Consider the following 56,497-nt stretch of genomic DNA (forward strand, 5'->3'; position numbering starts at 1 on the left):
GAAGAAGCACATCGCGGAGCGGACGAGGGTGGCCCATCTGCTCGAACTCTTCGCGGATTTCCTCGCGAACGGAGAGCGCATCCGCACGGCGCTGACCGTGCTGGGATGGCAGGCGGCCGGCGGGCACGGGGACAGCGACCGCGTGGCGCGCGTCGCCGCGGCACTGGAGATGTTCCACGCGTTCGCCCTCATTCACGACGACCTCATGGACGAGAGCGACACCCGGCGCGGGCGGCCCACCCTGCACCGGGCATTGGCCGAAAGGGCGGAGCCCGGCCGGGCCGAGCATTCCGGCAACAAATTCGCCCTGCTCCTCGGCGATCTGGCTTTCACTTGGTCGGACGAGCTCCTGCACACGGCGGATCTCACCGCACAGCAATTACGGGCCGTACTGCCGTTGATCGTGGAAATGCGCAGCGAGGTGCTGGCCGGTCAGTACCTCGATCTGCGGGCCGCCGGTGAGCTGACGGACGATGTCGACGCCACGATGTCGGTGAACCGCTACAAGACCGCCAAGTACACCGTCGAGCGTCCGCTGCACATCGGTGCGGCGCTCGCGGGAGCCGGGCCCGAGGCGATGGCCGGATTCAGTGCCTACGCCCTCCCGCTCGGCGAGGCGTCTCGGCTCCGCGACGATCTGCTCGGCGTGTACGGCGATGTCGGGGACACGGGCAAGTCGCACCTGGACGACCTGCGCTCGGGCAAGAACACCACCCTGCTCGCGCTCGCCCTGCGCGCGGCCCGCCCGGCGCAGGCCGCCCGCCTGCGCACGCTGCTCGGCGACCCGCTGCTGGACGAGACGGGCGCGGCGGAGGTGCGTGCCGTCTGCACGGCCACCGGCGCCCGGCGGACCGTCGAGCGCATGATCGACGACCGCCGCCGGCAGGCGCTGCGGGCGCTGGACACCGCGCCGTTCGACGCCGGCGCCACCACCGCGCTGAAAGACCTGGCCCATACGGCCACGAGGAGAAGCGCCTGACCCTGCCCGCGCTGTTTCAGCCCAGGAAACTCAGTCGCACCTTCCGGTCCGGGTTGTCGACGTTGGTGTCGACCAGGCACACCGACTGCCACGTGCCCAGTTCCAGGCTGCCGTTGACGACCGGCAACGTCGCGTGCGGCGGAACCAGGGCGGGGAGCACGTGGTCGCGGCCGTGGCCGGGGCTGCCGTGGCGGTGCTGCCAGCGGTCGTCCGCGGGGAGCAGGGTGTGCAGCGCGGCGAGCAGGTCGTCGTCGCTGCCCGCACCCGTCTCCAGGACGGCGATGCCCGCCGTGGCGTGCGGAACGAAGATGTTGAGGAGGCCGTCGCGGCCGCCTGCCGCTTCGCGCAGGAAGGTCTCGCAGTCGGAGGTGAGGTCGACGACCGTCTCGGCCGAACCGGTGGTGACCCGCAGGACTCGGGTGGTGAACGCATCGGACATACCCCCATCCTCCCCCACTCCGCCTCCCATGTGCTGATACCCCGAGTCCGCTTTTCGAGACGCCATTGACCGCGTGCGGACGAAGTGACTACGTTCTGCGGCATGTTGCGTTCAGCCCTGCTCACCACGCGCGGTCACATCGACCTGCTGCGGGTGGCCTCCTCCGCGTGTCGCCGCGGCTGCTGACGCCCTTTCCCCCGCTTTCGCGTTTCTGTTCTCCGGTTTCGGCCGGTAGGCGCCCTGTGCCGTGCCCGCGTGTCCACATGCCTGGCCCGGCCCGCATGCCTGGCCCGGATCGCACGCCTGGCCCGGATCGCACGCCTGGCCCGGACCACGGGCCGATCCGCCTCCGTCCCGCCTGCCGGTAACGCCTCTCCGCCCCCCCTTCTCCACCTCTCTCCGCCCGCCCCTCCCTCCCGTGGAGTGCCTGTGCCCATCAGTCATGCCCCGCCACCCGCACCAGTACCCGACATATCCCCTAAATCAGTGTCTGAAGCGGCGCTCGCTCCCGCGCCAGGACCGGAGCTCGAAGCCCTCGTCCCCTCCTCCAGCCGCCGCGCACGCGTCCCCCGCTGGCTGCGCCGCACCTCGGGACCGCTCGCGCTGCTCGCGCTCTGGCAGATCCTCACCGCCACCGGCGCACTGACCAGCGACGTGCTCGCCTCGCCCGGGACCATCGCCCGCGTCGGCGGTGATCTCATCCGGGACGGGTCCCTGCCGAACGCCATGGGCGTCTCGCTCCAGCGCGTCGCCCTCGGGCTGCTCTTCGGGACCGTCGTCGGCACGGCGCTCGCCCTCGTCTCGGGCCTCTTCCGCATCGGCGAGGATCTCGTGGATGCCAGCGTGCAGATGCTCCGCACCGTGCCGTTCGTCGGGCTCATCCCGCTGTTCATCATCTGGTTCGGCATCGGCGAGGCCCCCAAGATCGCGATCATCACGCTCGGCGTGTCCTTCCCGCTCTATCTGAACGTGTACGCCGGAATCCGGGGCGTCGACGCCCAGTTGATCGAGGCCGGGGAGTCGCTCGGCCTGTCGCGATGGGGGCTCGTGCGGCATGTCATCCTGCCCGGCGCGCTGCCCGGGGCCATGACGGGGCTGCGCTACTCGCTGGGCATCTCCTGGCTCGCCCTCGTCTTCGCCGAGCAGGTCAACGCCGATGCCGGCATCGGCTTCCTCATGGTCCAGGCCAGGGACTTCCTGCGCACCGACGTGATCGTCGTCTGCCTGGTCGTCTACGCCTTCCTCGGCCTGACCGCCGACTTCGTCGTCCGAACCCTCGAAAGGCTGCTGCTGCAATGGCGACCGACGTTCACCGGCCGGTGACCACGGCCCCGGCCCCCGACACGGGCACGGCGCCCTCGGCCGTACGCGTCGACGGGCTGACCCGCACCTTCGACGGACGCGCCGTCATCGACGACCTGCGCCTCGACGTACGTCCGGGCGAGTTCGTGGCGCTCCTCGGCCGCAGCGGCTGCGGCAAGTCGACGCTGCTGCGCATCCTCGCCGGGCTCGACCGCGACATCGAGGGCACCGTGCTCGTGCCGCGCCGCAAGGCCGTCGCGTTCCAGGCGCCGCGGCTGATGCCGTGGAAACGGGTGTGGCGCAATGTGCTGCTGGGACTGCCGGGCAAGCCCGACCGGGACGTCGCCGAGCAGGCGCTGGCCGAAGTGGGCCTGAAGCACCGCACCACCGCCTGGCCCAAGACGCTCTCCGGCGGTGAGGCCCAGCGCGCCTCGCTGGCCCGCGCCCTGGTGCGCGAGCCCGATCTCCTCCTGCTCGACGAGCCGTTCGGCGCGCTCGACGCACTCACCCGCATCAAGGCACAGCGGCTCGTCGACGAGCTGTGGCAGCGGCGCGGCTGCGCGGTGCTGCTCGTCACCCATGACGTCGAGGAGGCGGTACTCCTCGCCGACCGGGTGCTCGTCATGGACAGCGGCGTCATCGCGTACGAGAGGGAGATCGACCTGGAGCGGCCGCGGGGCATCTCCGACCCGCGCTTCGGTGAGCTCCGCGCCGAGCTGCTCCAGCGGCTCGGCGTCGAGGCACCCTCCGAAGCCTCCGCCGCCTGACCCCCAGCCATCAAGCCCACCCGCTCCCCCGTTACCACCCCACGCACCGATCGAAGTGAACGGAACCGTCATGCGACGACCACGCCCCGCCCCCGCCGTCCTGCTGCTCCCCCTGGCCCTGCTGCTCGCCGCCTGCTCGGGCACCTCGTCCGCCGGCACGTCGATCGGCGGCGCGGGCGGCGGCACCGACGGCAAGGGGTCGTTGACCCTGAACGTCGGTGACCAGAAGGGCGGTTCGGAAGCCGTGCTGCGCGCGGCCGGAGAACTCGACGACCTCGACTACAAGATCCGCTGGTCGACCTTCACGTCCGGCCCGCCCCTCCTGGAGGCCATCAACGCCAAGGCCGTCGACATCGGCGGCGTCGGCAACACCCCGCCGGTCTTCGCGGCGGGCGCGGGCTCGAAGATCTCCGTGGTGGCCGCGAGCCACGGCACGGCGGCCGGGGACACGATCCTCGTACCCGACGGCTCTCCGCTGAAGGAGGCCGAGGACCTGAAGGGCAAGTCCGTTGCCGTGGCACAGGGTTCGTCGGCGCACTTCCAGCTGGTCGCGTCCCTGAAGAAGGCCGGGCTCGAGTTCAAGGACGTCCGGGTCAAGTATCTGCAGCCCGCCGACGCACTCGCCGCGTTCACCAGCGGCAAGGTGGACGCCTGGGCTGTCTGGGACCCGTACACCTCGCAAGTTCTTCGGGGGAAGAAGGGCCGTGTCCTGACCGACGGCGACGGGCTGGTGAACGGCCTCGCCTTCCAGGCGGCCGCGCCCGGCGCGCTCAAGGACAAGAAGAAGAGCGCGGCGATCGCCGACTACCTGGAGCGGCTCCGCAGGGCGCAGGACTGGGTCCACAAGCATCCGCAGGCATGGGCGAAGGTCTGGTCGAAGGACACCGGCCTGCCCTACGAAGTCGCGCTCGACGCGGTCAAGCGCACCAACGGCACCCGTGTCCAGGTGGCCGTGGACAAGAACGTCGTCACGTCCGAGCAGGAGATCGCGGACACCTTCACCGAACTGAAGCTCATTCCCCGCCGCATCGACTTCGGCGACTTCGTCGACACCCGCTTCAACGGCGATCTGCCGCCCTCCACCACCGAGCCGCGCACGTACAGCGAGGAGTCCTGACCATGAACGTCCACCTGCACTGGTTCCTGCCGACCGGCGGCGACGGCCGCACCCTCGTCGACCGGCACGCCTACACCGACGGCGGCATCACCCGCTCCCGCGTCACCCCGGTCAGCGGCGTCCGTGCGCCCGACATCGAGTATCTGGCCCAGATCGCCAAGGCGGCCGAGCAGTTGGGCTTTGAAGCGGTGCTCACGCCGACGGGCACGTGGTGCGAGGACGCCTGGCTGACGACGGTCGCGCTGGCCCAGCACACCGAGCGCCTGAAGTTCCTCGTCGCCTTCCGCCCCGGCGTGCTCTCCCCGGTGCTCGCCGCGCAGATGGCGGCGACGTATCAGCGCATCACCCGCGGCCGGCTGCTGCTCAACGTGGTGACGGGCGGCGACTCTACCGAACAGCGGCGGTTCGGCGACCACCTGGACCACGACCGCCGCTACGCCCGCACCGATGAGTTCCTCTCGGTCGTACGAGGGGTGTGGAGCGGCAAGCCGTACGACTTCGACGGCGAGCACTTCCAGGTCGAGGGCGGTCTGACCGCACTGCCGCCGGACCCGCTGCCGGAGATCTTCTTCGGTGGTTCTTCGGCGGCCGCGGGTCCTGTCGCGGCGCGGCACACGGATGTGTATCTGACGTGGGGCGAACCGCCGGAGCAGGTCAAGCAGAAGATCGACTGGATTCGCGGGCTGGCCGAGAGGGAAGGCCGTACGGTCCGCTTCGGCATCCGGTTGCACACCATCTCCCGTGACTCGTCGGCCGAGGCGTGGGCGACCGCGAACCGGCTGCTCGACGACCTCGATCCGGACACGATCGCCGCTGCCCAGGAGGCACTCGGCCGCAGCGAGTCAGTGGGCCAGCGGCGGATGCTCGCGCTGCACGGCGGCTCCCGGGACAAGCTGGAGATCTCGCCGAACCTGTGGGCCGGTGTCGGCCTGGTGCGCGGCGGCGCGGGCACCGCCCTGGTCGGCAGCCATGCCGATGTCGCCGACCGGATCGAGGAGTACCACGCGCTGGGCGTCGAGCACTTCGTCCTGTCCGGCTATCCGCATCTGGAGGAGGCGTACTGGTTCGGTGAGGGCGTCATCCCCGAGCTGGCCGTGCGCGGGCTGCTGCCCAGGGTCCCGGCGTCTCCGTTGACGGGCGTGCCCGCGGCGAACGGCCGGCCGGCCTCCGCGCCGGGCGGCGCGCCGCTGTTGGTGGCCGGGGGACGCTGAGAGTTCCGTCCCGCCGGGAAGATCCCGGACCCCGACACAGTTAGTAGAAATGTGAACGACATCGGGGTACGAGACGCGGCCGCCACGACGGCGGTACAGGACGTGGACGTGGTCGTCATCGGCGCCGGGCAGGCGGGCCTGTCCAGCGCCTACCACCTGCGGCGGGTCGGTTTCGAGCCGGGCCGGGACTTCGTGGTCCTCGACCACGCGCCCCGGCCCGGCGGCGCCTGGCAGTTCCGGTGGCCTTCCCTCACGTACGGGAAGGTGCACGGCATGCACGCGCTCCCCGGCATGGAGCTGACGGGCGCGGACCCGGCGCGCCCGTCGTCGGAGGTCATCGGTGAGTACTTCGAGGAGTACGAGCGCCGCTTCGGTCTGGAGGTGCGGCGGCCCGTCGACGTGCACCGGGTCCGCGAGGGCGACGGCGGCAGGCTCCTCGTCGAGACGTCGGCGGGCACCTGGTCGACTCGGGCGCTGATCAACGCGACGGGCACCTGGGACCGGCCGTTCTGGCCGCGCTATCCGGGACAGGACACGTTCCGCGGGCGGCAGCTGCACACGGCGGTCTATCCCGGCCCCGAGGCGTTCGCGGGACAGCGGGTGATCGTCGTGGGCGGCGGCGCGTCCGGCACGCAGCACCTCATGGAGATCGCCCCCTTCGCCGCCGCGACCACCTGGGTCACGCGCAGCGAGCCGGTGTTCCGCGAGGGGCCGTTCGACGAGAACTGGGGGCGCGCGGCCGTCGCCATGGTCGAGGAGCGCGTGCGCCGGGGCCTGCCGCCGCGGAGCGTGGTGTCGGTGACGGGGCTGCCCGTGAACGACGCGATCCGGCGGGCGCGGGCCGACGGCGTCCTCACCCGGCTGCCGATGTTCGACCGCATCACTCCGGACGGCGTCGAGTGGGACGACGGCCGCCGTGTCGAAGCGGACGTCATTCTCTGGGCGACGGGCTTCCGCGCGGCGATCGACCACCTGGCGCCGCTGCGGCTGCGCGAGGCGGGCGGCGGCATCCGGCTGGAGGGGACCCGGGCCGCCGCCGACCCGCGCGTCCACCTGGTGGGGTACGGGCCGTCGGCCAGCACGATCGGCGCCAACCGCGCGGGCCGGGCGGCGGTGCGCGACATCCGGCGGCTGCTGGCGGAGGCGCCGGTCGCGGTGTGACGCGGCGCCCCCGGACCGGCTAGCGCAGGTACAGGGTGTAGAGGAGCCTGTCGGGTGTGACCGGTGGCGTGCCCTGCAGTGCACCGGTGGTGGCGTTGTCCACGAGGCTCCGCTTGACCTGCGCCGGGGTGTCCGTGGGCCGGAAGCCCAGGTGCAGCGCGGCGGCTCCTGCGGCGTGCCCGGTGGCCATCGACGTGCCGCTGAGGGTGGCCGTCGCGGTATCGCCGTCCTTCCAGGCCGAGGGGATCTGCACGCCCGGTGCGAACAGCGACACGCAGGTGCCGTGGTTGGAGGAGGACGCCCTGCGGTCGCTCCGGTCGCTGGCGCCGACGCTGATCGTCTCGGCCACCCGTGAGGGCGAGGTGTTGCAGGCTCCGCCCGCCTGTCCGGAGCTGCCCGCCGAGACGGTGTACGTGACCCCGGAGCGTATGGAGCGCCGCACCGCGCTGTCGAGGACATCGCTGGCCCCGCCGCCGAGGCTCATGTTCGCGACCGCCGGCCTCGCCGCCTTCGCCGTCACCCAGTCGACGCCCGCGACGACCCCCGAGGTGGTGCCCGAGCCCTGGCAGCCGAGGACGCGGACCGCGACCAGGCGTGCCTGTTTGGCCACCCCGTACGTCTTCCCGGCGGCGATGCCTCCCACGTGGGTGCCGTGGCCGTTGCAGTCGTTGCCGTTCTGGCCGTCGCCCACGGTGTCGGTCCCCACCGAGGCGCGGCCGCCGAACTCCGCGTGCGTGGTCCGCAGGCCGGTGTCGATGACGTACACGCTCACATCGGGGGCGGTGGTGCGGTAGGTGTACGTGGTGGACAGCGGGAGGCGACGCTGATCGATGCGGTCGAGCCCCCAGGGCGCGCCGGGCTGCGTCTGTTCGTCCGCGGCGATCCGGACCCGGGTGTCCTGGCGGACGTATGCGACCCGGGGGTCGGCGGCCAGCCGGGCCGCCTGCGCCCGGGACATTTGGGCGGAGAAGCCGTGCAGCGCCGCCCGGTACACGTGCCCGATGCGCGCCCCCCCCTGCCCGGCCGACGAGCTCGCGCGCTACGTCGGGCACGGCGGCGGAGGTGACCGCGGCGCCCGCGGTCCGTGCACCCGGTTCCTTCAGGACGACGATCCAGCCGTCCGGCACGGCGGTCTCCGAGCCGCTCGCGAGCCGCAGGTCTCCGGCGGCGCCGGGAGCCGCGTGGGTGGCGGGGGTGACGGCGATGAGTCCGGTGGCGGTCAGCGCGGCGGACAGCAGCACCGCTGCCTGCCGCCGACGGGAGGGCATTCTCATTTCCCGGTGCACCTGAACCTTTCGTTGACCAGGGGTGGGGTCGGGTCATGTGCGGTGCGTGGTGCGGTTGTTGCCCGTGGTTCTGCTGTCGTCCGTGGTTCTGCTGTCGTCCGTGGTTCTGCTGTCGTCCGTGGTTCTGCTGTTGTCCGTGGTTCTGCTGTTGTCCGTGGTTCTGCACGGAGCGCATGCCAGCCTCTCGCGACGCTCAGCGCGGTACAAGAGGCCGGAGCGCCCGTCCGGGAACGGGGTGCGCCTCAGGGTGCGGCGACGTTCACCAGGCTCTTGTACGGGAGGTAGCGCGGGATGCTGGGCCGGGTGGGGGCCGGGGTGACGCCTTCCAGGCTGTCGATCATCAGGCCCAGTTCGACGGTTCCCCCGCCCTCGGTGAAGCGTCGCCAGGCCGACATGTCCCTCCACTCCCCGTGGTTGAGGACCTTCCGGCCGTCTTTGCTCGTGTGGAAATGGGCCGCGATCAGTCCCGGCGGCCGGGTCCGCTCCAGAATCGCGATGACACCGTCGATGAAGGCACGCTGACTGTCCGGCCCCTCGGTGTCGAAGACAGGAGTGACCAGCGCGCCGGGAGTGCTCTCTGCTTCCTCCTCGGTCAGATAGCTGCGGTGGAGCGAATAGCGGACCTCGCCGGGACGCTCGATGCCGAGGACCATGCGGTCGACCCCGCTGATGTTCCCGGAATTCCGGGCGGCATGTGCCCACGCACGCTGGGAATCGTCGTCCGTCCACTGCGCGTAATTGAGGACCTCACGCCCGTTCTCACTGAGGAACGTGGTGAAGGAGAGCATGCCTGCCGGGCGTTCCTGGTGTTCCCACTCCTCGATCACCAGGTCCGCGGCCTGCTTCTGGACCCCTGGGGCCGGCAGGGTCCAGGAACTGACGAGGATCGTTCCCACGTCCGCGCGCCGGACGTCGGGGAAGGCGCGTGATATCGGTGCGGCCATGGTCGGCTCCTCCTCCACACTGAACGGTACGGTCAGGGAGAAGCGTTGTACCTGAACCACGGTTGAGGTCAAGGAGAAGCTAGTTCGCCTTGTTGAACTCCTCCACGTTCTTCTGGTGTTCCGAGAAGCTGGCCGTAAAACGCGTGTCCCCCGGCTTTACGGTCACGAAGTACAGCCAGTTTCCGGGAGTCGGGTTGATTGCGGCCCGCATTGCCTCTTCCCCGGGGTTGCCGATCGGCGTGGGCGGCAGGCCCATGCGTGCGTAGGTGTTGTACGGGCTGCTGATCTTCGTGTCGCGTTCGCTGGTGGCCAGCGTGGAGCGGTTGAGCGCGTAGTTGATCGTGGAGTCCATCTGCAGCGGCATGCCCTGGTCGAGTCGGTTGCGGATGACCCGGGCGACCTTGCCCATCTCCTCCTTGGAGCCCGCCTCGGCCTCGATCATGCTTGCGATGGTGACGGTCTGATAGAGGTTCATGGCGTTCTGGTCGGCCCCTGCTGTGGCCTGACCGCCGCTGAACTTCTTGTTCGCCGTCTCCACCATGTACGACAGCACGGAGGCCGGGGTCGACTGGGAGTTGATCGGGTACGTCGCCGGGAAGAGGTAACCCTCGGGGTTGCCGCCGGCGTCGCGCGGAAGTTTGAGGTGGGCCTTGGGCAGGGCCTTCTTGGTGGTGCCTGCGGGCACCTCCAGGGCCTTGTCCACGGCCGCGTACACCTGCCCCGCGCGCCACCCTTCCGGGATGGTCAGGGTCTTGGGCCCCGCGTCGTCGTCAGGAAGCAGCAGCGGCACCGCCACGGCGGCGGCCGCGGCGGCGGCTCCGGTCGCGATCAGGGCGATCCGGCCCCGGCGCGTCAGTTGAGTCGTGCCCCGTCTCGGAGTCTTGGTCTGCATGCGGGCACGGTAACCCGCAAATGGTGATATTCCTGGCATATCTTCATGTCGCTGGCTCCAGTTGGGCGTCTCTGCGGACGAGGGCGGCGTAACGGCCGTCGCGCGCCAGGAGTTCCTCGTGGGTGCCCCGCTCAGCGGTGCGGCCGGCGTCCAGGACCACGATCTGGTCGGCGCCGCGGACCGTGGAGAGCCGGTGGGCGATGGTGAGGGTGGTCCGGCCGGCGGACAGCGCGTCGATGGCTTCCTGCACGGCCCGCTCGGTGCGGGTGTCCAGAGCGCTGGTCGCCTCGTCGAGGATGAGCACGGGCGGGTCCCGCAGGATCGTCCGCGCGATGGCCAGGCGCTGCTTCTCGCCGCCGGAGAAGCGGTGGCCGCGCTCGCCGACGACCGTGTCGTACCCGTCGGGGAGGGATGCGATGTGGTCGTGGATCTGGGCGGCGCGAGCGGCGGTGGCGAGCTCCTCGTCGGTGGCGTCGGGCTTGGCGAAGCGGAGGTTCTCCGCGACGGAGGCGTGGAAGAGGTACGTCTCCTGGGAGACCACCCCGACGGCACGCGCGAGGGTGTCGAAGTCGAGATCGCGCACGTCGACCCCGTCGAGGGTGACGCGGCCGCCGGTGACGTCGTAGAGCCGGGGCACCAGATGGCTCAGGGTCGACTTGCCGGAGCCGGTGGGACCGACCACGGCGAGGCTGCCGCCCGCGGGGATGGCGAGGTCGATGTCCTGGAGCGTGGGGCCCGACTTCTCGTCGTAACGGAATTCGACGTTCTCGAAGCGGACCTCTCCCCTGATCTTGTCGAGGTGCACCGGCTTCTCGGGCTCGGTGATGTCGACGGGCAGGTCGAGGTACTCGAAGATGCGCTGGAAGAGCGCGAGCGACGTCTGGATCTGCACACCGGTCGAGAGCAGGCTCACGGTCGGCCGGAACAGGCCCTGCTGCAGCGAGACGAACGCGACGAGCGTGCCGATCGAGACGGTCGGGCCGCCCGTCTGGAAGGCGATGCCCGCGGTCCAGTAGATGACGGCGGGCATGGCGGCCATGACGATCGAGATGACGGCCATGCGCCAGCGGCCCGCCATGTTCGACCGGATCTCCAGGTCGACCAGCTGCTCGGACTCCTCGGCGAAGGACTTGGTGAGGGAGTCGGCGCGCCCCATCGTGCGGCCGAGCACGATGCCGCTCACGGAGAGTGATTCGGTGACCGTCGCGGCCATCGCGGCCATCTGCTTCTGGCGCTGCGTGGCGATCTTCTTGCGCTCGCGGCCGACGCGGCGGCTGATCCAGACGAAGACCGGGAGCAGGAGGAGCGAGACGACCGTGAGCCGCCAGTCCAGGGCGAGCATGGCGACGACCGTCGCGATGACGCTCGTGAGGTTCGAGACCAGGGACGTGGCGGTGGAGGTGACCGTGGCCTGCATGCCGCCGATGTCGTTGGCGATCCGGGACTGGACCTCGCCCGTGCGGGTGCGGGTGAAGAAGGCCAGGGACATGCTCTGCAACCTGCCGTACACCGCGGTGCGCAGGTCGTGCATGACGCGCTGGCCCACGGATGTGCTGATCAGGGTCTGCAGGACGCCGAAGACACTCGTGACGACCGCGCTGAGGATCATGCCGAGCGCGAGCAGGCTGAGCAGGCCCGTGCGCCCCTGCGGAAGGGCGGTGTCGAGGATCTCCTTGAGCAGGAACGGGGTCGCGACCGAGACGAGCGACGCGGCGCAGACCAGCAGGCCCACGATCGCGAGGCGGCCTCGATAGGGACGGAAGAGGCGGAGGATGCGGCGCATCTGGCGCGGCTGCGGCTCCTCGCCGGGGGCGGGAGGCTGCGGCGTCCAGTCGGGTTCGTCGTGGCGCATGGGCTCCTTCGGGATTCGGGACGACAGCGACTCAGGGAGCATAGCTCACTGTTACCTATACTCACAATGCACAAGATCCTGGTAAAGTTCCCGCATGAACACCCCGGACCCCGACGGCCTGCTCGCCGAACAGTTGCTGCGGCTGACCCGCAGGCTGCATCGGATCCAGAAGCGCCATCTGGTGCCGATCGGCATCACGCCCGCCCAGTCCCGCCTGCTGCGCACCCTCGCGCACTACGAGACCCCGCCGCGCATGGCCGACCTCGCCGATCGCCTCGAAGTCGTCCCGCGCGCCGTGACCACGCTGGTCGACGGCCTGGAAGCCGCCCATCTCGTGCGCCGCGCGCCCGACCCCACCAACCGCCGGGTGATCCGTATCGAACTCACCGACGCGGGTCTCAAGGCCCTCGGTGAGCTGCGCGGCGCGCGCCGGGCCGCCGCGGAGGACATCCTGGCCCCATTGGACGCCGAGCAGCGCGCGCAGCTGGGCGTCCTGATGAACGCGCTGTTCGACGTGCCGGACGTCCGCCGCTGCTGACGGAGCCGACACGGAGCCCACACGGAGCCGACGAGGAGAGCTCATGCCACTGCTGCAGCCCGAGCCCGACGCCCTGCGCCCCGGACCCGCGGCGCGCACGGAAGGCCCGGCGCACGACCGCGTGCCGGGCCGGCGCGGCGGCGGCACCCCCGAGCCGCTGCGCTCCGAACTGGCCGCGCTGCTCGGCGCGGACAAGGTCCTGACGAAGATCTCCGACCTGGTGCGGTACGCCTCGGACGCCAGCCCCTACCGCTTCGTGCCGCAGGTCGTGGTCGTCCCCGAGGACATCGACGACGTGTCGGCCGTCCTGTCGTACGCGCACGGCAGGGGCCGCGAGGTCGTCTTCCGCGCGGCCGGTACGTCGTTGAACGGCCAGGCCCAGGGCGAGGACATCCTCGTCGACGTGCGCAAGCACTGGTCGGGCGTCGAGGTGCTCGGCGGGGGCGAGCGGGCCCGCATCGGCCCCGGCACGACGGTCGTGCGCGCCAACGCCACGCTCTCCCGGTTCGGCCGGGTGCTCGGCCCCGACCCGGCGAGCGCCATCGCCTGCACCATCGGCGGCGTCGTCGCGAACAACGCCTCGGGCATGACGGCGGGCACCACCCGCAACTCGTACCGCACGGTCGCCTCGCTGACCTTCGTGCTCCCCCCCGGGACGGTCGTGGACACGGCCGAGCCCGATGCCGACGAGCGCCTCGCACACGCGGAACCGGAGGTGTGCGAGGGCCTGTTGGCCATCAAACGGGAGATCGAGGCCGACGCCGAGCTGGTGGCCCGCATCCGCGCCAAGTACGAGATCAAGAACACCAACGGCTACCGCTTGGACGCCTTCCTCGACGGTGCGACGCCCGTGGAGATCCTGCGCGGCCTGATGGTCGGCTCCGAGGGCACGTTCGGCTTCATCTCCGAAGTCGTCTTCGACACGCTGCCGCTGGACCGGCACACGACGACCGCGTTGCTCTTCTTCCCCTCACTGCCCGCGGCCGCCGCCGCGGTGCCGTTGTTCAACGCCGCCGGCGCGCTCGCCGTCGAGCTGATGGACGGCAATACCCTGCGCGCCTCGGTCCGTGTGCAGGGCGTGCCCGCCGACTGGGCGGAGCTCCCGAAGTCGACGGCCGCGCTCCTTGTGGAGTTCCGTGCCCCGGACGAGGCCGTCCAAGAGGCGTACGAGGCAGCGGCCGCCAAGGCCCTCGAAGGGCTCGAACTGGTCACGCCTGTCCCGTCGGTGACCAACACGTTCACGCGCGACGCGAAGACCATCGGCGGCTATTGGAAGGCGCGCAAGGCGTTCGTCACCGCTGTCGGCGGTTCCCGTCCCTCGGGGACGACACTGATCACCGAGGACTTCGCCGTACCGCCGGGCAGGCTCGCCGAGGCCTGCGAAACGCTGCTCGAACTCCAGACGCGGCACGGCTTCGACGCCGCCGTCGCGGGTCACGCGGCGCACGGCAACCTCCACTTCCTGCTCGCGTTCGACGCGGCGGTCCCCTCCGACGTGGAGCGGTACGCCGCGTTCATGGACGACTTCTGCCGTCTGACCGTGGAGCGTTTCGACGGCTCTCTGAAGGCCGAGCACGCCACGGGACGCAACATCGCGCCCTTCCTGGAGCTCGAATGGGGACCGAAGGCGACCGAGTTGATGTGGCGCACGAAGCAGGTCATCGACCCGGACGGCGTGCTCGCGCCCCGCATCGTCCTCGACCGCGACCCGAAGGCACATCTGCGCGGGCTGAAGACCATCCCCCAGGTGGAGCCGATCGCCGACCCGTGCATCGAGTGCGGCTTCTGCGAACCGACGTGTCCCAGCGAAGACCTGACCACGACGCCGCGCCAGCGCATCGTGCTCCGCCGCGAGATGATGCGCCAGCCCGCGGGCTCCCCCGTCGAGGACGGCCTCGTCGAGGCGTACGGATACGACGCCGTGGACACCTGCGCGGGCGACTCGACGTGCAAGCTCGCCTGTCCGGTGGGCATCGACACGGGCGCCCTGATGAAGGACTTCCGCCATGCCCGGCACTCGCCCCGCGAGGAGCGGGCGGCCGCTCTCGCCGCAAAGAACTTCAGGGCCGTCGAAGCGTCCGCGCGGCTCGCGGTGGCCGCCGCCGACAGGATCAGCGACCGGCTGCTGACCCGCGTGACCCGGACCGCCCGCAAAGCGGTGCGCCCCGACCTCGTCCCCGAGTGGCTGCCGCAGATTCCCGGGGCCGCCGCGCGCGGACTGCCGCGCACCGTGCGCACAGGCGCGTCGGCCGTCTACTACCCGGCGTGCGTCAACCGCATCTTCGGCAGCCCCGGCGACCGCTCCCTGGCGGAGGCCGTGGTCGCCGTCTCCTCACGCGCGGGGAAGCCGGTCTGGATTCCGGACGATGTCGCGGGGACGTGCTGCGCGACGATCTGGCACTCCAAGGGGTACGACGCCGGGAACAGGGTCATGGCCAATCGCATCGTCGAGGCGGCCTGGGGCTGGACCGCGGGAGGCCGTCTGCCGCTGATCGTCGACGCCTCGTCCTGCACACTGGGCATCGCCCATGAGGTCGTGCCCCATCTGACCGCCGACAACCGCGAGTTGCACCGGGAGCTGACCGTCGTGGACTCGATCGTCTGGGCCGCCGACGAGCTCCTCCCCCGTCTGACGGTGCACCGCACGATCGGCTCCGCCGTTCTGCACCCCACCTGCTCCATGCAGCACCTCGGGGACGAGGCGCAGCTCCGCGCCGTCGCCGAAGCCTGCGCGGACGAGGTGGTCATTCCGGACGACGCGGGTTGCTGTGCCTTCGCAGGCGACCGCGGCATGCTCCACAAGGAGCTCACGGAATCGGCCACGCGCAAGGAGGCCGCGGAGGTCACGTCCCGCTCCTTCGACGCGCACCTCTCGGCGAACCGCATGTGCGAGGTGGGCATGGATCACGCGACGGGCCGTGGCTACTACTCCGTACTCCTGGAGTTGGAGCGCGCGACGCGTCCGTAATCGGTAGAGCCGTGCTCTCTGGTACTCCTCAATAAAATCCAACTCTTCGGTTCCTCCTGTCTCTTGCGCCCCGGCCGTGCCCCCACCAGGGTGGCTTCCGCCCCAGTGGTAGAGACCAGCCGACATTCAGCTACGGAGGTCCGATGCACGACGAGAACGCCACCCCGACCCCTGACGGCACCACCCCCGACGACAGCACCGGGAGCGCGACGGGAGACGGTCACTCCCGCCGCACGGTGCTCCGCACGGCGGGACTCGCCGGCGCGGGACTCGGAGTCGGCGCCTTCGCGGGCGGCACGGCGCACGCCGACGCTCCCGCCGCCGCGGCCGCCTCTGCCTCGGACACGGATGCGGCCACGGGCAAGACCCCCGCCCGCAAGGGCGACACCATGATCGACGTACCGTTCGAGCGGCGCTCCACGGTACGGGTCGGGATCATCGGGCTCGGCAACCGCGGCGGCAGCATGATCGACCTGTTCCTCGCAATACCGGGCGTGCGCGTCGTCGCGCTCTGCGACCCGGTCAAGGACAAGACCGCGGCCGCCGCGAAGAAGGTCACGGCCGCGGGCCAGCCCGCCCCGGCGACGTACACCAAGGGCGAGCACGACTACGAGAAGCTGTGCGAGCGCGGCGACATCGACTTCGTGTACGTGGCGACGCCCTGGGACCTCCACTTCGCCATGGCCAAGTCTGCGATGCAGAACGGCAAGCACGTCGGCGTGGAGTGTCCGATCGCCATGCGCCTCGACGAGCTGTGGCAGCTCGTCGACCTGTCCGAGCGCACCCGCAGACACTGCATGCAGCTGGAGAACTGCTGTTACGGCAAGAACGAGATGCGCGTCCTGCGCATGGCGCACGCGGGCAAGTTCGGTGATCTGCTGCACGGGGCGGGCGCCTACAACCACGACCTGCGCGGCCTGATGTTCGACCCCGACTACTACGAGGGGCCGTGGCGGCGTCTGTGGCACACCCGGCTGCGCGGCGACCTCTACCCCAACCACGGTTTCGGCCCGGTCGCCAACTACATGGACGTCAACCGCGGTGACCGTGTCACGCACATCTCCAGCTTCGGCACGCCCGCCCTCGGCCTCGCCGAGTACCGCAAGGCGCACATGCCCGCGGGCGACCCGAGCTGGAAGGAGACGTACATCGAGAGCGACCGCACCATCAGCCTCGTCCAGACGGCGAAGGGGCGGGTGATCCGCTTGGAGCATGACGTCTCGACGCCTCATCCCTACAGCCGCATCAACAGCCTCGGCGGCACGAAGGGCGTCTTCGAGGACTACCCCGCGCGCATCTACATCGAGCCGGACCACTCGAACGACCAGTGGGCCGACTTCGCCAAGTACGCCGACTTCGACCACTGGCTGTGGAAGGAGCACTCCAACCCGCCCGGCGGCCACGGCGGCATGGACTACATCATGATCTTCCGGCTGATGCAGACCATGCAGCTCGGCCTGGTACCGGACTTCGATGTGTACGACGCCGCGACATGGACGGCCCCCGTGCCGCTGAGCCATCTGTCGATCAAGGCGAAGGGCGCGCCGCAGGCGATCCCGGACTTCACGCGCGGGCTGTGGAAGAAGGCACGGCCCGGAATCGACTCGGAGAAGCCGAAGGGGTAGGACTGGGCGAGGCGGGGCCCGGGCCTCTCCTGAGCCCGGGCCCGGGCCTCCGTGGTCGTCCTAGGGGGTCAGCAGCGTCGATGGTCCTCGGTCAGTGTTCCCTGGACGGTGGCCAGGGTCCGGTCGTAGCAGCCCTGGTCGCCGACGAGGCGGTGGCGCTCGCGCGATGTGCCCACGGCGTGCCGTTCCTCACGCGGGACGTCGGCGGTGTACGTCGCGTCGCCGTCGTATCGGTCGTCCAGCACAGACCAGTTGACGCGCCGGTCATCCCGCGTCGTGACGCTCTCGGCGCGGTCGCCGAGGGAGATCCGGGTCCGCAGCCGGTCGCCGGTTCCGAGGGTCGTGGTGCCGTCCATGGTGTACGTCCGGTCGGTGCGCGCAGTGCTGCGGCCCGTCGTGACCGACTCGCGGTCGGTCCATGTCGCCTTGAGCGCGTCCATCGACTCGCCCTCGGTCCAGCGGTGGACGGACGTGTTCGCGAGGGCGCGGGTCACGGTCGTCGCGACGCGGCCGTGCGAGGTGTTGACGTACCCCGAGACGCTGAGCCGATGTCCGCCCTCCGTGTCAAGCCGGTGCGCCTCGCTCCCCGAACCGGGTTTGTACGTCGACTCGTTGTCGAGGCCGCCCTCCTTGTGGCGGGTCAGCCCTCCCGTGACGTGGTGGCTCTTCTCGTCCTGCCAGACCAGGACGTTGACCGGCGTGCTCCAGCCGGTCTGTGCCTCCGGTACGCCGACGACGGAGACCTCCACCTGGTGCGGGCGACCGTCGTTGAGGACGCCGGCAAAGGGGGTCAGGTCGTACTCGATGGGCTTGATGTCGAAAGCGCGGGGCCCCGGGATCACGTACCAGAGGAAGGGGTTGGACCAGCCTCCGGTCCACACGGTCGGGAACGGCGCGGCGATGCCTGCCAGTTCGCCGTCGACCTTGACCTGTACCTCGCGGTAGGGGCCTTGGTCGGCCTTGCAGGAGTAGGGCGCGGCGTCGGGCACCGTCAGGTACCAGTACTCCTCGCAGCCTCCGCCGGAGCCTGTCGCGTACACCTCGGCGACGATGCGTTCGCTGTTGCGCGGTGTGGTGAGGGTGGGGCTGTCGCCGAGGGGGATGATCCGGTCGGGCGTCTCATGGGCGCCGACGCCCGCCTTGCGCTGCTGGTAGAACGTCAGCGTCGCCTTGACGTCGATGATCCCGGTGTACGTCTCGTTGACGACGTTCCCGATGAGCATCTCGACCTTCTGGTCGTGGCTCAGCGTCTCGCTGTAGCGGGTGACGTCCTTCTCCACGGACCAGGTGATGCCGTCGACCGACGGCTCCGGGGTCGATGTGCGGAGGACTTCGACCCCTCCGATGCGCAGGTAGCCGAGACGGTCGTACTGCCGCCCTTTGACCTTTCCGTCGAGCCGCAGGACCACTTTGCCCCAACGACCCTTGCCGCACTTGTCTGGAGCGGCGTAGTCGCCCTTGTACGGCGTGAAGTCCTTGAACTGCGCTTCGGCGACAGTCACTTCGCAGGACTTCGTGTGCGGTTTCGGTACGGGTGGCGCGGCGGTGACCGGGTCGTGCCAGTCGTTCCCGAACTCCGGTGGGGGCGTGGCGGCCGCGGCCGGACCGGTGCCGAGGAGGGTGCTCGCCGCGAGGGTCATCCCGGCGAGCATGGACATGACGCGTCTTCTCATGGGGGATTTCTATGGGCAGTTGCCGATCACCGCAATGGTGCCGCCGCCCCCGTCCCGCCCTCGACTCGACGGTGCCGCAGATGAACGACCGCCTACGCCCTCAGGTTCGCCCTGTCGCCCATCACGATCACCGGGTGCTGTTTCGGGTCGAGCGTGCGCAGCAGGTGCTTCACGCCGGCCTTGGACAGGCTCACGCAGCCTGACGTACCGCTGCCGTGGTCCATGTGCAGCCAGATGCTGCCGCCCTTCGCCTGGCCCTGCGGGCGCGTCGGGTCGTTGGGCGGGGTGCCCTTGGCGCGGTTGTAGTCGATGGCGATGACGTAGTCGAAGTCGTGCCAGTGCGTCTTGGGCCAGTAGTGCGGAGCCTGCATGGACACGGACTCCGAGTAGGGGAACTTGGCCCCCGGGTCCGCGAGGACGCCCCCCGCGTCGGTGAGCGTGAACACGCCGACCGGGCTGCGCTTGTCGTTCTCGCGATGGTCGGTGGTCCAGCCCTTCTTGCCGTTGTGCGCGGGCCAGCTGCGGGCCTTCTCCCAGGTGGTGTCCTTGTCACCCGACTTCGTGTAGAGCACGACGGTCGACTTCGCCGAGTCCTCACCGGCGCCGTAGACCGCGACGACCTGACGGGAGTCCTTGGGAATCCTGGACTGCAGACGGTCGCCCACCTCGGGGATGCGCCGGGGGTCGTCGGTTCCGGCGTTGGCGCTCTCCCCGCCCTGCGCGCCGTCGCCCCGCCCCGCGCTCTTGCCGTGCCCCGCGCCGGCGTCGCCCTTCTGCGAACCGTCGTCGTTCCCACTCGCGCACGACGTCAGAAGAACACCGCAGGCCGCTGCCGCGACCACCACTCGCACTCCACCGGCTATTCGCATCCGTCCATGGTCGCACTCGGTCCGCGGTACCCCCGCCAAGCCTCACGGCCCACGCCGGGACAGGGCCGATTCTTTACCCCAGGGCGGAAAACCGTTTGCTTCGGACCACTGCGCGAGGCGAACCTTTCACGGTTTGTAACCGCCGTCCGCTCCCGCGACCACCTCGCCGGAGCGGCGACCGCCGCACCGATTCCTGGGACGTCATGCAGATTCGCGACCTTCCGTTTCCCGACCCCGGCGTCCCCGATGTCCGGTCGGGGCCACGCTTCCTGCTGTGGTTGGGCCGCAACCAGCTCGGCGGACAGCTCAAGTCCCTCGCCTGGGGCCTGCTGCACTTCGGCTCCATCGCGGGCCTGCCCTACATGGTCGGCGTCGCCGTCGAAGCCGTACTCGACAAGTCCGGCGAACGGCTCGCCCTCGCGGGCGCGCTCATCGTCCTCCTCGGCGTGGCCATAGCGGTGGGCGACACCATGCTGCATCGCACCGCGGTCACCAACTGGATCACGGCCGCGGCACGCGTGCAGCAACTCCTCGCCCGCAAGACCGCCGCACTCGGCTCCGCGCTCACCCGGCGCGTCGCCGCCGGTGAGGTCGTGGCCGTCTCCACCGGCGACGTCGAGAAGATCGGCTGGTTCGTGGAGGCGCTGTCGCGGTTCGCGGCGGCCGCGCTCACCGTCGTCCTGGTCTGCGTCGGCCTCGTGGTCTACCAGCCCGCCCTCGGCGTCGTCGTCGCCATCGGCATCCCCGTGCTCGCACTCTCCGTGCTTCCGCTCCTGCCCGGCGCCACGCGCCGGGCGGACTTCCAGCGCGAGAAGGCGGGACGAGCCACCGAACTGGCGTCCGACACCGTCGCCGGGCTGCGGGTACTGCGCGGCATCGGCGGCGAGGAACTCTTCCTCGACCGCTACCGCCGCGCCTCGCAGGAAGTCCGCACGGCCGCGGTGCGCAGCGCCCGGATGTGGGCCGTCATCTCGGCGATCCAGATCCTGATGCCGGGACTGCTGCTCATCGCGGTCGTCTGGCACGGTGTGCACCTCGCCCGCGAGGGCCGCGTCACGGTGGGTGAGCTCGTGACCGTCTACAGCGCGATCATGATGCTGAACTACCCGCTGCGGCACTTCGAGGAGATCGCTATGGCGTACTCCTTCTCCCGGCCCTCGGCGAAGCGGGCGGCCCGGGTCCTCGCCCTGGAACGCACGGCGACGACGGCCGCGCCGGAAACGACAAAGGGCGCGGAAGCCTTGGCGGGCAGCTCACTTGAACCCTCGGGTGACCTGTACGACCCGGCGACCGGCCTGCTCGCCCCGGCCGGCCGTCTGACCGCCGTGGTCTGCGGCGACCCCGACGAGGCGGGACGGCTCGCCGAACGGCTCGGCGGGCACCCCGCGCTCGATGAGGCCACGGACCTGCCGTCAGTACGCCTCGGCGACGTACCGCTGGACGACCTGCCACTGGCCGCCGCCCGCACCGCCGTCCTGGTCCAGGACAAGGACCCCGTCCTGCTCTCCGGGACACTCGGTGAGCTCCTCGGCGTACCGGCGTCGGGAGCCGTCAGCCCCGAGGACGCGCTGTCCGCGGCGCAGTGTTCCGACGTCCTGGACGCGCTGGCACAGGCGTCGGTGGACGACGACCCGATGGCCGCCCACCTCACGGAACGCGGCCGCTCTCTCTCCGGAGGCCAGCGCCAACGCCTCGCCCTGGCCCGCTCCCTGGTCACCGACCCCGAGGCGCTGGTGCTCGACGAGCCGACGTCCGCCGTCGACTCGCACACCGAAGCCCGGGTCGCCGACGGCATCCGGCGACTGCGCCGGGGACGCACCACCGTGGTGCTCACCTCGTCACCGCTGCTCCTCGACCGAGCCGAGCGGGTCGTCTTCCTGGCCGACGGCGAGGTCGCCGCCGTCGGCGCACACCGTGAACTGGTGCGCAGCGAGCCGCGGTACCGAGCGGTCGTGACCCGCGAGACCGACACAGAGCGCGTCGCCGCCGAAGCCCTGGCGGCCTCGGAAGCCCTGACTGACTTCGACATCGAGGAGACGGCATGATCGGCCTGGCGCCCCCGGCCCACGACCCGGCGGCCCCCACGACGGCGGAGACCCTGCCCGTCGGCTCGGCCGCGACCGTACGCGACTACGTGCGCGAACTGTTCCGGCGCCACCGCCGGTCCTTCCTCCTGCTCATCCTGGTGAACACGCTCGCCGTCGTCGCCTCGATGGTCGGCCCCTATCTGCTCGGCGGCCTGGTCGAGAAGGTCTCGGACGACGCCCGCGACCTCCATCTGGAACTCACCATCGGCCTGTTCACGGTCGCCCTCCTCGTACAGGCACTCTTCGTACGCGAGGTGCGGCTGCGCGGCGCGATACTCGGCGAGCGGATGCTGGCGGATCTGCGGGAGGACTTCCTCGTACGCTCCGTCGGGCTGCCGCCCGGTGTCCTGGAACGGGCCGGCACCGGTGATCTGCTGTCGCGCATCACCACGGACATCGACCGTCTCGCCAATGCCATGCGCGAGGCCGTTCCGCAGCTCGCCATCGGGGTGGTGTGGGTGGTGCTGCTGCTCGGCGGGCTCGTCGTGACCGCGCCGCCACTGGCACCCGCCGTGCTCGTCGCCGTACCCCTTCTCGTCGTGGGCTGTCGCTGGTACTTCAAGCGTGCGCCCTCCGCCTACCGTTCGGAGGCCGCCGGATACGCCGCCGTCGCCGCCGCCCTCACCGAGACGGTGGACGCCGGACGCACGGTGGAGGCCCACCGCCTCGGCCGCCGCCGCATCGAACTCTCGGAGCGCCGCATCAAGGAGTGGACCGCCTGGGAGCGGTACACCCTCTATCTGCGGTCGGTCCTCTTCCCGGTGATCAACTTCACCCACACGGTCGTGCTGTGCTCGACGCTGATGATCGGCGGAGTCTTCGTCCTTCAGGGCTGGATCGGTGTCGGCCAGCTGACCACAGGGGTGTTGATCGCGCAGATGCTCGTCGACCCGCTGGGGATCATTCTCCGGTGGTACGACGAGCTCCAGGTCGCCCAGGTGTCCCTGGCCCGGCTCGTCGGTGTGCGCGACATCGAGCCGGACGCCGGTGACTCCTCCGTGACCCCTGACGGACGACATGTCCTCGCCGACGACGTGCACTTCGGCTACCGCGCGGGCGTCGACGTGCTGCGCGAGGTGTCCCTCGCCGTCGAACCCGGCTCGCGTGTCGCCCTGGTGGGGCCGTCGGGCGCGGGCAAGTCGACCCTGGGCAGGCTCCTCGCCGGGATCTACGGACCGCGTACGGGCCATGTCACCCTGGGCGGCGCCGCGTTGTCGGCCATGCCCGCGGAGGAGGTGCGCGCACATGTGGCCCTGGTCAACCAGGAACACCACGTCTTCGTCGGCTCTCTGCGCGACAACCTCCTGCTGGCCAGGACCGCAGCACGGGACGCCGAACTGTGGGCGGCGCTCGGCGCGGTCGACGCGGCCGATTGGGCACGGGGCCTCGACGAGGGCCTGGACACCGAGGTCGGCTCGGGAGGATTCGCTCTGACGCCCGCGCAGGCCCAGCAGATCGCCCTGGCGCGACTGGTCCTCGCCGACCCGCACACGCTGGTCCTCGACGAGGCGACCTCGCTCCTCGATCCGCGCGCGGCACGGCACTTGGAACGCTCCCTCGCCCGCGTCCTGGAGGGCCGCACGGTCGTGGCGATCGCCCACCGGCTGCACACCGCTCACGACGCGGACGTCATCGCGGTGGTCGAGAGCGGACGGATCAGCGAACTGGGCAGCCACGACCAGTTGGTGGCGGCGGACGGCGCGTACGCGGCGCTGTGGCGGTCCTGGCACGACTAGGCGGAGTTCGGCGAGCACAAGGGCTCCTGTTCTCTCCCGGACGGGGGTGGTTAAGGTTCGTGGATGGCTGCATCTTCCACAGAACCCGGTGTCCCGGACCGGCGTGGGCCTGCCCGCTACCTCTGGTGGGTGACCGTCAGCCAGCCTCGGCGTGTGGCCGCGGGGACCTTGCTGGGCAGCGCGTGGATGGTCTGCCTGACGCTCCCTCCGTACGTCCTGTCGCGCGCCATCGACGAGGCCCTGCGGCCGGGTGACCGGTCCGCTCTGGTGGGCTGGTGCGCCGCGCTGTTCGGCATCGGGGCCCTGAACGCCTGGCTGGGGATCATGCGGCATCGCACGATGACCCGGGTCCGTCTCGACGCCTACTTCCGTACCGTGCGCGTCGTGGTCGACCACGCGACCCGGCTCGGCGCGTCGCTGCCCCGCCGGGTGTCCGCCGGTGAGGTCGTCACAATCGGGCACTCCGACGTGGGCGTGATCAGCCAGACCCTGACCGTGACCGGGCCCGGCGTGGGCGCGGTGATCGCCTACTTCGTGGTGGCCGCGCTGCTGCTGTCCGTCTCCACGCTGCTCGCCGTGGTGGTGCTGGTCGGTGTGCCCGTGCTCGCCGTACTGATCGGGCCGTTCCTCAGTCGGCTGCAAGGAGCCGAGACGGCCTACCGGGAACGTCAAGGCGCACTCGCCGCGATACTCGGCGACCTCGCGGGCGGGCTCAGAGTCCTCAACGGCCTCGGTGGCAAAGGGGTGTTCGCGGCCCGCTACCGCGAGGGCTCGCGCCGGCTGCGGGACGAGGGCTACCGGGTCGGGTCCAGCATGAGCTGGATCCAGGCCTTCGGCCTCGGCCTGCCCACCCTGTTCCTGGCCGCCGTGACCTGGCTCGCCGCGCGCATGGCCGCTCAGGGCACCATCACCGTGGGTGAGTTGGTGGCCGTCTATGGCTACGTCGCCGTGCTCGTGGTGCCGGTGGCGATGCTCATCGAGGGCAGCTACGACATCGGCCGGGGGCTGGTCGCCGCGCGACGGGTCGTCGACTTCTTGAATCTGGAACCGCAGGGCTGTGAGGCCGCCCGGGCCGAGTCCGGGACAGACGCCGTGGCCGTGGAACCGGAAGCGAGGGCCGGGAACCGGGCGACGCGCGTCGACGGTGAGCACCCGGTCCCCGGCCCCGAGGAACCCTCCGTGCTGCGCGATCCCGTGTCCGGGGTGGAGGTCGCGCCCGGACTTCTCACCGCGCTGGTCAGCGCGCGGGCATCGGACGGCACGGACATCGTCGATCGCCTCGGCCGGTTCGTCCCCTCTTCCGTCACCTGGGGCCCGGCCCGTCTCGACGCCGTCGCACTGGACGAGGTCCGCGCCCGGATCCTGGTGGCGGACAACGAAGCCGACCTCTTCGCCGGTACGTTGCGCGCGGCGATCGCCGGCCGATGCTCCCCGGACGAGGACGCCGTCGCCCGTGCGGTCGACGCGGCCATGGCCCACGACATTGTCCTCGGCCTGCCGGACGGACTCGACGCCCTTCTCGAGGCCCATGGCCGCAATCTCTCCGGCGGTCAACGCCAGCGCCTCCGCTTGGCGCGGGCCCTCCTCGCCGACCCCGAAGTCCTCTTGGCGGTCGAGCCGACATCGGCGGTCGACGCGCACACCGAGGCGAACATGGCGTCCCGGCTCCGTACGGCCCGAGAAGGCCGCACGACGCTCGTCGCCAGCACGTCTCCCCTGGTCCTCGACCAGGCCGACGCCGTGTGCTTCCTGGTCGACGGGCGCGTGGCCGCTGTCGGCCGCCACGCCGATCTGCTGGCGGAGCACCCGGGCTACCGACGCCTGGTGTCGCGTGGCGCCGAAGGGGGTGACGAGGCGGAGGAACAGCACACGCCACAAGGTCACCATCGCTCCCATCCTCTCGCCGAGCCGACTCATGAGGCCCTCCGATGACGCCGCCCCACCGCAACGAAGCGGCTGATTCCGAGCCCGGACACCTGCCTGTGGCCGACCGGCGTCAGGTCCGCCGTGCCGCCCTCCACCTCATCCGGCAGGACACCGGCGCCTTCGTCACGATGATCGTCTTCAACGCTCTCGCCGCGGCCGCGGGGCTCGCCGGCCCATGGCTCCTCGGGCGCATCATCAACACGGTCAGGGACGGTGGGGGTGTCGCCGCCGTCGACCGCCTCGCGCTCGGCATTCTCGTCGGCGCCATCGCTCAGCTCCTCCTGGCCCGCCACGCCCGCTACCTCGCCCATCGGTTCGGCGAGCGCACCCTCGGCCGCATCCGTGAACAGTTCGTCGACCGGGCGCTCGCTCTGCCCGCCTCGGTCGTGGAGCGGGCCGGCGCGGGCGATCTGACGGCCCGCGGCACCACCGATGTGGCGACAGCCGGGCTGATGCTGCGCGACACCGGACCCGACGTCTTCGTGGCGGCCGTACAAGCCCTGTTCATCCTCTGCGCGGTCTTTCTGCTCGACCCGCTGCTCGGTGCCTGTGGTGTCCTCGGCCTGACCGGCATCTGGTTCGCCACCCGCTGGTACCTGCGCCGCGCGCGCTCCGCCTACCTCGAGCAAGGCACAGCCCACTCCGCGCTCGCGGAGGTGATCGCGGCCACGGCCTCCGGGGCGCGCACCATCGAGGCCCTGCGCCTGCGCGAGCGCCGTGTCGCGGACAGCGAGGCGGCGATCGAACGGTGCGTCGATGCCCACGACCGGACGCTGTTCCTGCGGAGCGTCCTGTTCCCCTCCATCGACCTTTCGTACGCCGTCCCGGTGGTCGGTGTCCTGCTCATCGGTGGAGTCCTGCACGACCAGGGCTCCGTGAGCCTGGGCACTGTGATCGCCGCGGCCCTGTACCTGCAGCAGCTCTCGCAGCCGCTGGACACGATCCTGCAGCAGGTCGAACAGTTGCAGAGCAGTGGCGCCTCCTTCGCCCGGGTCGAGGGCCTGGCCGCCGCCCCGAAGGCGCCGACCGACTCCGTCAGCCCGAACTCCGTCCCCTCCGCCAGGCACCCCGACGGCGCGCCCGAGGACGGCCGCATCGAAGTCGACGGCGTGCGCTTCGCCTACAGCAGCGGCGCCGATGTCTTGCAAGGCGTCGACCTCTGCGTACATCCCGGTGAGCGCCTCGCGATCGTCGGCCCTTCGGGGGCGGGCAAGAGCACCCTGAGCCGGCTCCTGGCGGGGATCGACGCCCCGGTCGAGGGCACAGTGACCGTCGGTGGTGTGCCGATCGCCGATCTGCCACCCGACCGACTGCGGCGCCAGGTCGTCCTCGTCACCCAAGAGCACCACGTCTTCCTCGGCACCCTGCGGGACAACCTGCTCATCGCGTCGGAGTCCGCCACGGACACCGAGCTGAAGGCCGCCCTCAGAGTGGTCGGCGCCGACTGGTTCGACGGCCTGCCGGACGGTTTGGACACGGAGCTGGGCCCCGGAGGCCACGGCCTGCACGGATCGCAGGCCCAGCAATTGGCGCTGGCCCGCGTCGTGCTCGCGGATCCGCACACGCTGATCCTGGACGAGGCCACCGCGCTCCTGGACCCGACGACGGCACGGCACACGGAACGGGCCCTGGCCGCCGTCCTCCGTGGGCGCACGGTCATCGCTATCGCCCATCGTCTGCAGACGGCGCACGACGCGGACCGTGTGGCGGTCATGCAGGACGGCCGGGTGACGGAGCTCGGCACCCACGACGAGCTTGTGAAAACCGATGGCGCCTACGCCGCGCTCTGGCACTCCTGGCATGGCGAGCACCCGACCACACCCTGAGCCGCCGTGGGCGTGGCCGCGCTTCAGGCGACTGTCGTCTCTCAGATGAAGTTGAGTGCGGCCGCGCCGCCCACTCCCCCGAGCAGCATGAACACCGGCATCAGCACCTTGAGCTCGATCCAGCTCCCGGCCCGGAACCGCATGGCCTTCGGCGGCCCGATCGGGTACCAGCGCTTGCGGCCGATGGGGATGGGCCACAGGATCGGGCACCCGGAGACGGTCAGCGCGTCCCCGATGTCGTGCACCAGTGCGCCGAGCACGATCGGCAGTCCCAGCCACAGATACTCCTGGCCGGGGGCGGTGAACATCCAGTCCGCGCCGTTGCCGGGCTTGTCCAGGACCCCGGCGAGAATCCAGGCGCTCGTAGCGGCGAGCAGCCAGACCAGGATGTCGCTGCTCGATCCGCGGGCGGCCCGCCACAGCAGGCCTTCGATGGCGAGCACCATGTGGACGAAGAGGATGCCCAGCACCGCCCAGCGCCCGCCGAAGATCGCCAGAGCCGATGCGCCCGCTCCTATCAGCACCGCCCACAGCCAGGTGTGTGTGAGGGTGCGGTGCCCGCCCGAGCGGCGCGGGTCCCCCTGCTTGCGGGTCGCCTTGTAGACGGCGTACGAGAGTTTGTCGACGATTTCGCAGAGGCCCCGCGAGAGGGGCCCGAAGGCCCGCGAGATGGTCGCCGACTTGTGGTCGAGGTCGGGTGCGAGCGCCGCTCCGGCGCAGATCAGCGCTCCTACGAGGAGGACCGGCCAAGGCATCGTGTGCCCTGCGGCCGCTGCCGCGGCGCCGACCCCCAGCCAGGCCGCCGCCCCCGACAGTGAGTGTGCCGGTCCCATCATGGCTGTTGCCCGCCCCATTCCCATTGTTCTGACGCCCCGTCGGCGACACAGCGTAGCGTTCGTGATCTTCGTGGAAACCTCCGGTTCCGTGATCGGGCAGGAAGGAAGGCAAGATGGGGGTGTGACCCTTATTGATCAGCTGCCGCCGGACGCCGACCCAGATGCCCTCTACGAAGCCTTCTCGTCGTGGGCCGAGGGCCAGGGCATCACTCTCTACCCGGCCCAGGAGGAGGCACTGATCGAGGTCGTCTCCGGGGCCAACGTGATCCTGTCCACGCCGACGGGCTCCGGCAAGAGCCTGGTCGCGGCGGGTGCGCACTTCACCGCGCTCGCCCAGGACAAGGTCACTTTCTACACGGCGCCGATCAAGGCGCTGGTGTCGGAGAAGTTCTTCGACCTGTGCAAACTCTTCGGTACCGAGAATGTCGGCATGCTGACCGGTGACGCGTCGGTCAACGCCGACGCTCCTGTCATCTGCTGCACCGCCGAGGTCCTCGCCTCGATCGCGTTGCGCGACGGCAAGGACGCCGATATCGGCCAGGTCGTGATGGACGAGTTCCACTTCTACGCCGAGCCGGACCGCGGCTGGGCGTGGCAGATCCCGCTGCTCGAACTTCCGCAGGCGCAGTTCATCCTCATGTCGGCGACGCTCGGCGACGTCTCCATGTTCGAGAAGGACCTGACGCGCCGCACGGGCCGGCCCACCTCCGTCGTCCGCTCCGCGACGCGGCCGGTGCCGCTCTCCTACGAGTACCGTCTGACGCCGATCACCGAGACGCTCACCGAGCTCCTGGACACCAAACAGGCGCCGGTCTACATCGTCCACTTCACCCAGGCCCAGGCGGTCGAGCGCGCGCAGTCGCTCATGAGCATCAACATGTGCTCGCGCGAGGAGAAGGACAAGATCGCCGACCTGATCGGCAACTTCCGTTTCACCACCAAGTTCGGCCGCAACCTCTCGCGGTACGTACGTCACGGGATCGGCGTGCACCACGCCGGCATGCTGCCCAAGTACCGCCGCCTGGTGGAGAAGCTCGCACAGGCGGGGCTCCTCAAGGTCATCTGCGGCACCGACACGCTGGGCGTCGGCGTCAACGTCCCGATCCGCACCGTGCTGTTCACCGCCCTCACCAAGTACGACGGCAACCGTGTCCGCACGCTGCGCGCGAGGGAGTTCCACCAGATCGCCGGGCGCGCCGGGCGTGCGGGCTTCGACACGGCGGGCCTCGTGGTCGCCCAGGCCCCCGAGCACGTCATCGAGAACGAGAAGGCGCTCGCCAAGGCCGGCGACGATGCGAAGAAGCGACGCAAGGTGGTCCGCAAGAAGGCACCCGAGGGCTTCGTCGCCTGGTCCGAGAGCACCTTCGAGAAGCTCATCACCTCCGAACCCGAGCCGCTGACCTCCCGCTTCCGGGTCACGCACACCATGCTGCTGTCCGTGATCGCTCGCCCGGGCAACGCCTTCGAGGCGATGCGCCATCTTCTCGAGGACAATCACGAGCCGCGCAAGCAGCAGCTTCGGCACATTCGCCGGACCATCGCCATCTACCGCTCCCTCCTCGCCGGCGGCGTCGTGGAGAAGCTCGACGAGCCGGACGCCACGGGCCGCATCGTGCGCCTGACCGTCGACCTCCAGCAGGACTTCGCGCTCAACCAGCCCCTGTCGACGTTCGCCCTCGCCGCCTTCGAAGTCCTCGACCCCGAGTCCCCCTCGTACGCCCTGGACATGGTGTCCGTCGTCGAGTCCACCCTCGACGATCCGCGTCAGATCCTCGCGGCCCAGCAGAACAAGGCGCGGGGCGAGGCCGTGGCACTGATGAAGGCGGACGGCGTCGAGTACGAGGAGCGGATGGAGCGCCTCCAGGACATCACGTACCCGAAGCCCTTGGAGGAGCTGCTCTTCCACGCGTACAACACCTACCGGACGAGCCACCCGTGGGTCGGCGACCATCCGCTGTCCCCGAAGTCCGTCATCCGTGACATGTACGAACGGGCACTGTCCTTCACGGAATTCACGTCCTTCTACGAGCTCGCGCGCACCGAGGGCATCGTCCTGCGCTACCTCGCGAGCGCGTACAAGGCCTTGGAGCACACCATCCCGGACGACCTGAAGTCCGAGGATCTCGAGGACCTGATCGCCTGGCTCGGCGAGATGGTGCGCCAGGTCGACTCCAGCCTCCTCGACGAGTGGGAGCAGCTGGCCAACCCCGAGGTCATGACGGCCGAGGAGGCGCAGGAGAGGGCCGACCAGGTCAAGCCGGTCACGGCCAACGCCCGCGCCTTCCGCGTCCTGGTGCGCAACGCGCTGTTCCGCAGGGTCGAGCTGGCCGCCCTCGATCACGTCGAGGAGCTGGGCGAGCTGGACGCCGAGTCCGGCTGGGACGCGGACGCCTGGGGCGAGGCCATGGACAAGTACTGGGACGAGTACGAAGATCTCGGCACCGGCCCCGATGCCCGAGGGCCCAAGCTGTTGCTCATCGAGGAGGATCCTGAGCACGGTCTGTGGCGCGTCCGGCAGACGTTCGCCGATCCGAACGGCGACCATGACTGGGGCATCAGCGCGGAGGTCGATCTCGCGGCTTCCGACGAGGAGGGCCGCGCCATCGTCCGGGTCACGGACGTCGGCCAGCTCTGAGAGCCCCGCGTACCCGCGTGTCCCGGACAGAAGTCGAGGAACTGTCATGAACAATCCCGCCGACCGGCTGGTCGACCTGCTGGATCTCGAGCAGATCGAGGTCAACATCTTCCGGGGCCGCAGCCCGAACGAGTCCTTGCAGCGGGTCTTCGGCGGACAGGTCGCCGGCCAGGCCCTGGTGGCGGCGGGCCGCACCACCGAGGGCGACCGACCGGTGCACTCGCTGCACGCGTATTTCCTTCGCCCGGGGCGCCCCGGCGTGCCGATCGTGTACCAGGTCGAACGGGTCAGGGACGGGCGCTCCTTCACCACGCGCCGCGTCACGGCCGTCCAGCAGGGTCGCACCATCTTCAACCTCACCGCCTCCTTCCATCAGCCCGAACAGGGCGCCTTCGAACATCAGCTGCCGCCGCGACTCGCTGCGCCCGCGCCTGAGTCGCTGCCGACGGTCGCCGAGGAGATCAGGGAGCACCTCGGCGCACTCCCCGAGCAGTTGGAGCGCATGGCGCGCCGCCAGCCCTTCGACATCCGCTACGTCGACCGGCTGCGCTGGACCGCCGAGGAGACCAAGGACGCGGAGCCGCGCAGCGCTGTGTGGATGCGCGCTGTCGGCCCGCTGGGCGACGACCCGCTCGTCCACACCTGCGCGCTCACTTACGCGAGCGACATGACGCTCCTGGACGCGGTCCGCATCCCGGTGGAACCGCTCTGGGGCCCCCGTGGCTTCGACATGGCGTCGCTCGACCACGCCATGTGGTTCCACCGTCCCTTCCGCGCCGACGAGTGGTTCCTCTACGACCAGGAGTCCCCCATCGCCACGGGGGGCCGCGGTCTTGCCCGGGGCCGTATCTACGACAAGGAGGGGCGTCTCCTCGTGTCGGTGGTGCAGGAAGGCCTGTTCCGTCCGTCCGGGGAGCGTCACATGGACAGTCCGACAGCCGGCACATGACGGACGAAGACCCAGGGGAGGCGCGGTGCGACGGATCGACGCGGCGGAGAGGCGGGCGCGGCTGGCGCTGCGCCATCGGCTGACGGTGGACACGAGATCGGACGACCCTGTCGAGGTGGCCCGGTCTCTGCTGGCACTGCACGGCACCGATCCGTCGTCGGTGTACGTCGGTGCCTGGGCCCGCATGCGGGACGGTCAGGTGCTGGACGTGGAGCGCGCGCTGTACGAGGACCGTTCGCTGATCCGGCTGATGGGGATGCGGCGCACGGTCTTCGTGACCTCCCTCGATGTGGCTCCGGTGCTGCAGGCCGCCTGTTCCCGGGCGGTCGCCGCGCGGGAGCGCCGTCTCCTCCTGGGGATGCTGACCGAGTCCGGTGTGGCCGATGACGCGGCCGGAGTGGAAACGTGGCTGGCGCAGATCGAGGAGGTGGCGCTGCGCCTGCTCGATGAGCGGGGCGAGGCGACGGCCGCCGAGCTCGCGGGCGACGACCCACGGCTGGCCACGGAACTGGTCATGGCCCGCGGCAAGAGCTACGAGGGTCGGCAGAAGCTGGCCAGTCGGCTTCTTCTCCTCCTCGCCACGGAGGGGCATGTGGTGCGAGGAAGGCCGCGTGGCACATGGACCTCTCATCAGTACCGCTGGGCGCCGCTGACGGACTGGTTTCCCGGTGGCCTCGCCGACTGGGACACCCGGGCGGCCGAGATTGAGCTCGCCCGGCGGTGGCTGCGGACGTTCGGTCCGGCCACCGCGGATGATCTGCGGTGGTGGGCAGGGTGGACCAAGACCCAAACCAAGCGGGCGTTGACCGAACTTCGCCCAGTGGAGGTCGATCTGGACGGACTGCCCGGGCTGTTGCTTCCCGACGACGTGGAGGAGACGCCCCGGCCGGAGCCGTGGGCGGCTCTGCTGCCGGCGCTCGATTCCACTCCCATGGGCTGGCAGCATCGCGGCTGGTTCCTCGGGGAACGCGGCCCTCGCCTCTTCGACAGGAACGGCAACATCGGTCCGTCTGTGTGGTGGGACGGCCGCATCGTCGGGGGTTGGGCCCAGGACGGCAAAGGCGAGATCGTGTGCAGGTTCCTCGAGGACGTCGGCGCGGACGCGCAGGCCGCGGTACGAGCCGAGGCCGAACGCCTCGCCACGCGTCTGGGCGGCGTGCGACTCACTGCTCGCACTCGGGGACGTACGTGGCTCGAGGAGGAACTGGCCGCTTGAGGCCTGCGGTGCGAGCGCACGACAAAATGCGGTGAGCAATTCTGCCTCCGTTCGGGATAGATTCCGGTTTCGGGCATGTGCAGGAGGGGGACTGCGAGTTGAGCGCGAATCCGAGTGGGGACAGGGATCGGTTGCTGTCGGAGGCTGTGCGGCTGCGCGAGGCAGGCCGACCCGAGGAGGCCAGGGAGCGCCTCGTCGCCCTGGCCGCGGAGCTTCCGGACGATGCGGAGGTGGCGTACCAGACGGCCTGGGTCCACGACACCCTCGGGCTGGAGGCCGAGGCGGTGCCGTACTACGAGCGCGCGCTTCGCGGGACGGGCCTGTCGGATGACGATCGGCGCGGAGCTCTCCTGGGCCTGGGGAGCACCTACCGGATCCTGGGACGCTACGAGGAAGCCGTCACGACGCTCGGTGCGGGCGCGACCGAGTTCCCTGACGACGGCGGGCTGAAGACGTTCCTGGCCATGGCTCTGTACAACACCGGCCGGACACACGACGCGATGGAAACGCTGCTGACGCTGCTCGTCACCACGAGCAAGGACCCGGAGATCGCGGGCTACCGTCCCGCCATCGAGGAGTACGCCAAGGACCTGGACGCGACGGTGCGGTGACGCCGGCGCCGGCACTGCGGCTCGTGCGGTCTACGTGCGCTTGCGGCGCAACCACTTCATCAAGCCTCGCGACTCCTGCACCGCAGCGTCATCCGGGACGTCGCATGGTGGCTCCCATTCCGTGGCTGGGGAGGCTGGGATGGTCGGGGTGGCCGGGGCGGCCGGGGTGGCCGGCTCGGGTGCGGGCCGTGGTGCCGGACGAGGGGCCGGGCGCTCCGCACGGGCCTGGACGAGGCCGATCAGCAGGCTGGAGCGCAGCCACCGGATCTCGTCGGGGTCGTCTGCGGTCGTGATCTTCTCCACGACCTGCACCGCAGGCGATTCGGGTCCGCCTTGAGTGCGCGGCACAGGCTTGAGCCGATTGAGATACGCACGCTCATAGGGGTCCCTGACGATCTCCGCGATCTGCACCGGATCGAGCAGCGAAGCCATGGAGGCGGTGCGCTCCCACACGTCTTCGGTCTGACGCAGCAGGGCTTCCGCGTACCGTCCTCGCCAGTTGCGTGCCCGCAGATCCTGCCCGTCGTCGAGCCGCCCTCGGATCGTCTCCGGCATGCGTCCCGTGAGAAGTGCGGTGTTGATCTCGGACTCGGCGAAATGGCGTAGCTCTTCTGCGAGATAGAGCCAGACAACTGTCCTGTACCGGTTCAAATAAAACTTCACTGGCAGCAGGACGCCAGCGCGTGCGAGGCGGGTGAAGCGCGCCGTGGTGATGTGCATGAGCTCCGCGCCCTCCGTGGTGCCCACGGCTCTGACGCTCTCCCGCAGCGCCTCGGGGAAGCCTTCGCACCCGCGCACGCGCTCGATCTCCTCGCGGGTGACGCGTCGTTGGCCACCCGGCACGTCCGCGACGGTGCGGATGCGCCCCAGCATCACCGCCAGGTCGAATTCGCCGCGTTTCAAGCCCAGTTCCCTCGCTGCCCAGGTCGGTGTGACCGTCGGCCGGACGCTCGTCGCACCGGCGGGTTGCGTGATGGTGTCACCGGTCATGTGGATCTCCCCCGTGAGATGTTCTTGCTTGCTCTCGGGAAAAACCGTAGCCCGATCACCACGATCCTCGCTGGGCCTGTGGATAACTCTTGACGTGACAGCGTCAGTGCAGGTCAGAGGTCCACAACAGGCGTCCGCTCCGGTTTCCGGGCGTCCACGGCCAGGTGCTCCCCGACGCGGTTCACGAGCAGCGTCATCTCGTAGGCGACCTGGCCGATGTCGGCCTCGGCCGCGCTCAGCACACACAGGCAACTGCCGTCGCCCGCCGCCGTGACGAAGAGGACCGCGTCGTCGAACTCGATCATCGTCTGGCGTACGTTGCCGGCGTGGAAGTGGCGTCCCGACCCCTTGGCGAGGCTGTGCAATCCCGATGACACCGCGGCCAGGTGTTCCGCGTCCTCACGCTTCAGGTCCGAACTCGCGCCGGTCACCAGGCCGTCGTTGGACAGCACCAGCGCATGCCGTACGTGTTGCATTCGCTGGGTCAGGTCGTCCAGCAGCCAACCGAGCCCCGTGCTCTGCCCCATGTTCCCGTCTCCCCGTGCCCGCTCCCCCTGGCTGGAGGATCTGACCTGCCAGCCTTCCCCACGACCGGCGCCCCGGCAAGCATGATGGGGACATGGCACAGAAGATGACCGATGACCAATGGCGGGCGTTCGTCTCGCACGGCACCCGAACCGGCAAGCTCTCGACCGTCAGGGCCGACGGCAGCCCGCACATCGCGCCGATCTGGTTCCTGCTCGACGGGGACGACCTGGTGTTCAACACCGGCAAGGAGACCGTGAAAGGGCGCAACCTCGCCCGGGACGGACGCGTTGCCCTGTGCGTCGACGACGACCGGCCACCGTTCGCCTTCGTCGTGCTGCAGGGTCGCGCGGAGCTGAGCGAGGACATCGGTCAGCTCCAGCAGTGGGCGGGCCGGATCGGCGCGCGCTACATGGGCGAGGACCGCGCCGAGGAGTTCGGCAAGCGCAATGGTGTGCCGGGGGAACTCCTGGTCCGCGTGCGGATCGACAAGGTGCTCGCGCACGCCGGGGTCTCCGACTGACTGCACACCGAGAACTCACGGCGGAGTCACGGTGGGCGCACCATGGGCTCGTCGAGAGCGGCCTGCTGGCCCGCCGAAAGCTCAGCCCACCGAGTCGAGCAGCCGGGCGGTGTGGATCCGCCCGGCATACTCGACCAGACGTATCAGCACCTCCTTCCCTGAGTCGCGATCTCGGGCGTCGCACAGCACCACAGGAGTTCCGCGGTCGAGGTCCAAGGCTCGGGACACGTCCTGCGCCCCGTACGTACGCGTGCTCGTGAAGCAGTTGACTGCCACGACGAATGGGATACGCCGGTGCTCGAAGTAGTCCACGGCAGGGAAGCAGTCCTCGAGCCGCCGCGTGTCCGCGAGGACCACGGCCCCGAGGGCACCTTGTGACAACTCGTCCCACAGGAACCAGAACCGGTCCTGGCCCGGGGTACCGAACAGGTACAGCGACAGACCCGACCGGATGGTGATTCGACCGAAGTCCATGGCCACGGTCGTCGTGGTCTTCCGGTCGACCCCGTCGGTGTCGTCCACCGACTGGCCCGCCTCACTCAGCAGTTCTTCGGTGCGCAGCGGACGGATCTCGCTGACCGCACCCACCAAGGTGGTCTTGCCCACCCCGAAGCCGCCCGCGACCAGGATCTTCAGCGCCATGGCCGAGGCTTCGGTGCCCATGGCGTCAGAGTGCTCGGAGCCCATCGATCACCTCTCGGAGGATCTTTTCGTCGGGAAGCTGTGCGGGCGGAACGGGGCGGCTGACCTTCACGCAGCCCATCTCCAACAGGTCGCCGAGGAGCACGCGGACCACGCCCACGGGCAGATCGGCGCCGGCGGCGAGCTCGGCGACGGATTGCGTCTCGGTGCGGCACAGTTCGATGAGTGCCCGGTGTTCAGGCCCGAGCACGCTGCTGTCGCCGGGCCTTGGGGCGTTGTCGTCAAGGGTCACGAGGGCGATCAGGTCGAAGCGGACGCCCCGCGGTCCCGGCCTGGTGCGTCCACCCGTCATCGCATAGGGCCGGACGAGGGGCCCGGCTTCGTTGTCGTACCACTGGCTGCCCGGCTGGCCCGGGCTTTCGCTCGTGTCCTCGCTCATGGGTACCGGCCGCCCTCGGTCATCCGGCGGTCGGTGGTTGTTCAGCGAAGCGCGCCGGGGTGTAGAGGTGCTCGCCCACCCGTTTGACCATGCGTGCCATCTCGTACGCGACAAGTCCGATGTCGGCCGTCACCGAGGTGAGAACGGCCAGGCAGGACCCGTCGCCCGCAGCGGCCACGAACAGGAAGGCGTCGTCCATCTCCACCATCGTCTGGCGCACGCCACCGGCCCCGAAGTGCCGACCGGCTCCTTTGGCGAGGCTGTGAAACCCCGAGGCGACGGCAGCGAGGTGTTCGGCGTCCTCGCGGGTGAGGGCGGTCGACGCACCGACCGGAAGTCCGTCGGTGGACAGCACCACCGCGTGCCGCACCTCCCCGACGCGCAGCACCAAGTCGTCCAGCAGCCAGTCGAGGTCACCGGCCCGCCCGGTGGGGATGCTCTGGTCCTGGATCATGCGCGGTCTCCTTCGCTGCTGTCACTGCCCGGTACGGGCCCCGGCATCGCGGGGTCCGAGCCGCCGGTGCCCGGGAGCCGGCCGCCCCCGCGTGCCCAGCCGTCGCGGTAGGCGGCCATGCGGTCGCGTACCTGCTCAGGGCTGCGTTCGTCCTCACCCCTGGCGTCCGCTGCCGGGGCGCCGCCACCGTCCATAGGGTGGTCACGCAATTGCGGGGCCAGGCTCGCCTGGCGCACGCGGCGCGGCAGTTCACCCGAGGTGTCCTGTACGCCGGTCGAATCGGCAGAGTCTGCGTCGGCGGCATCAAGTGCGTGGGTGCCGTTGAGTGGCGTGTCCGGGGTGTCGCGGGCGTCCCGGCCCTGGTGCAGCCGGAGCGTGGTGACGCCCGGCGGGGACGACGCCTCGGCCGCTGCGGCCAGAGCGGGACGGGGCCCCGAGGCCGGCACGGAGCTGTTGTTCAGTTGGTGCCGCGGTGTTCCCTGCACGCGCGCGTGCTCCTTGTCCAGAGCGGCTCTGCGCGCCATCGGGTGAGCGTCCGCGGTGTGGGCCTCCGTGCCTCTTTCCACCGTGCCGTTGTGCAGAAGTGCGGTGGGCAGCAGTACGACGGCGGTGGTCCCTCCATAGGGGGACGTACGCAGGTGCACTTTGATGGCGTGGTGGGCCGCGAGCCTGCTCACTACGAAGAGGCCGAGTTGGTCGCTGTCGAACAGATCGACTGCCTCGGACTGCTCGATACGGCGGTTGGCCTCCGCGAGTGTCTCCTTGCCCATGCCGAGTCCCCTGTCCTCGATCTCCAGGGCATAGCCGTTGCCCACCGGCTCACCGCTGACCCGCACTTTGGTGTGGGGTGGTGAGAACTGGGTGGCGTTCTCGACGAGTTCGGCAAGGAGGTGGGTGAGGTCGGCCACCGCCGTCCCAAGAACCGATGCCGCGGGAAGTTGGCGGACCTCCACGCGCGCGTAGTCCTCGACTTCGGAGACTGCGGCGCGCACCACGTTGGTCAGGGAGACAGGCATGCGCCAGGCCCGGCCGGGTGCGGCCCCGGAGAGGATGATCAGGCTCTCCGCGTGGCGCCTCATCCTGGTCGTCAGGTGGTCGAGCCGGAAGAGGTCACTCAGCTCGTTGGGGTCGTCGGACCTTCGCTCCATGCTGTCGAGGAGGCTGAGCTGTCGGTGGACGAGGACCTGCGTTCTGCGGGCCAGGTTGACGAACACTCCGGAGATGCCGCTGGCGAGCTCCGCACGCTCGATCGCCGCGCGCAGGGCCGCCCGGTGGACAGTGGCGAGCGCTTGGGAGACCTGACCGGTCTCATCCTCCGCGAGTGGGCCCGGAGGTACCTCGGCACGGATGTCGATGTCCTCACCGGCACGCAGCCGTCGCATGGCATGCGGTAGTTTGCGGCGCGCGATCTCCAGGGCTCCGTTGCGCAGGCTCACCAGCTCGACGACGAGGCCTCGACCGATGCGTACGGAGATGACCAGTGAGGCGGAGACGGCGACCAGCCCGAGGAGGACGGCGGCGCCCGCCGGTGTGAGCACACCGTTCGCGAGCGGGTCGGCGCGGTCCGCGGCCCCGCGGTCCGCTCCTTCCTTGATCTCGTGGAGTTCGTCCCTCACCACCGCATAGGCGTTGTCCCAGAGCTGCGCCGGTACCGCGGCGAGCGCCTTGCGGCCCGGTTCGGCCACGAGGGCCTTGTCCTCGGCGGCGCGTACCTCTTCGTACGCCTTTCCGTCCTCGAGCCCGCGCCAAGCGGCCCGCTCGGGACCGCGCAGGTCCGCGACCGCCGTTTCGGTCAGGATGCGGCGGGTCTCGACGGCACCGGTGAACAGCCGCAGCCGTTCGCCGCCCAAGGCGCCGTCCAGCCGGGCCGCGGCGAGGACGGCGTCCTCGCGGGCCAGCATCTCGCCGGACCTGGAGAACTCGAGCAGCACGCGCGCGTGGGCACCCCGTTCGGTGTCCTGCATGCCGGTGAGGGCACCTCTCACGGCGAACGCCTGGGAGATCGTCTTCGTGTACCGGCCGTACGTCGCGTCCCAACCCACGCGTCGGTCCAGTATCTCGGTGCGCAGGGAACGCAGGCCTTCAGCTCCAGTCACGAACGCTTGGAGCCTGTCGGCCACGCCGTGGGGAAGTCCAGCTCCGTCGGCGACGGTCCGGCGGTCGCCCAGGCGCAGTTCGGCCACGGCGCTGTCGGTGCGTTTCGCCTGCCTTTCGAGTGCACCCTCCCGGTCGGCACTGGGCTCGACCGCGTGGCGAACAGCCGCAACGCGTTCGGCCTGGAGCGCGGCGACGGCCGCCTCGACCGGGGCCCGTACGTCGGCGTCGGCACGCTGCACCCGTCGCAGGTGCGCCACGTCCTGCGCGGTGCTGACGGTCGCGTACCCCCACAGGGCGAGCAGCGAGACGACAGGCACCATCAGGAGGCACACGATCTTGGCTCGCACCGCGCGCGGCCGCATCCGCCACCATGCCGCACGCGTGGGCGACCTGCAAGTCGACGGATCGACGAACTCGTCCTCTCCGTCCGGGCGTTCGTCGGCGGGCGGACCCGCGTGTGCGCGACGTCCGCGTGCCGGGTGCTCCGGAGACGGGGGTGTCGTGCCTGTGGCGGAGCTGGGCGTGCTTCCGGGGCTGTCCATGGCCTCCTCGCTCGGATGGGTTGGGTGCGCGTCGTCCTTCCGGCGCGAAAGGCGTCTCTAGGGGGTGACACCGTCCACCGGCCGCTGCGCCGATACGGAGGCCTCACGCTCGCCGGTGGTCGGGGAGAGCGCGACGAATGCTGAGGTCAGGAAGAGGTAGGACCCGAGACCGACGGCAAGGGGGAAGATGAATTGCATCGTCGTGGCCCCGGACAGGGCGGCTTCGGACGGAGCCACCCGGACGCTGACCGCGAGCATTCCGGTGTAATGCATGCTGGTCACCGCCCCGCCCATGACCAGTGACGCCACAGCGACGGCGAGCGGGGACTTGATGTTGAGGCCGGCCCACAGGGCCGCGGTCGCCGCGACAACTGCGATGACTACGGAGAGGCCCACCAGCACGAGGTCGTATCGCACGTCTCCGTGCAGGCGCAGCGCCGCCATACCCAGGTAGTGCATGCTCGCGACGCCGAGCCCTGTGGTGAGTCCGCCCAGTGCCAGTGCGCGCCCTCGATCACGGCCGTATCCCACGGCGAAGACGCCGGCCCCTACGACGGCCATCGCCACCAGGAGGCTCAGCAACGTCAACGGCACGTTGTAGTGGATTTCGGTGCCTGTGACTCCGAACCCGAGCATGGCGACGAAATGCATCGTCCAGATGCCGGTGCCGAGGGCGGAGGCCGCGGTGATCAGCCAGTTCCGGCGTGAGCGACCCGAGGCGCCCAGGGCGCGGACGGTGCAGCGCAGCCCGAGGGCGGCGCCGATGCAGGCCATCGCGTACGACAGCACGGGGGTCAGCCAGCCGAAGCTGGCGTGGTCCAGGTGTCCCATGGCCCCGGGACGCTAGTCCGACAAGGGGCGCGCAACGGGGGCGCAGTTCGAAAGCCGGCACAATCTGGCAGAGAGACGATCCTGAACGATCGCGTCACGCTCGAACGAGTGCGCCCAACACGCGTGCGGCTTCGCGCGCTCGACACGCGTGCGGCCCTTTGCGGGATCATGGGTCGTATGAGCGACGACCATACGCAGGTCCAGGAATTTTTCACCGGCCGTGCTGCCGACTGGGACTCCCGCTTCCCCGATGACGGACCCGCCTATCGGGCCGCCGTCGCCGAGCTCTCGCTCGCCCCGGGCTCCTCCGTGCTCGACGCCGGGTGCGGGACGGGCCGGGCGCTGCCCGCCCTCAGAGACGCCGTGGGCCCCTCGGGCGTGGTACTCGGCGCCGATCTGACGCCGGCCATGCTGGAGGCCGCGACACGAGCGGGCAGGGGTCACGACGGGCAACTTCTGCTCGCCGATGTGGCGCGCCTGCCGCTACGCACCGGATCGCTCGATGCCGTGTTCGGTGCCGGGCTGATCGCGCATCTGCCCGCGCCGGCGGAGAACCTCGCGGAATTGAGGCGGGTGGTGCGCCCGGGAGGGCTGCTTGCGCTGTTCCACCCCATTGGCAGGGCGGCTCTCGCGGCGAGGCAGGGGCGGCAGATCACTCCGGACGATCTGCGGGCGGAGGGCAACCTGCGCTCGCTGCTTGCCGGTTCCGGGTGGCGCATGACGTCGTACGTCGACGAGGACGCCCGCTTCCTCGCTCTGGCGGTACGCCGGGACTGAGCGCAGGGCCGCCCGGCCTCGGAGAGCCGGTCAGAGGCGGTCGGCGAGTACGGCCACGAAGGCGTCCGCGTTGTCGAACATGACGTTGTGGCCCGCTTCCGGCACGGTCACCACCCGCACTCCGGAAGCCGTCAGCTCCTCGCTCCCGGCGAGTTCTCCGCTCGCGGCACCCTGCAAGTAGACACGGTTCACGGGAAGTTCCATGAGTATGTGGCGCATCGTGGGGCGGGTGCCCGCGACCAGCCCGACAGCGCTCCGGTGGAGTGCCAGAGGATCCGCGAGACGCATCGTGGCCGCCCATGTGGCGCTGATCTGTCCGAGCACGCGCGCGTAGCCGCCGCCACTGACGAAGTCCTGTTCCGAGTATGCGGCGATGCCGCTGCTTGCCGCAGTGACAGGAGGGCGCGGATCGAGGTTGGCTTCCGTGAGGACCAGCTTCGTCACCAGGTCCGGACGTCGGCGTGCGAGCACGATGGCAACGGATCCGCCCATGCTGTGCGCGATGATCTCCGCGCCGGTGATCCGGGCTCCGTCCAGGGCCGCGGCCAGCGCGTCGGCATGGTCCTCAAGGGTGTAGCCGAAGTCGGTTGGACGGTCACTGAGTCCGTGCCCGGGAAGGTCCACGAACAGCGAGCGCCGACCGGCCAGTTCAGGCCTGGCGGCGATGTGTGCGTGGTAGACCGTGGAGGCCGCGCCGAGGCCGTGAACGTACACCCGTGCCGGCTCGGCCCCTTCGGTCTCGGTCCACCGCACGCGGCTGCCCCGAGCATCGAACCGCGCTTCCCTCATCGCCACACCCCATCTGACTCGCTCACCATGTCGCCCGCCCACTCGTCGCCAGCGGACTCCGGAGACAATACATCGGTCACGAGGTATAGCGCATCAGATGTACCACCGGACTCAAATGGATGCGGCAGAATGCGAGCATGCTCGAACTGGCCATCCTCGGATTCCTCCATGACGCCGCCCTGCACGGCTACGAGCTGCGCAAGCGCATCACCGCGCTGACCGGGCACGTGCGCCCCGTCGCGGAGAGCACCCTGTACCCGGCCATCAAAAGGCTGGAGAAGGCGGGACTGATCGCCCGGGAGACTCAGCCCGGCGCAGTGGCGGCGCCACGGCATGTCCTGAGCCTCACGCCCGCCGGCAGGCGGGAGTTGCGCAAGCGGCTCGCGGAGCCGGCCCGGGGGGACATCACCGACGAGAACCGCTGGTTCACGCTCCTGGCCTTCCTTCGCCACTTGGACGACGGGACGGCACAAGCAGCGGTTCTCCGACGACGGCTGGCGTTTCTCGAGGAACCCGCCAGTTTCTTCTACGACGGCGAGCGCCCCATGCGCGCGGAGGAGCTCGACGACCCCTTCCGGCGCGGCATCCTCACGATCGCCCGCGCCACCAGCCAGGCCGAACTCGCCTGGCTGCGGGAAACCTTGACCTCACTCGACGGGAGCGGACGCTGAGTTGTTCTTGTGCGGCACCGGACAGCCACGGAGGCCCGGCACGGGGAACGACCCGAGCTCGGCAACCTCGTAGCCGTCGGGGTACCCCTTGATCTCCCGGTTCTGCCGTGCGTAATGCGGCGTCCGGCGCGGCGGCATGAGACGTACTGCGCGCCCTCGCAGCCGTACCGCTCCCCGGACCAGCGAGCGTGTGACCGTGCCCGGCTCCTCGTACCGGAACGCCCGCAGCAGCGGCTCGTCGAGCAGCGCGAGGGTCGCGTTGCGCAACAGCGGAGCCATGGGGCGGGGATACCACGAGGCCATCAGGTCCAAGGTCGCGTCGGACACCCCACGAGCCCCTCGATCCCAGCCGAAGTGCGCCTCTTCATAGTCATCGAGGCAGCTCTCGAACTCTTCGTAGGAATCCGGGATCCCTTTGATACCCATGTGCTGTCCGAGGGTGCGGTAATACACGGCAGCGGCGGCCATCTCGTGCTGCGAGAGCCTGCGCCAGCCGTACGCCTCGATCCATCGCTTCGGCACCACCACGAATGTGCACAGCACGTAGCGCATGTCATCGTTGCTGATGTCGTAGCTGCGGTGCATCTGGTTGATGCGGCGGATGGCGGTGCGACCCTCAGCGCTGGAGAAACCGTGCTCCACGACGGTGTCGAGGAGGAGAGCCGTGTCGTCGTACCTCTTCTGCGTACGCTCCGTCAGTTCCGCTGTCTGCGCGAGCAGTCGGCCGATACTGGGGACTGCGTAGGTGCGATAGAGCGCGAGTTCGAGTGCGCGCGTATAGTCCCACGGGAATTCGAATGTCGTGGTGAGCCGGTAGATCTCGAGGAAGTCCCGCTCCGGGTCGAGACCCCTGATCTGCTCGAGCCGCTCGAAACGCTTCGCCATGTTGTCCCCCTTCTGACTCCGGAGTGTCAACTCTACGTTGGGCAAAAGTAGATGAGGGATCAATGGCGGTAGCCGCACCCCGGGGGAAGGTGGACCACATGTTTGACGGACTCCGCAAGTTCTGGCGCGCCGACAAGCCCGCGCGTGACGAGAGCGGGCCCGGAGGCGATCCGAGCGGGCACAAGCGCGCACACAACCTCTTTGAAGCAGCCGCCGTCTACGTGGCGGCGTGCGCCGAGGACGATCAGGCCGAGATGGACAGAGCCACCGGATGGGTCTCTCCGGAGGCACTGTCCTTCGGCGTCAACGAGCTCGCGTGCCGCGCTGTCATCGCCCTCGCGCGCGAACGCGACGAATCGCCACAGGACGTCGCCCGAACCCTCCTGGGGCTGCCCGCCGCCTGAGCCACGATCGCGCCGAGACCCTCACACGAGACGGCCCTCCGGCGATTTTCCTGGTCATCGACCCCTCGACGATCTCTGGGGCGAGTGGTTAGGGTGCGCCGACGGATGAAGCGATCGGGGAGGCTGGCATGGCCGGGACGGACGATTCCGTCGACGCCGAAGACGACGCGCTGTACGTACTCACGGCGGTGCTCCTGACGCCGGCGAAGTTCCCCAGCGTGCTGGGAGACGACTATCCGGAGGCGTGCGCGGCGCTCGGTCTCGCGCCGCTCGGCGCCGGGTACGGGCTGGTGCTCGGCCAGGACGGCGAAGGGGCTCGCTGGACGGTCGTCGTCGACGACGTGTCGCTCGTGGCCGTGGCGATCGCGTCCTGGGACTGCGGCATGGAGTACGACCTCTCCCCCGACGAACGCGCGGTGGTCACCGCGCTGCCCGGGTGGCCTCTCGCGGTCGCCGTGGCGGCTCCCGGCGTACCTGCTCCGCACGACCCGGAACCCGATACCGACAGCGCCGGCCGCCCACCGCTCGCGCCACCCGAGTCCGACACCTGGGGCCCGGCGCAGCGACGGCTGGGCGCTGACGAGATAGCGCTGCAATGGGCGGACTGGCGGGCACAGGTCGACGACAGCGAGTTCGTGACGGACGGGCCCGTGGCGGAACCTTCGGCGGACCCCGAGTCGCCCCTGACCAGCGTCCGACGCGTCTTGGCGGAAGCACGTTCGTACGTGGACACTCCCCCGCCCCTTGGGCGAGTGCGGTCGTCCTTCGCCTCGGGGGACGCACGCACCTTGCGGGCCGACGGCCCTGGCTGGTCCATGGTCGCCAGAACCGACGACATCGCCTTCGTACTGTTGGACGAGGAGCCGGGGGAAGTGCTGCCGGTGGGCCGTGGGCCCGAGCTGCCGGCGCTGCTGGAGGCCCTCGACAAGATGGCGGTCCGCCCTTCCTGAGGTGCAGCCATGAGCGGCAGAGCTCATCGACATGCCGCCCAGGATTTCAGTGCCCTATCTCCTTGCGTGTGACGCGGCGCAGCCTGTGCCGCTGGCCGGAGTCGAGCGTCAGATAGGCGGCTGCGGGAACTCCGAGCACGATCAGGAGCACAGCCCACCACGGCAGCCAGATCAGCAGGATGATTCCGGCCGCCACACCCCCTGCGGCGATCTTCGCCTTCTTCGACATGTGCGTCGCCTCCTTCGCGGCTTGTGCCGCTCTCTGTCTTGGGAAACGGGAACGGCTCTCCCACGGTTCCAGGTCGCAACCCTGAGAGACCCCTGAGGTATGACCCTTACTGGTCCCGACTTGCTTCCCTCTACTCGACCCGGAGCGGCTCACCGACCTCATACATGTGGCGCAGCACCTGACAGTAGGAGTCGACGAAACCGGCCTCTGCGTAGGACATCCCCAGCGCGTCGCAGTGAGCACGTACGAGAGGTTGGGCAAGCCGCAGGTGAGGACGCGGCATGCTCGGGAACAGGTGGTGCTCGATCTGGTAGTTGAGTCCACCGAGGAACCAGTCCGTCGCCAGGCCGCCGCGAACGTTGCGCGAAGTGAGCACCTGCCGCTGCAGATGGCCCCGCCGCTCGCCGTCCGGGTCGGGCATCTCCATGCCCTTGTGGTTGGGTGCGAAGGCCAGGCCGAGATGCAGGCCGAACAGTGCCTGATGGATCGCGGCGAAGGCGACCGCGTGGCCGAGAGGCATGGCGGCGAGCAGCAGCGACACGTAGCCGATGAGGTGGGCGACGAGCAGGAGACCTTCGACCACACGCTCGCGCGAATCCTGCCGCCGCAGGTCCTGGAAGCCGTAGATCTTCATGGCGACTCCCTGGAGGAGCGTCAGCGGGAAGAAGAGCCAGGCCTGGTTGCGGGTGAGCCAGCGCCTGAAGCCGACTCGGACCTTGGCCTGCCTGCTGGTCCACACGAGGACGTTCGCGGCGACGTCGGGGTCCTTTTCGACGTGGTTGGGGTTGGCGTGGTGCCTGTTGTGCTTGTCGTTCCACCAGGCCGAGCTCATCCCGAGCAGGAGGTTGCCGTGCACGAGACCTATGGCCCGGCTGACGGACCGGTTTCCGGTTATCTGTGAATGGCCTGCGTCGTGGCCGATGAAGGCTGTCCGCGCACACAGCACGGAGAGCACCGGAGCGAGGAGCAACACCCACCAGGAGGTGCCGAGCAGGAACATGCCCACCCCGACGGCCGCCAGCGCGAGGGTGTTGATCGCGATGGTTCGCGTGTACCAACCTATGCGGCGCTCCAGGAGCCCTTGCTCCTTGATCGTGCGCAGGAGAGGCGCGAAGTCACTGCCTGCAGGCTGCCTGCCGGTGTCGGCTGGGGAGCGTTCCGCGACGGCGGCTGCCTGGGGCATGGTGGGTCTCCGGTCTGACGGTGAAGGGCTGACCCATAGAACGTACGGCGCAGTGACCTCGGGAAACCATGACGGCACCACCCGTGTTCCACTGGGGGCCAGCCCCGGTCGACAGGGGGGCTGGCTACACCCCTGCACCGCACAGTGACCGGCGTCACTCCGGAATCGCTCCCGTAGAGTCTCCGACTTGCTGTACTCTCGGCCGCTCCGGCTCAGTAGTCAAATTTGAGGAATGCGCTATCGCTGTGCACAGGCTCCCTGTCGTGTCCCCCTCCGAGATCGCCGAACTGTCGCGCTGTTCCGTCGTTTTCGTGCCTGCCGATCCGCCGCGCGACAGCCACGTCGCCTTCTGGCGTGCCGATGGCACCGAACCTCCCGACACAAGCGCGGGTGCCCACGAAGAGCTGTCACTTGTCGTACCGGGGGACGACGGGGTCGAGCTTGCTGCGGTGCCCGCGGTGTTGGTTCCCGTACGGTCCGCGCTGCCTGTCCTCACGCGCGCGCGGGCCGCGGCGGAGTCGCACCCGACGGCTGCCTTCTGGGGGACGGCAGGGGTGATGGCCCTGCAACTGGCAGCTCGCGGCCTGCTGTTGCCGGGATTGACCGCCACTGATCACGATGCGTGGCGTACCGGCCCACTGAGCACCGAAGACCTGGAGCGTCTGCGCGAGCTGTCCGCGGCGATGCCGCCCGCCGCTCACGCGTTGCCGTTGGACGACAGCCTGCCGCTGCGACTCCCCGAACCTGAGCACCTGCTGCGTCAGTTCCTCGACGCTGTGGCCGACACGCTGCCGCGCTCCCCCGCCGCGCCCCTGGCCGCGGGCGGAGCCGTCTTCGCCGCACCGGAGCCCCAACGCGTACCCGAGCAGCGCGCCTGGGCCCTGGACGTCGCGGCCGGACACGACGCCGGTGTACGGATCTCGCTGCGCGTGGAGATTCCCGGCCTCGCCTCGGTGGCCGAGGACGGCACCCGGCTGCCGTTCCGCGCCGTGCTGCAGCTCCACAGTGTCAGCGACCCTTCGCTCGTCGCAGATGCCGCCGAGGTGTGGGCCGGGTCCGGGGCCTCGGGGCAGGCGTTCGGGCCGAGAGCACGCATGGACGCCCTGCTCGCGCTACGTCGCGCCACGCGCGCGTGGCCGCCTCTCGCACCGCTGCTCTCGGCCACCGTGCCCGACGCGATCGAGCTGGCCGACGAGGACGTCACCGCCCTCCTGGGCGAGGGAACCCGGGCGCTGGCCGTCGCGGGCGTCGACGTGCACTGGCCCAAGGAACTGGCGCGCAGCCTCACCGCGCGCGCGGTCATCGGCCCTTCGGACGACGACCAGGACGACGACCGGAAGGCGCCGCACAAGCCCGCCTCGGACACGCCGTCCTTCCTCTCCGCAGATGCGCTGCTCGCCTTCAACTGGCGCTTCGCGCTGGGCGACCAGCAGCTGACCCGGGCAGAGCTGGACCGCCTCGCCGAGGCAAACCGCCCAGTGGTGCGCCTGCGCGACCAATGGGTGCTGGTCGATCCCGAAGAGGCCCGCCGTGCCCGCGATCAGCAGGATCGCAAGGTCACCCCGATCGATGCCCTCAGCGCCGCGCTGACCGGAACGGCCGAGGTCGAGGGCCGGCGTGTCGACGTGGAGCCGACGGGGTGGCTCGCCACCCTGCGCGAGCGGCTTGCGGACCCGGAGGGCATGGAGCCTGTCGGACAGCCCGAGGCGCTTGCCGCCGAGTTGCGCGACTACCAGCTGCGCGGGCTGAACTGGCTGGCGCGGATGACCTCGCTCGGTCTCGGCGGTTGTCTCGCCGACGACATGGGTCTCGGCAAGACGATCACGCTGATCTCGTTGCATCTGCACCGGCAGACACAGCAGGAGACCGCAGGACCCACGCTGGTGGTCTGTCCGACCTCGCTGATGGGGAACTGGCAGCGCGAGATCGAGAAGTTCGCGCCCGGTACACGTGTACGCCGCTTCCACGGCGCCCTGCGCAGCCTGGAGGATCTGGCGGACGGCGAGTTCGTCCTCACGACATACGGCACGATGCGACTCGACACCGAGCGGCTCGGGCAGACCTCCTGGGGCATGGTCGTCGCCGACGAAGCTCAGCATGTCAAAAATCCCTACTCGGCCACGGCCAAGCAGCTCCGCACCATCGGGGCAAGCGCGCGCGTGGCGCTCACCGGCACGCCTGTGGAGAACAACCTCTCCGAACTGTGGGCCATCCTCGACTGGACGACTCCCGGCCTGCTCGGCGGGCTCGGAGCCTTCCGTACGCGGTACGCGCAGGCCGTGGAGGGCGGCACGGATCCCGGCGCCGCCGAGCGGCTCGGGCAGCTCGTACGCCCGTTCCTGCTGCGCCGCCGCAAGTCGGATCCCGGGATCGCGCCCGAGCTGCCGCCGAAGACGGAGACCGACCGCGCCGTCTCGCTCAGCGCGGAACAAGCGGGCCTCTACGAAGCGGTGGTGCGGGAGACGCTCGCGGAGATCTCCGGAGCCGCCGGAATCGAACGCAGAGGGTTGGTCGTCAAGCTCCTCACCGGGCTCAAGCAGATCTGTAACCATCCCGCGCAGTACCTCAAGGAGGAGAAGCCTCGGATCACGGGCCGCTCCGGAAAGCTGGAGCTGCTGGACGAGTTGCTCGACACGATCCTCGCCGAGGAGGCGAGCGTGCTCGTCTTCACGCAGTACGTCCAGATGGCGCGGCTCATCGAGCAGCACCTGTCGGCCCGCGGAATCCCTTCGCAGTTCCTGTACGGCGGCACTCCCGTCGCTGAACGGGAGGCCATGGTGGAACGCTTCCAAAGGGGCGATGTCCCAGTCTTCCTGCTGTCGTTGAAGGCGGCGGGAACCGGCCTGAACCTGACGCGTGCCGAACACGTCGTGCACTACGACCGCTGGTGGAACCCAGCAGTCGAGGCGCAGGCCACGGACCGTGCGTACCGCATCGGGCAGACGCAGCCGGTGCAGGTGCACCGGCTGATCGCGGAGGGGACGATCGAGGACCGCATCGCCGACATGCTGCTGCGCAAGCGGGAGTTGGCGGATGCCGTACTCGGGTCGGGCGAGGCCGCTCTCACAGAGCTGACCGACGCCGAACTGTCAGATCTGGTGGAGTTGCGAGGGGGCGCGCGATGAGTGACATCCATGACGAGACGTACGGTGCCGTGGACGACGATCCGCGCCCGGGCGCACCGGCGGACGAGCGCACGTTCGCCGCGCTGCCGCCCGCACACGGACGAGGTTTCGCGCAGAGCTGGTGGGGCCAGGCCTGGCTGAAGGCACTCGAGGACACGGCGCTCGACTCCCAGCAGCTCAAGACGGGGCGCAGGCTCGCTCGCGCGGGTGCGGTGGGCGCGGTCTCCGTGCGGCCCGGCCGGATCACGGCGGTGGTCAAGGATCGTGACGGTACGCCGCACCGTTCCGATGTCCTGTTGCAGGAACTGAGTCCGGAGGCATGGGACCGCTTCCTGGGGATGACCATCGAACGGGCCGGGCACATCGCGGCGCTCCTGGACCGCGAGATGCCGCCGCACCTGGTGGAGGATTCCGCGGCGGCGGGTGTCGAACTTCTACCGGGCATCGGTGATCTGGAGCCGGAGTGCGACTGCGACGCGTGGGACCACTGTGGTCATACGGCCGCACTCTGCTATCAGATGGCGCGCCTGCTCGACGAGGACCCATTTGTGCTGCTGTTGATGCGAGGACGCGGGGAGCGGACGCTTCTCGTCGAGCTTCAGGTACGCAGCGTCGCGAGAGCCGAGGTCCAGGAGCCCGAGGAGGGTGAACACAATGCCCTCCCTGAGGGTGTGGACGCCGCGGAGGCGTACGCGGACGGTGCCATCCTGCCGCCGCTGCCCGACCTGCCTCCGCTGCCCGCAGAGCCGGGCGTGCCGCCGACGCTCGACACGGAGACCGAGCCGCCGCCCGGCCTGGACGTGTCGGCGGTCGAGTTCCTGGCCGCGCAGGCGGCCGCCGAGGCGTACCGCTTGCTGGCCGACGCTCTCGCCCCCGGCCACGAACGCTGCCCCCTGGAGGTCGAGTTGACCGGTTCGGAGGATGCCGTGCGTCTGGCGACCGCGCAGCCCAACGCCGCGGTCGAGGCGCGGCTCGCGGAGGCATCCGACCGTGGCCGGAACGGCCTCGCACTCGCCGTGCGCGCCTGGAGGTACGGCGGCCGGGCCGCGCTCCACATACTCGAAGAGGGGTGGACGCCGCGGGACGAGGAGCTGGCACGCGCGCGTGCCTCGCTGGACACCGCCTGGGAGGAGGACGAGCGGCCTCGGCTGCACGCTGCCCACAACCGTTGGACTGTGGTCGGTACGGACACACAGCTGCGACACGGGCGTGACGGCCGCTGGTGGCCTTACCGGAAGGAGCGGGGCGACTGGGTCCCCGCGGGGCCGGCGGCCCACGACCCCGCGACAGCGCTGGCCATGGCAAGCGGAAGCGAGTAACTCGGGCGGGCCTTCGGCCTGAGGCGGGGTCAACGGGACACGCCAGTTCATGCAGGTCCGGCCATGATCATCCTTCTGGCCCGCACAGGATGTGCCGTCGGCGCGTCTCCCGGTGTTCACCCGGTGGCCCCTCGGTGTTCGTGGCGGCGGCGAAGTCTGGCCGCTGTCACCGAACCCGTGTGCCCCAGGAGGCCCTGATGTCCCCGCACGCAGCCCGCATGGGCCGTGTCCGCCGTTCCATAGCCGTCGGCACACCCCTGGCCGTGATCATCGGCCTCGCGGTGGCCGGCACCGCGACCGGCCGTCAGACGAGCGACGGCCACCACGAGGCACGGACCACCAAAGTCGCAACCCTGGGAGACATACCCCTCGGTTCCTTCAGCAACGCGCTGCTCCCTGGGACGGTGAAGAACGATCGTGGCGTTGATCTCGGCGGCATCGGCAGCGACCTCTACCCGACGGGACGCAAGGGCGAGTTCTGGACGGTGACCGACCGTGGGCCCAACGGTCAGATCAAGGTGGCCGGCAAAAAGCGTCGCACTTTCCCGGTACCCGGCTTCGACCCGGCGATCGTGAAGATCCGCGTCCGTGGGGGCAAGATCAAGGTGGTCTCCGCACTGCCACTCACGACCTCCTCCGGAAGACCCGTCACCGGTCTGCCCAACCAAGAAGGGCGTGACGAGGCCCCGTATTCGTACGACGCGAAGACGCCTGTCTCGTACGACCCGAACGGGCTGGACACCGAAGGCATCGTGCGGGCCCCGGACGGTACCTTCTGGCTGGTCGACGAGTACGGACCTTCGCTGCTCCATGTCTCCGCGCGCGGGAAGGTCATCAAGCGTTACGTTCCCCGAGGACTCAAGCTGCGCGGCGCCGACTACCGGGTGGTCGAGGCGCTCCCGGGGATTCTGCTGCACCGCAAGACGAACCGCGGCTTCGAAGGGCTCGCCCAACTCCCCGGCGGCGACCTCGTGATGGCCGTGCAGAGTCCGCTGTCGCTCCCGGACGAGGACGCGGGGGACGTTTCACGCACGGCACGGCTGCTGCGCTTCTCTCCCAAGAAGCAGGCGGTCACCGCCGAGTACGCATACCGGTTCGACTCTGTGGACGTCGTCGACCCCGGTGAGGAAGACACCTCCGAACTGAAGATCTCCTCCGTGGTCGCCGTCGGGCGTGACCGGCTCCTCGTCCAGGAGCGCACCGACAAGGCCGCTCGGCTTCAGAGTGTCACTCTGGACCGCAGGTCGGACATCCTCGGTGACAAGTGGGACAAGGACGCGACAAGGCCCTCCTTGGAGCAGCTCGACGACCCCGCCGCCTCCGGAGTGCCCGTCCTCGACAAGCAACTGGTGGTCGACCTGAACACTGTCGACGGTGTGCCCGACAAGATCGAGGGGGTGGCCAGGGTCGACAGCCGCACCCTTGCCCTCATCAACGACAACGACTTCGGGATGAGTGACGGGCCCGAGGCCTTCGACAAGCGTGGGCGACTGGTGGACAGCGGGGTCGAGACCGTGGTGACGTACGTTCGGCTCCCGCGGGAGTACTGACTCCGAAGCGGCGGCTCCGAAGAGGCGTTCCGTCAGGACAGTGGCCTGGTGAGCTTGTGCTTTCCCGAGCCGCTGTCTCCCGCCAGACTGCACGCGACCTTGTCGATGCCCATCCTGTATCCCGTGGCATCCGGGTACTGCACCAAGGTGCCTCGTACGGTTCCGGACGGTTGGCTGCGTGCCCTGCGTTCCAGTGGCCGTTCGCAGAGAGCGGCCGCCGCCTTCTTCAGGGCCGCGTCGGTCGTATAGGAGCCTCTCAGTTCGGCGAACTCGACGACCTCGGCGTCATGCCGCTCACTGCACGACTTCTTCGCCGCCTGCCCCGGCCTGCCGCTGTCGACGTTGAAGCAGTCCCCCGTCTTCATCAGGTAGTACGGGACCTGGTCGCCTGCGGGCGAGGAGGGCACGAGCGAATTCAGGTCGCTCGGAAAGTCGGTGGGCAGCGAGGGGAAGTCGGTGGGCAACGACGGGACGTCGCTGGGCAGCCCGGTGGGCAGCTCACTCGGAATCTGCGACGGGACGCTCAGGGAAGGCGTGGGTTCAGTCGTTGTTTCCTCGGCGGTCTCGGCGGGTCCCTTCTTGCCGTCACCGTCGTCGCCGGTGACCACCAGGACCACTGCGACGACGGCTCCCACCGCCACGATGATCGCGAGCAGGACCATCAGCCCGTTACGCCTCCCTGAGGGCCCGCCAGGAGGCGGGGGCGGCGGCCAGCCTCCGCCGCCGGGAGGCGGGCCGTAACCACCGCCTGGTGGTGGGCCGAACCCGCCGCCGCCCGGTGGCGGTCCACTGGGCGGCGGCGGAGGGGGCTGCGGAGGTACCGGCGGCATGGCCATACCATCAAGAGTCGCCTCGAACCGGTCGCAAGGCGACCCCTCTGCGCGAGGTGACGGAGCATCCGCTGCAAGGCGCGCTTGCGGAGCGCTCAGCTCCGGGCTGCGAGAAGGTGATCCATGGCCAGCTGGTCGAGCCGCTCGAATGCCATTCCGCGCGCTGCGGCCGCCTCGACGTCGAACGCCTCGAAAGCGCCACGGTCGGCGAGCAGGCCGGACAGCCCGTCCTCGGCGGTGGGGACCGCCAGTTCGTCCAAACGCGCGGCACGCAGCGCCTCACGCACCTCGGGGTCGGCTCGAAACGCGGCCGACCTCTCCCGCAGGATCAGGTAGTTGCGCATGCACCCCGCGGCCGACACCCATACCCCTTCGAAGTCCTCTGTACGCGGCGGCTTGAAGTCGAAGTGCCGGGGGCCTTCGTAACCACCCCTCTCCAGGAGGTCCACCAGCCAGAAGGCGCTGCGCAGATCCCCCGCGCCGAAGCGCAGATCCTGGTCGTACTTGATGCCCGTCTGACCATTGAGGTCGATGTGGAAGAGCTTGTCCGCCCACAGAGCCTGGGCGATGGAGTGCGGGAAGTTCAGGCCGGCCATCTGCTCGTGGCCCACCTCTGGGTTGACCCCGAACAGTGCGGGGCGCTCCAGACGCTCGATGAACGCGAGGGCGTGGCCGACAGTGGGCAGCAGGATGTCACCGCGGGGCTCGTTCGGCTTCGGCTCGATCGCGAATCGCAGGTCGTAGCCCTGCTCGGTCACATACTCGGCGAGCAGGTCAAAGGCCTCCTTCATGCGGTCGAGCGCGTTGCCCACATCCTTCGCGGCACCGGACTCCGCGCCCTCCCTGCCGCCCCACGCGACGTAGGTGCGCGCGCCGAGTTCCACCGCGAGGTCGATGTTGCGGATCGTCTTGCGCAGCGCGTAACGCCGTACGTCGCGGTCGTTGGCGGTGAACGCGCCGTCTTTGAAGACGGGGTGGGTGAAGAGGTTGGTGGTGGCCATCGGCACGACGAGGCCTGTCGCGTCCAGCGCCTGCCGGAATCGCTTGATGTGGCCCTCCCGTTCCGCCTCCGACGACCCGAAGGGGATCAGGTCGTCGTCGTGGAACGTCACTCCGTAGGCACCCAGTTCAGCGAGGTGCCGCACCGAGTCGGCCGGGTCGAGCGCCGGCCTGGTGGCGTCTCCGAACGGGTCCCTGCCCTGCCAGCCGACGGTCCACAGACCGAAGCTGAACTTGTCCTCGGGAGTGGGCTGGTAGTTCATGTACGTCTCCCTCACCTATTTCGTCATGGCCGTTTACAAATTAGTATCCGAGGGCGCCGCTGGGAAGTGTCGGGGAAAGAACTCCGGGGCGCACCCGGAGTCAGCCGCAGGAACGGAGAGCGTCATGTCATCAGCGCCCACGGCCCAGGGACCACTCGTGGTCGGCGTGGACAGCTCCACCCAGTCCACCAAGGTCCTGGTCGTCGACGCGGCCACCGGCCGGGTCGTCGCGAGCGGTCAGGCGCCGCACCGCGTCACCACCGGCGAGCGTCGCGAGAGCGACCCCCAGGAGTGGTGGGAGGCCCTGTGCACGGCTCTCGCGCAGTGCGGCCGGGCCGCCAGGGAAGCCACCGCGGTGTCGATCGGCGGCCAGCAGCACGGACTCGTCGCGCTCGGTGAGAACGGTAGGCCGGTGCGGCCGGCTCTGCTCTGGAACGACGTCCGCTCGGCTCCACAGGCCCGGAGCCTCGTCGAGCGTCTCGGCGGCCCCAAGGTCTGGGCCCATCGGGTCGGCAGCGTTCCCGGCCCCTCCTTCACCGTGACGAAGTGGGCCTGGCTGACCGAGTACGAGCCCACCGCGGCCCGTGCCACAACCGCAGTGCGCCTGCCCCACGACTACCTCACGGAACGCCTCACAGGCCTAGGAACCACCGATCGCGGTGACGTCTCCGGAACAGGGTGGTGGGCTTCAGAAGCGGAACGGTACGACGAGGACATCCTCAGCATGGTGGGCCTCGACCCGGCGCTGCTCCCCCGTGTCGCGCGCCCCGGCGAGATCGTCGGAACCGTTCGGGGCGGCGGCGAACTGCCCTTCTCCAGAGGCACGCTGGTGGCCCCCGGAACAGGCGACAACGCGGCAGCCGCCTTGGGCCTCGGACTGCACCCCGGCACGCCGGTGCTCAGCCTCGGTACCTCTGGCACCGTGTACGCGGTCTCGGAGAAGCGTCCCGCGGACCCGACAGGCACCGTCGCGGGCTTCGCCGACGCACGCGGCGCGTGGCTGCCACTGGCCTGCACCCTCAACTGCACGCAGGCCGTCGACCGGGTGGCCGCCCTGCTCAGCCTGGAGCGCGAGGCCGTGGAACCGGGCGGCTCGGTCACGCTCCTGCCGTACCTGGACGGCGAGCGCACGCCGAACTTGCCCCACTCCTCCGGAGTGCTGCACGGCCTGCGGCACGACACGACGTCCGGGCAGCTGCTGCAGGCGGCGTACGACGGAGCCGTGCACTCGCTGCTCGGCGCGCTCGACCTGGTCCTGGACCCGGACGCCGATCGGTCGTCCCCCCTGCTGCTCATCGGAGGCGGAGCGCGCGGCACGGCCTGGCAGGAGACCGTACGGCGCCTCTCCGGACGCCCCGTGCAGGTTCCCCGAGCGCAGGAACTGGTCGCGCTCGGCGCCGCGGCGCAGGCGGCGGGCTTGCTGACCGGTGAGGATCCCGGCGCGATCGCGCGACGCTGGGGCACGGCGCAGGGCCCCGTGCTCGACCCCGTGGAGCGGGACGAAGCGACACTGTCACGGATCTCCGGGGTACTCTCCGACGCGGCGCCACTCCTGGAGAGGGCGCCCCATGGAGAGTGAGGACTGACCGAGGCATGACCGCACCGCTGCACGACGAGCGCCGGGGTACGTCCGGTGCGCGGCTGCCCGACACCCAGCAGGCGATGCGTCGGCGCAACCTGTCCCGGGTCATGCACGCCGTGGCTGCGCACGGTCCGCTGTCCCGCGCCGCCGTGGCATCCCGCATCGGCCTGACGCGGGCCGCCGTCTCCACGCTGGTGGACGAGTTGATCCGCTCGGGGCTCCTGGACGAACTTGGGCCGGAGCGTCCGGGGCGGGTGGGCCGCCCCGGTTCCGCCCTGGCCGTCAGCGCACGAGGGCCGGTCGGTATCGGAGCCGAGGTGGGGGTCGACCACCTCGCGGCGTGTGCGGTCGATCTCAGGGGTGAGGTCCGTGCGCGCGCCGTACGGCAGGTCGACAACCGTGGGCGCTCGGCCGTTCCTGTACTGAAGGAACTCGCTGCCCTGGCGGGCCAGG

Annotated in this window: 49 protein-coding genes (2 of these 49 running past the window's edge); 28 read left to right on the top strand and 21 right to left on the bottom strand. The window is 70.0% G+C overall.

What is annotated here, in order from left to right; all coding sequences use genetic code 11:
• A protein-coding gene (locus AB0N81_RS32505; protein ID WP_365364690.1) for a polyprenyl synthetase family protein crosses the window boundary here: on the top strand, positions 1 to 979 show its 3' portion. Its footprint begins 59 nt before the window's first position; only the last 979 of its 1,038 coding nucleotides appear in the window; its start codon lies off the left edge, out of view; it ends in the stop codon at positions 977 to 979.
• Positions 980 to 995: 16 nt separating this feature from the next.
• Here AB0N81_RS32505 and AB0N81_RS32510 read toward each other — a convergent pair whose 3' ends face one another.
• Positions 996 to 1,418 (bottom strand): secondary thiamine-phosphate synthase enzyme YjbQ, encoded by a 423-nt coding sequence (locus AB0N81_RS32510; protein ID WP_365364692.1) that lies wholly within the window; start codon positions 1,416 to 1,418, stop codon positions 996 to 998.
• Between the two features lie 102 nt (positions 1,419 to 1,520).
• On the opposite strand from AB0N81_RS32510, the gene AB0N81_RS32515 reads away from it, so the two are divergent.
• The 6 genes from AB0N81_RS32515 (at position 1,521) to AB0N81_RS32540 (ending at position 6,976) form a co-directional block, all read left to right on the top strand.
• Positions 1,521 to 1,604 (top strand): putative leader peptide, encoded by an 84-nt coding sequence (locus tag AB0N81_RS32515; RefSeq protein WP_355809829.1) that lies wholly within the window; start codon positions 1,521 to 1,523, stop codon positions 1,602 to 1,604.
• Positions 1,605 to 1,847: 243 nt separating this feature from the next.
• Positions 1,848 to 2,741: an ABC transporter permease gene (locus AB0N81_RS32520; RefSeq protein ID WP_365364694.1), complete on the top strand. Its 894-nt coding sequence runs from the start codon at positions 1,848 to 1,850 to the stop codon at positions 2,739 to 2,741.
• Positions 2,714 to 3,487: an ABC transporter ATP-binding protein gene (locus AB0N81_RS32525; protein WP_365364696.1), complete on the top strand. Its 774-nt coding sequence runs from the start codon at positions 2,714 to 2,716 to the stop codon at positions 3,485 to 3,487. The genes AB0N81_RS32520 and AB0N81_RS32525 overlap by 28 nt, the downstream gene beginning before the upstream one ends.
• Before the next feature lie 70 nt (positions 3,488 to 3,557).
• On the top strand, positions 3,558 to 4,604 hold the full coding sequence (locus AB0N81_RS32530; RefSeq protein WP_365364697.1) for an ABC transporter substrate-binding protein: 1,047 nt from the start codon (positions 3,558 to 3,560) through the stop codon (positions 4,602 to 4,604).
• A gap of 2 nt (positions 4,605 to 4,606) precedes the next feature.
• Positions 4,607 to 5,815 carry an LLM class flavin-dependent oxidoreductase gene (locus AB0N81_RS32535; RefSeq protein ID WP_365364699.1) on the top strand — a complete coding sequence of 403 codons (1,209 nt, stop codon included), beginning with the start codon at positions 4,607 to 4,609 and terminating at the stop codon, positions 5,813 to 5,815.
• A gap of 51 nt (positions 5,816 to 5,866) precedes the next feature.
• Complete coding sequence (locus AB0N81_RS32540) at positions 5,867 to 6,976, top strand: NAD(P)-binding domain-containing protein (protein WP_365364701.1); 1,110 nt, start codon at positions 5,867 to 5,869, stop codon at positions 6,974 to 6,976.
• A 19-nt stretch (positions 6,977 to 6,995) separates the two neighbouring features.
• Here AB0N81_RS32540 and AB0N81_RS32545 read toward each other — a convergent pair whose 3' ends face one another.
• The 4 genes from AB0N81_RS32545 to AB0N81_RS32560 all read right to left on the bottom strand — a co-directional run bounded on the left by AB0N81_RS32545 (position 6,996) and on the right by AB0N81_RS32560 (position 11,881).
• Positions 6,996 to 7,970, bottom strand: a complete 975-nt coding sequence (locus AB0N81_RS32545; protein WP_365364703.1) for a S8 family peptidase — start codon at positions 7,968 to 7,970, stop codon at positions 6,996 to 6,998.
• A 534-nt stretch (positions 7,971 to 8,504) separates the two neighbouring features.
• Complete coding sequence (locus AB0N81_RS32550; RefSeq protein WP_365364705.1) at positions 8,505 to 9,206, bottom strand: antibiotic biosynthesis monooxygenase; 702 nt, start codon at positions 9,204 to 9,206, stop codon at positions 8,505 to 8,507.
• Between the two features lie 79 nt (positions 9,207 to 9,285).
• Positions 9,286 to 10,098 carry an endolytic transglycosylase MltG gene (mltG, locus tag AB0N81_RS32555; RefSeq protein WP_365364707.1) on the bottom strand — a complete coding sequence of 271 codons (813 nt, stop codon included), beginning with the start codon at positions 10,096 to 10,098 and terminating at the stop codon, positions 9,286 to 9,288.
• Positions 10,099 to 10,141: 43 nt separating this feature from the next.
• The gene (locus AB0N81_RS32560) at positions 10,142 to 11,881 is read right to left on the bottom strand and encodes an ABC transporter ATP-binding protein (RefSeq protein ID WP_365364799.1); all 1,740 of its coding nucleotides are present in this window, start codon (positions 11,879 to 11,881) and stop codon (positions 10,142 to 10,144) included.
• Positions 11,882 to 12,044: 163 nt separating this feature from the next.
• Between AB0N81_RS32560 and AB0N81_RS32565 the strand changes: the two genes are divergently transcribed.
• The 3 genes from AB0N81_RS32565 (at position 12,045) to AB0N81_RS32575 (ending at position 17,081) form a co-directional block, all read left to right on the top strand.
• Positions 12,045 to 12,488: a MarR family transcriptional regulator gene (locus AB0N81_RS32565; RefSeq protein WP_365364709.1), complete on the top strand. Its 444-nt coding sequence runs from the start codon at positions 12,045 to 12,047 to the stop codon at positions 12,486 to 12,488.
• A gap of 43 nt (positions 12,489 to 12,531) precedes the next feature.
• Positions 12,532 to 15,456: an FAD-binding and (Fe-S)-binding domain-containing protein gene (locus tag AB0N81_RS32570; protein ID WP_365364711.1), complete on the top strand. Its 2,925-nt coding sequence runs from the start codon at positions 12,532 to 12,534 to the stop codon at positions 15,454 to 15,456.
• A 143-nt stretch (positions 15,457 to 15,599) separates the two neighbouring features.
• Positions 15,600 to 17,081 (top strand): Gfo/Idh/MocA family oxidoreductase, encoded by a 1,482-nt coding sequence (locus AB0N81_RS32575; protein ID WP_365364713.1) that lies wholly within the window; start codon positions 15,600 to 15,602, stop codon positions 17,079 to 17,081.
• A gap of 68 nt (positions 17,082 to 17,149) precedes the next feature.
• Here AB0N81_RS32575 and AB0N81_RS32580 read toward each other — a convergent pair whose 3' ends face one another.
• Positions 17,150 to 18,754: a peptide-N4-asparagine amidase gene (locus AB0N81_RS32580; protein WP_365364715.1), complete on the bottom strand. Its 1,605-nt coding sequence runs from the start codon at positions 18,752 to 18,754 to the stop codon at positions 17,150 to 17,152.
• A 92-nt stretch (positions 18,755 to 18,846) separates the two neighbouring features.
• Positions 18,847 to 19,599: a L,D-transpeptidase family protein gene (locus AB0N81_RS32585; protein WP_365364801.1), complete on the bottom strand. Its 753-nt coding sequence runs from the start codon at positions 19,597 to 19,599 to the stop codon at positions 18,847 to 18,849.
• A 227-nt stretch (positions 19,600 to 19,826) separates the two neighbouring features.
• Between AB0N81_RS32585 and AB0N81_RS32590 the strand changes: the two genes are divergently transcribed.
• From AB0N81_RS32590 to AB0N81_RS32605, 4 genes are all read left to right on the top strand, one after another.
• Complete coding sequence (locus AB0N81_RS32590; protein WP_365364717.1) at positions 19,827 to 21,668, top strand: ABC transporter ATP-binding protein; 1,842 nt, start codon at positions 19,827 to 19,829, stop codon at positions 21,666 to 21,668.
• Positions 21,665 to 23,446: an ABC transporter ATP-binding protein gene (locus tag AB0N81_RS32595; RefSeq protein ID WP_365364719.1), complete on the top strand. Its 1,782-nt coding sequence runs from the start codon at positions 21,665 to 21,667 to the stop codon at positions 23,444 to 23,446. The genes AB0N81_RS32590 and AB0N81_RS32595 overlap by 4 nt, the downstream gene beginning before the upstream one ends.
• Positions 23,447 to 23,509: 63 nt before the next feature.
• The gene (locus AB0N81_RS32600; protein WP_365364721.1) at positions 23,510 to 25,378 is read left to right on the top strand and encodes an ABC transporter ATP-binding protein; all 1,869 of its coding nucleotides are present in this window, start codon (positions 23,510 to 23,512) and stop codon (positions 25,376 to 25,378) included.
• Positions 25,375 to 27,198, top strand: a complete 1,824-nt coding sequence (locus AB0N81_RS32605; RefSeq protein WP_365364723.1) for an ABC transporter ATP-binding protein — start codon at positions 25,375 to 25,377, stop codon at positions 27,196 to 27,198. Before AB0N81_RS32600 ends, AB0N81_RS32605 begins: the two co-directional genes overlap by 4 nt.
• A gap of 41 nt (positions 27,199 to 27,239) precedes the next feature.
• Here AB0N81_RS32605 and AB0N81_RS32610 read toward each other — a convergent pair whose 3' ends face one another.
• The gene (locus AB0N81_RS32610; protein WP_365364725.1) at positions 27,240 to 28,034 is read right to left on the bottom strand and encodes a metal-dependent hydrolase; all 795 of its coding nucleotides are present in this window, start codon (positions 28,032 to 28,034) and stop codon (positions 27,240 to 27,242) included.
• Between AB0N81_RS32610 and AB0N81_RS32615 the strand changes: the two genes are divergently transcribed.
• The 4 genes from AB0N81_RS32615 to AB0N81_RS32630 all read left to right on the top strand — a co-directional run bounded on the left by AB0N81_RS32615 (position 28,033) and on the right by AB0N81_RS32630 (position 33,445).
• Positions 28,033 to 30,669, top strand: a complete 2,637-nt coding sequence (locus AB0N81_RS32615; protein ID WP_365364727.1) for a DUF3516 domain-containing protein — start codon at positions 28,033 to 28,035, stop codon at positions 30,667 to 30,669. The two genes, AB0N81_RS32610 and AB0N81_RS32615, sit on opposite strands and share 2 nt — an antisense overlap.
• A 46-nt stretch (positions 30,670 to 30,715) precedes the next feature.
• Complete coding sequence (locus AB0N81_RS32620; protein WP_365364729.1) at positions 30,716 to 31,618, top strand: acyl-CoA thioesterase II; 903 nt, start codon at positions 30,716 to 30,718, stop codon at positions 31,616 to 31,618.
• A gap of 34 nt (positions 31,619 to 31,652) precedes the next feature.
• A complete protein-coding gene (locus tag AB0N81_RS32625; RefSeq protein WP_365364803.1) occupies positions 31,653 to 32,834 on the top strand; it encodes a winged helix DNA-binding domain-containing protein in 1,182 nt (393 codons plus the stop codon).
• 131 nt (positions 32,835 to 32,965) lie between these two features.
• Positions 32,966 to 33,445 (top strand): tetratricopeptide repeat protein, encoded by a 480-nt coding sequence (locus AB0N81_RS32630; protein ID WP_365364731.1) that lies wholly within the window; start codon positions 32,966 to 32,968, stop codon positions 33,443 to 33,445.
• 30 nt (positions 33,446 to 33,475) lie between these two features.
• Here the strand turns inward: AB0N81_RS32630 and AB0N81_RS32635 are convergent, their stop codons facing one another.
• Both AB0N81_RS32635 and AB0N81_RS32640 read right to left on the bottom strand, forming a co-directional pair.
• Positions 33,476 to 34,435, bottom strand: a complete 960-nt coding sequence (locus AB0N81_RS32635) for a DUF6397 family protein (RefSeq protein ID WP_365364733.1) — start codon at positions 34,433 to 34,435, stop codon at positions 33,476 to 33,478.
• A 113-nt stretch (positions 34,436 to 34,548) separates the two neighbouring features.
• The gene (locus tag AB0N81_RS32640) at positions 34,549 to 34,962 is read right to left on the bottom strand and encodes a roadblock/LC7 domain-containing protein (protein WP_365364735.1); all 414 of its coding nucleotides are present in this window, start codon (positions 34,960 to 34,962) and stop codon (positions 34,549 to 34,551) included.
• Positions 34,963 to 35,054: 92 nt separating this feature from the next.
• On the opposite strand from AB0N81_RS32640, the gene AB0N81_RS32645 reads away from it, so the two are divergent.
• Positions 35,055 to 35,483 (top strand): PPOX class F420-dependent oxidoreductase, encoded by a 429-nt coding sequence (locus AB0N81_RS32645; RefSeq protein ID WP_365364737.1) that lies wholly within the window; start codon positions 35,055 to 35,057, stop codon positions 35,481 to 35,483.
• A gap of 81 nt (positions 35,484 to 35,564) precedes the next feature.
• Here the strand turns inward: AB0N81_RS32645 and AB0N81_RS32650 are convergent, their stop codons facing one another.
• The 5 genes from AB0N81_RS32650 to AB0N81_RS32670 are packed head-to-tail and all read right to left on the bottom strand — an operon-like array spanning position 35,565 to position 40,488.
• A complete protein-coding gene (locus AB0N81_RS32650) occupies positions 35,565 to 36,170 on the bottom strand; it encodes an ATP/GTP-binding protein (protein WP_365364739.1) in 606 nt (201 codons plus the stop codon).
• Entirely contained in the window at positions 36,151 to 36,564 is a 414-nt protein-coding gene (locus tag AB0N81_RS32655; protein ID WP_365364741.1) for a DUF742 domain-containing protein, read from the bottom strand. The genes AB0N81_RS32650 and AB0N81_RS32655 overlap by 20 nt, the downstream gene beginning before the upstream one ends.
• A 19-nt stretch (positions 36,565 to 36,583) precedes the next feature.
• Positions 36,584 to 37,018, bottom strand: coding sequence for a roadblock/LC7 domain-containing protein (locus AB0N81_RS32660; protein WP_365364743.1), 435 nt, complete (start codon positions 37,016 to 37,018; stop codon positions 36,584 to 36,586).
• Entirely contained in the window at positions 37,015 to 39,657 is a 2,643-nt protein-coding gene (locus AB0N81_RS32665; RefSeq protein ID WP_365364745.1) for a nitrate- and nitrite sensing domain-containing protein, read from the bottom strand. Before AB0N81_RS32665 ends, AB0N81_RS32660 begins: the two co-directional genes overlap by 4 nt.
• A gap of 57 nt (positions 39,658 to 39,714) precedes the next feature.
• Positions 39,715 to 40,488, bottom strand: coding sequence for an MHYT domain-containing protein (locus AB0N81_RS32670; protein ID WP_365364747.1), 774 nt, complete (start codon positions 40,486 to 40,488; stop codon positions 39,715 to 39,717).
• A 177-nt stretch (positions 40,489 to 40,665) separates the two neighbouring features.
• On the opposite strand from AB0N81_RS32670, the gene AB0N81_RS32675 reads away from it, so the two are divergent.
• Positions 40,666 to 41,265 carry a methyltransferase domain-containing protein gene (locus AB0N81_RS32675; protein WP_365364749.1) on the top strand — a complete coding sequence of 200 codons (600 nt, stop codon included), beginning with the start codon at positions 40,666 to 40,668 and terminating at the stop codon, positions 41,263 to 41,265.
• 30 nt (positions 41,266 to 41,295) lie between these two features.
• Here AB0N81_RS32675 and AB0N81_RS32680 read toward each other — a convergent pair whose 3' ends face one another.
• Positions 41,296 to 42,054, bottom strand: a complete 759-nt coding sequence (locus AB0N81_RS32680) for an alpha/beta hydrolase (RefSeq protein ID WP_365364751.1) — start codon at positions 42,052 to 42,054, stop codon at positions 41,296 to 41,298.
• Positions 42,055 to 42,191: 137 nt separating this feature from the next.
• On the opposite strand from AB0N81_RS32680, the gene AB0N81_RS32685 reads away from it, so the two are divergent.
• Complete coding sequence (locus tag AB0N81_RS32685) at positions 42,192 to 42,725, top strand: PadR family transcriptional regulator (protein ID WP_365364753.1); 534 nt, start codon at positions 42,192 to 42,194, stop codon at positions 42,723 to 42,725.
• Here the strand turns inward: AB0N81_RS32685 and AB0N81_RS32690 are convergent.
• Positions 42,702 to 43,610, bottom strand: a complete 909-nt coding sequence (locus tag AB0N81_RS32690) for an oxygenase MpaB family protein (protein ID WP_365364755.1) — start codon at positions 43,608 to 43,610, stop codon at positions 42,702 to 42,704. The two genes, AB0N81_RS32685 and AB0N81_RS32690, sit on opposite strands and share 24 nt — an antisense overlap.
• Before the next feature lie 98 nt (positions 43,611 to 43,708).
• Here AB0N81_RS32690 and AB0N81_RS32695 point away from each other — a divergent pair, with 98 nt between their 5' ends.
• The gene (locus AB0N81_RS32695; protein WP_365364757.1) at positions 43,709 to 44,014 is read left to right on the top strand and encodes a hypothetical protein; all 306 of its coding nucleotides are present in this window, start codon (positions 43,709 to 43,711) and stop codon (positions 44,012 to 44,014) included.
• A 128-nt stretch (positions 44,015 to 44,142) separates the two neighbouring features.
• On the top strand, positions 44,143 to 44,964 hold the full coding sequence (locus AB0N81_RS32700) for a hypothetical protein (RefSeq protein WP_365364759.1): 822 nt from the start codon (positions 44,143 to 44,145) through the stop codon (positions 44,962 to 44,964).
• Positions 44,965 to 45,010: 46 nt separating this feature from the next.
• Here the strand turns inward: AB0N81_RS32700 and AB0N81_RS32705 are convergent, their stop codons facing one another.
• Both AB0N81_RS32705 and AB0N81_RS32710 read right to left on the bottom strand, forming a co-directional pair.
• Positions 45,011 to 45,193: a hypothetical protein gene (locus tag AB0N81_RS32705; RefSeq protein ID WP_365364761.1), complete on the bottom strand. Its 183-nt coding sequence runs from the start codon at positions 45,191 to 45,193 to the stop codon at positions 45,011 to 45,013.
• A gap of 130 nt (positions 45,194 to 45,323) precedes the next feature.
• Positions 45,324 to 46,376, bottom strand: coding sequence for an acyl-CoA desaturase (locus AB0N81_RS32710; protein WP_365364763.1), 1,053 nt, complete (start codon positions 46,374 to 46,376; stop codon positions 45,324 to 45,326).
• Positions 46,377 to 46,621: 245 nt separating this feature from the next.
• Here AB0N81_RS32710 and AB0N81_RS32715 point away from each other — a divergent pair, with 245 nt between their 5' ends.
• The 3 genes from AB0N81_RS32715 (at position 46,622) to AB0N81_RS32725 (ending at position 52,370) form a co-directional block, all read left to right on the top strand.
• Positions 46,622 to 49,501: a DEAD/DEAH box helicase gene (locus AB0N81_RS32715; RefSeq protein ID WP_365364765.1), complete on the top strand. Its 2,880-nt coding sequence runs from the start codon at positions 46,622 to 46,624 to the stop codon at positions 49,499 to 49,501.
• Complete coding sequence (locus AB0N81_RS32720) at positions 49,498 to 50,820, top strand: SWF or SNF family helicase (protein WP_365364767.1); 1,323 nt, start codon at positions 49,498 to 49,500, stop codon at positions 50,818 to 50,820. The genes AB0N81_RS32715 and AB0N81_RS32720 overlap by 4 nt, the downstream gene beginning before the upstream one ends.
• Positions 50,821 to 51,017: 197 nt before the next feature.
• Positions 51,018 to 52,370, top strand: coding sequence for an esterase-like activity of phytase family protein (locus AB0N81_RS32725; protein ID WP_365364769.1), 1,353 nt, complete (start codon positions 51,018 to 51,020; stop codon positions 52,368 to 52,370).
• 32 nt (positions 52,371 to 52,402) lie between these two features.
• Here AB0N81_RS32725 and AB0N81_RS32730 read toward each other — a convergent pair whose 3' ends face one another.
• Both AB0N81_RS32730 and xylA read right to left on the bottom strand, forming a co-directional pair.
• Positions 52,403 to 53,032, bottom strand: coding sequence for a hypothetical protein (locus AB0N81_RS32730; protein ID WP_365364771.1), 630 nt, complete (start codon positions 53,030 to 53,032; stop codon positions 52,403 to 52,405).
• Between the two features lie 263 nt (positions 53,033 to 53,295).
• A complete protein-coding gene (xylA, locus tag AB0N81_RS32735) occupies positions 53,296 to 54,462 on the bottom strand; it encodes a xylose isomerase (protein WP_365364773.1) in 1,167 nt (388 codons plus the stop codon).
• A gap of 124 nt (positions 54,463 to 54,586) precedes the next feature.
• On the opposite strand from xylA, the gene xylB reads away from it, so the two are divergent.
• Complete coding sequence (gene xylB, locus AB0N81_RS32740) at positions 54,587 to 56,041, top strand: xylulokinase (protein WP_365364775.1); 1,455 nt, start codon at positions 54,587 to 54,589, stop codon at positions 56,039 to 56,041.
• Between the two features lie 14 nt (positions 56,042 to 56,055).
• Positions 56,056 to 56,497, top strand: partial view of an ROK family transcriptional regulator gene (locus AB0N81_RS32745; RefSeq protein WP_365364777.1) — the 5' end (the start) only. The gene runs 791 nt beyond the window's last position; only the first 442 of its 1,233 coding nucleotides appear in the window; it begins with the start codon at positions 56,056 to 56,058; the stop codon falls past the right edge of the window.

Source organism: Streptomyces sp. NPDC093510, from assembly GCF_040683555.1.
Taxonomy (GTDB): Bacteria; Actinomycetota; Actinomycetes; order Streptomycetales; family Streptomycetaceae; genus Streptomyces.

Bases quoted from the DNA above. Each gene is read 5' to 3' on its own strand.
- AB0N81_RS32620 (WP_365364729.1), top strand. From the start codon at position 30,716: ATGAACAATCCCGCCGACCGGCTGGTCGACCTGCTGGATCTCGAGCAG.
- AB0N81_RS32550 (WP_365364705.1), bottom strand. From the start codon at position 9,206: ATGGCCGCACCGATATCACGCGCCTTCCCCGACGTCCGGCGCGCGGAC.
- AB0N81_RS32525 (WP_365364696.1), top strand. From the start codon at position 2,714: ATGGCGACCGACGTTCACCGGCCGGTGACCACGGCCCCGGCCCCCGAC.
- AB0N81_RS32600 (WP_365364721.1), top strand. From the start codon at position 23,510: ATGGCTGCATCTTCCACAGAACCCGGTGTCCCGGACCGGCGTGGGCCT.
- AB0N81_RS32615 (WP_365364727.1), top strand. From the start codon at position 28,033: ATGGCTGTTGCCCGCCCCATTCCCATTGTTCTGACGCCCCGTCGGCGA.
- AB0N81_RS32680 (WP_365364751.1), bottom strand. From the start codon at position 42,054: ATGAGGGAAGCGCGGTTCGATGCTCGGGGCAGCCGCGTGCGGTGGACC.
- AB0N81_RS32530 (WP_365364697.1), top strand. From the start codon at position 3,558: ATGCGACGACCACGCCCCGCCCCCGCCGTCCTGCTGCTCCCCCTGGCC.
- AB0N81_RS32725 (WP_365364769.1), top strand. From the start codon at position 51,018: ATGTCCCCGCACGCAGCCCGCATGGGCCGTGTCCGCCGTTCCATAGCC.
- AB0N81_RS32700 (WP_365364759.1), top strand. From the start codon at position 44,143: ATGGCCGGGACGGACGATTCCGTCGACGCCGAAGACGACGCGCTGTAC.
- AB0N81_RS32670 (WP_365364747.1), bottom strand. From the start codon at position 40,488: ATGGGACACCTGGACCACGCCAGCTTCGGCTGGCTGACCCCCGTGCTG.
- AB0N81_RS32605 (WP_365364723.1), top strand. From the start codon at position 25,375: ATGACGCCGCCCCACCGCAACGAAGCGGCTGATTCCGAGCCCGGACAC.
- AB0N81_RS32580 (WP_365364715.1), bottom strand. From the start codon at position 18,754: ATGAGAAGACGCGTCATGTCCATGCTCGCCGGGATGACCCTCGCGGCG.
- AB0N81_RS32720 (WP_365364767.1), top strand. From the start codon at position 49,498: ATGAGTGACATCCATGACGAGACGTACGGTGCCGTGGACGACGATCCG.
- AB0N81_RS32510 (WP_365364692.1), bottom strand. From the start codon at position 1,418: ATGTCCGATGCGTTCACCACCCGAGTCCTGCGGGTCACCACCGGTTCG.
- AB0N81_RS32730 (WP_365364771.1), bottom strand. From the start codon at position 53,032: ATGGTCCTGCTCGCGATCATCGTGGCGGTGGGAGCCGTCGTCGCAGTG.
- AB0N81_RS32645 (WP_365364737.1), top strand. From the start codon at position 35,055: ATGGCACAGAAGATGACCGATGACCAATGGCGGGCGTTCGTCTCGCAC.
- AB0N81_RS32515 (WP_355809829.1), top strand. From the start codon at position 1,521: ATGTTGCGTTCAGCCCTGCTCACCACGCGCGGTCACATCGACCTGCTG.
- mltG (WP_365364707.1), bottom strand. From the start codon at position 10,098: ATGCAGACCAAGACTCCGAGACGGGGCACGACTCAACTGACGCGCCGG.
- AB0N81_RS32650 (WP_365364739.1), bottom strand. From the start codon at position 36,170: ATGGGCTCCGAGCACTCTGACGCCATGGGCACCGAAGCCTCGGCCATG.
- AB0N81_RS32655 (WP_365364741.1), bottom strand. From the start codon at position 36,564: ATGAGCGAGGACACGAGCGAAAGCCCGGGCCAGCCGGGCAGCCAGTGG.
- AB0N81_RS32590 (WP_365364717.1), top strand. From the start codon at position 19,827: ATGCAGATTCGCGACCTTCCGTTTCCCGACCCCGGCGTCCCCGATGTC.
- AB0N81_RS32595 (WP_365364719.1), top strand. From the start codon at position 21,665: ATGATCGGCCTGGCGCCCCCGGCCCACGACCCGGCGGCCCCCACGACG.
- AB0N81_RS32570 (WP_365364711.1), top strand. From the start codon at position 12,532: ATGCCACTGCTGCAGCCCGAGCCCGACGCCCTGCGCCCCGGACCCGCG.
- AB0N81_RS32710 (WP_365364763.1), bottom strand. From the start codon at position 46,376: ATGCCCCAGGCAGCCGCCGTCGCGGAACGCTCCCCAGCCGACACCGGC.
- AB0N81_RS32695 (WP_365364757.1), top strand. From the start codon at position 43,709: ATGTTTGACGGACTCCGCAAGTTCTGGCGCGCCGACAAGCCCGCGCGT.
- AB0N81_RS32685 (WP_365364753.1), top strand. From the start codon at position 42,192: ATGCTCGAACTGGCCATCCTCGGATTCCTCCATGACGCCGCCCTGCAC.
- AB0N81_RS32675 (WP_365364749.1), top strand. From the start codon at position 40,666: ATGAGCGACGACCATACGCAGGTCCAGGAATTTTTCACCGGCCGTGCT.
- AB0N81_RS32575 (WP_365364713.1), top strand. From the start codon at position 15,600: ATGCACGACGAGAACGCCACCCCGACCCCTGACGGCACCACCCCCGAC.
- AB0N81_RS32610 (WP_365364725.1), bottom strand. From the start codon at position 28,034: ATGATGGGACCGGCACACTCACTGTCGGGGGCGGCGGCCTGGCTGGGG.
- AB0N81_RS32665 (WP_365364745.1), bottom strand. From the start codon at position 39,657: ATGGACAGCCCCGGAAGCACGCCCAGCTCCGCCACAGGCACGACACCC.
- AB0N81_RS32565 (WP_365364709.1), top strand. From the start codon at position 12,045: ATGAACACCCCGGACCCCGACGGCCTGCTCGCCGAACAGTTGCTGCGG.
- xylB (WP_365364775.1), top strand. From the start codon at position 54,587: ATGTCATCAGCGCCCACGGCCCAGGGACCACTCGTGGTCGGCGTGGAC.
- AB0N81_RS32535 (WP_365364699.1), top strand. From the start codon at position 4,607: ATGAACGTCCACCTGCACTGGTTCCTGCCGACCGGCGGCGACGGCCGC.
- AB0N81_RS32640 (WP_365364735.1), bottom strand. From the start codon at position 34,962: ATGGGGCAGAGCACGGGGCTCGGTTGGCTGCTGGACGACCTGACCCAG.
- AB0N81_RS32635 (WP_365364733.1), bottom strand. From the start codon at position 34,435: ATGACCGGTGACACCATCACGCAACCCGCCGGTGCGACGAGCGTCCGG.
- xylA (WP_365364773.1), bottom strand. From the start codon at position 54,462: ATGAACTACCAGCCCACTCCCGAGGACAAGTTCAGCTTCGGTCTGTGG.
- AB0N81_RS32660 (WP_365364743.1), bottom strand. From the start codon at position 37,018: ATGATCCAGGACCAGAGCATCCCCACCGGGCGGGCCGGTGACCTCGAC.
- AB0N81_RS32690 (WP_365364755.1), bottom strand. From the start codon at position 43,610: ATGGCGAAGCGTTTCGAGCGGCTCGAGCAGATCAGGGGTCTCGACCCG.
- AB0N81_RS32705 (WP_365364761.1), bottom strand. From the start codon at position 45,193: ATGTCGAAGAAGGCGAAGATCGCCGCAGGGGGTGTGGCGGCCGGAATC.
- AB0N81_RS32560 (WP_365364799.1), bottom strand. From the start codon at position 11,881: ATGCGCCGCATCCTCCGCCTCTTCCGTCCCTATCGAGGCCGCCTCGCG.